The organism is Brucella sp. 22210, from assembly GCF_052045675.1.
Lineage (GTDB): Bacteria > Pseudomonadota > Alphaproteobacteria > Rhizobiales > Rhizobiaceae > Brucella.
Genome location: NZ_JBQEPD010000004.1, coordinates 240,180 through 297,468 on the forward strand (window position 1 = coordinate 240,180; position 57,289 = coordinate 297,468).

Below are 57,289 nucleotides of genomic sequence, written 5' to 3' on the forward strand. Positions count from 1 at the left end.
GCGCGACGGTCAGTCTGGTCGCCCGTCGTCATGGCATTGCGCCTAACCAGCTGTTCGCGTGGCGCAAGCTTGCATCGCAGGGTGCCTTGGTTGCCACCGCAGCCGAAGAGGAGGTTGTCCCTGCCTCGGAATACCGGGCGCTTCAGGCTCAGGTGAAGGAATTACAGCGCCTTCTGGGCAAGAAGACGATGGAAGGGGAAATTCTCAAGGAGGCCCTCGAAATCGCCAACGGCCCAAAAAAACGACTGCTGCACTCAATCTCGCTGCCGAAGGACGTTTTGCGATGAAGGCGCTATGCGAGACGTTAGGCGTTGCCCGGTCGAATATCGCTGCACGCGCCACAGGCACCCTTTCCAGAGCCCGAGGGAGACCTCCGCTTCCCGACGCTGATCTGGTTGCTCAGATCAAGGCGGTCATTGAAGAAATGTCGACCTATGGTTATCGGCGCGTTCATGCCATTCTGCGGCGCAAGGCCCGTGAACAGGGGCGTTCATGGCCGAACGCCAAACGTGTTTATCGCGTGATGAAGCGGCATGATCTGCTCCTTCAGCGCCATACCGGAGCTGCCGGTGAACGCAGACACGACGGGCAAGTCACCGTCGAGCGCTCCAATACCAGATGGTGCTCCGATGGCTTCGAGATCACGTGCGACAACAAGGAAAAGGTCCGCGTTGCATTTGCGCTCGACTGCTGTGATCGGGAAGCAATCGCTCATGTGGCCACGACAGAAGGCATCAAGAGCGAAGATGTACAGGACCTTGTCATCACGGCGGTAGAAAACCGCTTCGGGCGCATCAATATGCTGGCAGAGCCCATCCAGTGGCTTACCGACAATGGTTCATGCTTCATTGCGAAAAACACCGCGTCCCTGCTCCGGGATATCGGTATGGAACAGTGCAGAACACCAGTGCGCAGCCCGCAGTCAAATGGAATGGCTGAGGCTTTCGTCAAAACATTCAAGCGCGATTATGTCCGGATCAACCCGACGCCGGACGCCGAAACTGTCATGGCTCAACTGCCATCATGGTTCGAGCACTATAACAATCTTCACCCGCACAAGGCTTTAGGATATCAATCTCCACGAGAGTTCCTGAGCCGAAATGCTCAATCCTGAAAATGTCCGGTTTTTAAGGGGCAACTCCAGAACCGGCAGCAGGCATCTCTTATGACGAGGCGCTGAAACTTGGCCAGCGCATTGCTGCTATTCCTGCAACATTTGGCAGTTCGATATTATTGATCGAACATGACATGGACCTTGTGCGCAACGCCTGTTCATCAATCATGGTCCTCGACTTTGGGCGCGTCATCGCCAACGGCCCGACCGCTGAAGTTCTGGATCTTCCGTCCGTCCAAAAAGCCTATATGGGCATCGAGTTTGAAGAGGCTGCCGAATGACCTGTTTTTCAGTCAACGCATTACAGGTCGACCGTTCGGGCATCCCGGTAATTCGTGGTGTCGATCTGAGGGTACAAAGCGGTGAAATCAGCGTGCTGCTGGGTTCCAATGGTGCCGGTAAAACCACCTTCCTTGAGAGCTTGTCCGGCATCATATCGGTACAATCCGGTTCGATCAGCCTCGGCGAGGCAGAGCTGACCAGACTAAGACCGGGCCTGCGAACGAAGGCTGGTCTGAGCCATGTTGAGCAAGGACGGACCGTCTTTTCGGATATGACAACGGAAGAGAATCTGAAGGTCGCCTTACATCCCGATGCAGGCCTGGATGAAGCCTATGATCTGTTTCCAGAGCTCGTTCAGCGGCGTGACGTCAAAGCGGGTATGCTATCGGGCGGTGAACAGCAGATGGTGGTGATTGCGCGCTCCATCGTTAATCGGCCGAAGGTTATGCTGATTGATGAAATGTCATCCGGTCTGGCACCCGTCATAGTGAATCGGCTCATGCGTGCCGTGAGACAGCTAGCTGATAACGGCATGGCGATCATACTGGTGGAACAGTTTGCGGCGCTGGCGCTTTCCATAAGCGACCATGCATATGTCTTGCGTCGCGGGCAGATCGTCTATGACGGCAGCAGCGAAGTGCTTGCCAAAGACCCCACCCGGCTTCACAAGCTCTATCTGGGTGACGCCGCTCCAAGCTGACTAAGGCACCGTAACCCTAACCCGTAATCCGATACGTATTGATCAGCGAATGTCGTGCATACCCTCTTATCGGCGACTAAGTTTTACGACAAAGTCGAAGTTACAATACTGGTTCTCGCCTCAATGTTGTTTTCATAGACGACAACGAGATTACCTGCTTACTTTACTACTCGAAACCAACTTTCAAGATAGTGAAAGCCTTGGTGTTAACGGCATTATCCGGGTCGGAAAACAGACGTGGATATCTTGAGTTGACCACCCATACCTCATCGCCTCTCAATGTTGCAGTGGTAGGTCCATCCAGTTCGCTCGACGTGGCCACGGCCTTGATGCGAGCGGTAGCCCAACTATCTGGCGAATCTAAAAGAACTACATTGCCCGTCATTTTTCCGTTCTTGTCGGGGAACGATTGAACCGCGACCAACTCCTGTGGACTTTTAAGAACCAGCCCATCTGGACCATCCAGCCGCGTCGGCAGCTGAATCTCGGTGAAGGATTGCGGGTTGTTCAGGGGGATCTTCCACAGGAGTCCGCGTGAATAATCAGACGCAATCAGAAATCCGTCAGGATGATAGACTATGCCGTTCAGATAAGGTTTGGTACCACTCGCTTCCGTTTTTCCAGCCGACATCAAAAGATCGGAACGCACGAAGACCGACACCTCTTTGGTCAAGTAATCAACCTTGTATATTTGCGGCTGAAAGCTATCCGTAACGTAGATATTACCCTGCGCGTCAACCGCCAAATCGTTAGCGAGCGTCGCACCGGAACTCAGCGATGAAAAATCGTACATTCTCTGGACCGCACCGGTATCAAGATCTAGTTCGACCACCTGAGCCACTCTGTGGCGAGTGCCGGGCAACGAACGCGTTGATATGCCGACATCCTCGTTACAAATCAGCAGACGATTGCGATCAACATCAACGACGATGCCTGAAGTCGTGATCAAGGAATTATCGTTGGAAAATATCCTATAATGGCCGTCAGGCGTCACCGACCCGACTTGTCCCCCACGAAGGGAAGAAACCATGAAGGCGTTTGTCAACGGGTTCCAAGCGATGCCTTCCGGATATCCGCCCCCCAGCTCGGGCTCGAACTCGATTTCGGATAAATCCTGCGCGTGAACAGAGCCGATGAGCAACAGGCAGATGACGAGAGTTTGTTTCAAACTGAATATAGACATGGAACATCACTCCTGTGAACTCGTCAAAGACCTCATGGAAAGCGACGGCTTGACGCTATTGTGCGTCGTCGCTCGCCCCTGAAGGGAGTGGGAGTTCTAGAATACGGAATTCATCTGGTACGTTCGCTTCCATTCCGGGAAGAAGTCGGTGGCGGATACGCGCTTCGGATACGAAAGCACATCCTTGCGGGCTAATCGTCAGATTAACTGGGTTTTCCAGTCCATCCCGAAGCACTTCAATGTTACGCATATCCGCAGCAAGTGGTTCACGGATTCTGAGTATTCGGCCTTGCCCGCTGTTTATTGCGTTTTCAAGGACAATAAGCGATCCGTCAGGCGCCAAAGCCATTCCGTCAGGGTTCTCGATCAACCGTGGCAGCTGGATTTCGCGTAAGGTCGGTGTCTCGGTGTCAACATTGTTGACGACATAGAGCTTTCCTGTGCCAAAATTCGATACGATCAAAGTTTGGTTATTCAGATAGACAATTCCAGCCGCCCCTATTCCCCCGGTTCCACCGTTAAGGCGCCCATCGCTCACGATGGCTTGTAGCTGGTCAGTATCCGGCTGCAGGCGCAGAATTCCGCCATTCTTGGTTTCCGTCAGAAAGACTGTACCATCGGGTGCCAAAGCAATATCGTTGCCCATACCGCCGTTTGGTACGAGAACGTCAACACGTTGTTTTCCCGTCGAAGTTTCTATGGCAAAGATGCGGTGTGGACGTGTTTCTCCTGATGGAATAAAATCCGGTGAATTGCCCCACAACAAGCCTCGCTTTTCATCCAATCGTAGTGTGGTTCCGGAAAAGACCTGTTCGTTACCCTCAAAAAACACCTGCCAGTCTTGGTCCGGCCGCTTGCTCAGAACTTTCCCACTCGTAACAAGGCCTACATAAAGCGCGCCATTGTTCGCACGGGCGATGCCATTGGGGTAGAGAGCTCCAGACGGTAGAATCATCGTTGAAGCCTTGCACTCAGGATCGGGTGAAGATTGCGCCTTTGCATCACTCAAGGCCAAAGCTGCAAGAACTGCTATTGCAGCGAACCCTGAACGGCGGTGAAATACGTGTTTCATACACTCATCCTTCGATCTTAAAGTGCCAAGATACCGAGCTCGATATTTCAACCAAAACGCTCACCAGTGCGGCGCTCGACGATTTGCATTGATGGCGGTTTCCAGTCTGATCATTTCATCGCTCGACAGTTCGAGCGATAACGCGCCAAGCGCATCGGGGAGATGATGGGGCTTGGACATACCAACTATCGGAGATGTTATATCCGGCTTCGCCAGCACCCAGGCCAAAGCGATTTGCGCTGGTGAGACGCCACGCGCTTTGGCAAGATCACCAACAATCGCCACCGTTTCGTCAACTCCGCCAGTGCCTTGATACCATTGGGCAGATTGTTCATCCGTACCAGCGCGCAATGTTTCAATACTTTGCGTTGCCGCAAGCCTGCCTCGTGCCAAAGGCGACCAGGGTGTCAGACCAATACCTTCCTCCCGACATAGAGGTATCAATTCCTCTTCATCGTCACGGATAATCAGATTGTACTGACTTTGCATTGAGATGAAGCTGGCCAGGCCGTTGTTACGCTGAAAGGCGAGTAACTTCATAAATCTCCAAGCATGCATGGAAGACGCCCCGAGATAGCGCACCTTACCGGCCCGAACGACTGCATCAAGTGCATCGGCAGTTTCTTCGATAGGCGTTTCAGGATCACAACGATGGATGACGAATAAATCAATATAATCAGTGCCAAGCCGTTTCAGGGAAGCATCAACGCTTGCCAGAATGTGCTTCCGCGAAAGGCCGCGATTATTTGGCTTTTCATTCATCGGAAAGAAAGCCTTGGTGGCAATGACCGCATCGTCGCGAGAACCAAAATCCTTTAGCGCGCGGCCCAGAATCCGCTCACTTTCACCGGCTGAATAGATATTTGCCGTATCGAAGAAGTTGATCCCCGCTTCCCGTGCATCCCGAATGAACGGACGGGCCTCGTCTTCTTTGAGGACCCATGGCCTCCAGGACGGATCGCCATAGGTCATGCAACCAAGAGCGAGGCGTGACACCTTCAACCCGCTATGGCCAAGAGAAACGTATTTCATTCTTCTTTCTCCAATCGAGACCACTTCTGCCCGACAATTTGGAGCCTCAAGTCGGTGCGCAACTGCCAACACCCCCAGCCGGTTCAGCTTCAACGCACACCGGCGATCGTGTAGCCGCCATCCACGAGAATTGTCTGGCCAGTTACAAAGCGGGCTTCATCCGATGAAAGCCAGATTGCAAGATCAGCGACATCATCCGGCTGGCCAAGCCGTTCTGCAGGCGTATGCGCGACGAAAGGCGTAAATGCCGTCATGTCGCCATTGACACTGCCGCGAGCCATCGGGGTTTCAATAATACCCGGATTGATATTGTTGATACGGATATCTTTGGAAGTATATTCGAGCACTAGTGCGGGGATCATCGCATCAAGCGCCCCCTTGCTGGCCGAATAGCTTGATGACCCGCGAAGCGCTCCCTTCGTGAGCCAGGATGAGGTATTTACAATCGCCCCACCAAAGCCCTGTTTCAAGAACGCCTCGATTTCATACTTCATCGAAAGCCAGATACCCTTAAGATTGACGGCTATTACCGCATCAAAATCAGCGCTCGACTGTTCGATAATTGGTGCGAAGTTGCCGAGGATTCCTGCATTGTTGAACGCCGCGTCCAGCCTGCCATATTGATCGAATGCCGTTGTGATCAGACGACGGACATCTTCTTCCTGCGATATATCGGTGGAGGCGGCAATTGCCTGACCACCGCCTTTGATGATTTCATGCGCCACGGATTCAATCTCGGCGGCTCGGCGTCCCGCCAACACTACTTTCGCACCCTCGCGGGCATAACCGATTGCCGCAGCGCGACCGATGCCGGTACCAGCGCCGGATACAATAACGACCTTGTTTTGAAAGCGGCTTGAAGCTGCTGTTTGTCCCGACAAATCCGACATATCTACCTCTCAGGTGGCTCATTTCCTTCAAGCTAGACCAGTTCATTATTCATTTTAATCCACCTTTCATTGCATCCGATGGTGAGCTATATTCATCAATAATGAGGACAAGCGATCTCGGTGAACTAGCGGCGTTCGTAGCTATTGCGGAAGAAGGCAGATTCCGCAAAGCAGCAGTCCGGCTGAATGTAACGCCGTCTGCTCTGTCACATTCCATCCGCTCACTTGAACAAAAACTGGGGGTTCGTCTTTTTAACCGAACGACGCGAACGATCGCGCTAACTGAAGCAGGACACGCCCTTTTGCGTCAGATCGGTCCAGCATTTGCCAGCATCGAAACAGCGGTGGAAACGCTCAATGATTATCGCGAACAGCCAGCCGGCAGGTTAAAGATCAGCACTCCACGCACGGTAGCAATGCGGGTCTTAGGGCCTAAAATCCGCACCTATTGCGATCTTTACCCAGATGTCACCCTGGAGATTGCAGCCCAAAACGGATTTGTCGACATCGTCCAGCAAGGCTTTGACGCGGGCATTCGGCTCGGCGAAAGTCTTGATCAAGACATGATTGCGGTTCGCATTACACCCGATTTGCGTACAGCCATTGTCGCTTCACCGGAATATTTTACACGATATTCACCACCAGAAACGCCCCGCGATCTTCACAAGCACAATTGTATCGGGTTCCGCCAGATCGCGAATGGTGGTTTATATCGCTGGGAGTTTTCGAAAGACGGACAAACACTCAATGTTGCCGTCGACGGAACACTGGTTCTGGACGATCCTGAACTTATGATAGCCGCGGCACTTGACGGCATCGGACTAGCCTACGGCACCGAGCCACATGTCAGCGAACATCTTGTGTCTGGAAGGCTCGTCCGTGTTCTTGAAGACTGGTGCCCTCCCTATCCAGGCTTCTATCTTTACTATCCAGGTCGCCGACATGTCCCTGCGGCGCTCAGAGCACTAATCAATCTTCTTCGGTGTTGATGCGGTCTCGATCGCAATCACATGAGTGCCTTCACATTGCTTGAATTCAAGCGCGGAATGGCCCGGTTCTGGTTTTCAGGTGTGTTGATGAGCTACAGCATTCGACGCAGCCTTGGTATTGTCGAGAGTTTGAACGATCTTATCCAGCACGCAGCCATCCGGATCGGCTTCGCTCAGGCTGACTTTATGACAGCACTCTTCTAAGGCTGTAGATTTGATTGACCCGACAGCGGTCGTCCTCTATGTCTATTGAAAAGGTTCCGGCACCTGCCTCCTGCAGACGAAAGTCATGGTCAAGCCCGGATCGATAAGACACCTCACCCTCGAAGCATTTCGCACGGTGGCAATGCGGGCTCCCATCCTATTTGAAATGCCTCGTATGAGGACTGAGCGATGTCTATGCGGCACGCCCAAAGGATTGATCCTTTTCTGACCGTCCCTGTCGGGCGGCTGTTTCTGTCCAACGCCCTTCCTATGGCCGTTGTTATGTCGATGAGTGGCGTTCTCAATGTCGTCGATGGGATTTTCGTCGGTCACTTCATCGGCTCCGACGCTCTCGCGGCAGTAAGTTTGGCATTTCCTGTGATCATGGTGCTTTCCGCGCTCACCACATTGGTGGGTGGCGGGATGTCGAGCCTCATGGCACGGCTTCTGGGTGCTGGAGATCGTATCGCTGCCGGGCGCATCTTTGCAGGTGCGCATGGCATGGTGCTGGCAGTTTCGGTCGGCCTGATCGGACTGTGGGCGCTGAGTGGTACTGCACTTGTCGCTTCCATGGCCGCGGTCAATCCGATAGTCGCCCGTTTGACGCATGACTATTTGCAGATCATGATTGTTGGCGCGCCGATACAACTGATGCTTGGCGTCCATGCCGATGCCTTGCGAAATGAAGGTCGGGCAGGCTTGATTGCGGTCTTGTCCGTTCTGGTCAACCTGTTCAATATCGGCGCCAATTGGCTGGGGATTGCAGTGTTTGGCCTCGGTGTTTCGGGTTCGGCTCTGGGTACAGTCGCGGCGCAAGCGCTGGGATTGGCATTGGTCGTTGGCTTCAGAAAACGCAGCAAGGATCTGTTACCACTACCAACTTTGTATATGCAGAGCTGGCAAAGTGGGTGGTCTCAAATCATTCGCCTTGGCCTGCCATTGTGTCTCAGTTTCCTCGGCATTGCCATGGTAGCCAGTATTGTAATGCTGTCTCTGAGGCTTCACGTTGGGACTGAATATAGTACATGGGTGGCAGCTTATGGCGTAGTAACGCGGCTTTTAGGCGTTGCCTTTCTGCCGCAAATGGCTATCGCGCTGAGCACGCAGAGCATTACCGGCAACAATGCTGGTGCGGGAAGAACTGACCGTGTGCTAGCCGCATTGCGGCTGTCCATGGGGGTCGCTTTCCTCTGGAGCCTGTCTGTCGCAGCGTTTGGCATCTTTGCGGGAACCACTCTCGGCAGTTGGTTCAGCGATGACCCCGCTGTAATCAGCGCCGTTGCACTGATACTACAGCGCATGATGTTGATCTACGCATCCGCCGGCCCAGTTCTTGTCTTGGCATTGTATTTCCAGGCTCTTGGTCGAGTTGGCCAGACGGCGGCGCTCATTTTGATAAAACCCTGGCTTTTAACACCTGCGCTCATCTTCGTGCTCGCCGCCGGGTTCGGAGTATCAGGCATCTGGCTGGCATTTCCGGTAGCGGATGGGATCATCTTGATGCTTGCCATCATTATCGGCCGGGGTGCCTTGTGCCAACCTCGGCAATAAGGCAACGCGTGCCAGCCAGCCGTTTGCACGGCAGCTAGATCGCTGCTCAGGAGTAACGACCCCATCACTCCTGAGCAGCGGTAGCCGATGGCGCGGCTTGATTACAGGAAATGGCAAGCAATCGTACCGCAAGGCCCGAAGTCCGCACTGATGGTATCTCCGTGGCGGGCTTCGATAGGACGGATAAACGACCCTGCGAGCACGATCTGACCGGCATCAATGCCATCGCCATATTGTGCCAGGCGATTTGCGAGCCATGCAATACCGCGCGCGGGATGATTGAGAACGCCCGCGCCGAGCCCGGTTTCTTCGACTTCGGCGTTACGTGAAACGATCGCGCCCATCCAGCGCATGTCAACCTGGTCTGGCCGCATCTGTCGTCCTCCGATGACGATGCCCGCATTGGCGGCGTTGTCGGAAATCGTATCGACGATACTGCGCGTCTTCTTCGTCTCTGGATCGGCGCGTAAAACACGCGTATCGAGTATTTCCAGTGCGGGCGTAATATAATCGGTGGCGTTCAGCACATCAAAAATCGAGACATTTGGTCCCTTGAGCGGCGCCTTCATAACGAAGGCAATTTCCGCCTCAATACGCGGCTGGATGAAGCGATCAGCCGGGATGACTGCACCATCATCGAATATCATATCATCGAGCAACACGCCCGAATCCGGAATATCGATGTTCAACGCATATTGCATGGCCTTGGACGTGAGACCGATCTTCCAGCCGATCTGTTTGCGGCCCGCAGCAAGCTTTTGCTTTACCCAAGCAGCTTGTACAGCGTAAGCATCGTCAATTGTCATGCCGCTATGCTTCAGCGACAGTAGGCCTATTTGTGTGCGGCTCTTCTCGGCATCGTCGAGCGCATTTGCAGCCGCTGCTATTTCCGTTTCAGTCAGCATGAATCAGACTTTCTCGTCGGCAACAATATTACGGAGAATACCAAGGCCTTCCGCTTCCACCTCGATCACATCGCCCGGTTTCAGCCAGATCGGGGGATCAAAACGCGCGCCTGCACCCGTCGGCGTGCCGCAGACCAGTACGTCGCCCGGTACAAGCGTGGTGAAGGTGGAGACATAATTGATGATCTTGCGGAAAGAGAAAATCATCCGGCTGGTGCGATCCTGCTGACGAATATCTCCATTGACCCGCGTGGTCAGCTGGATATCAGCCAGCTGACTTTCATCCGTATACGGCACCAGCCATGGTCCGATAGAACCGGTTGCATCGAAGTTCTTGCCTTGCGTGACATTGAACTTGGCGTGGCGCACCCAGTCGCGGATCGTACCCTCGTTGCAAAGCGTGAGCGCAGCAATATGGTCGAGCGCGTCTTTTTCAGCAATGCGCCGACCGCCCTTGCCAATGACAATGACGATTTCGCCTTCGTAATCGAGTTGCGGGCTTTCAGGCGGGCGGATCAGCGGTTGATCATGACCAGTGAACGAGCGCGCAAACCGAATGAAGAGTGATGGATTGGGTGGCGCCGCCTGCCCATCCTTATACTCTTCATTGCGATCGGGAAAGTTCACGCCGACACAGATGATCTTTTCCGGTGACGGAACGGGGATTTCGTAAGTGATTTCAGCAAGCGGAATATCTGGGGCAAGACTTGCCCCCTCCTCCGCAAGCCTTACCAGTTCTCCCGCTTCAATAACTTCGCGCAAGGTCGGCCAAATCTGGCCGTGCTTCTTCGAAAGATCGACAACACCACCGTCTTTAAGCAGGCCATAACCCTTGCCCGCAGCAGTCGAAAAACTCACCAATCTGGCCATATATATATGTCTCGCTTTCGTTCCCGTCCGTTGTCCCTCAAAGCGGTTCAAGGAGCTATGATCGGCTGCGCCTTTAGAATAGAATCCCGCACTTCGGCCCCGGCAAACAGGCTGCCGTGTTCAAACCAGGATTTCGGCGCAGGTGCGCCCCAGAGCGTCTGCCGCTGCGGATCTTTCAGATCCCACTTGATCGGCTCCAGATCGGGGTCAACGGTCTGGTAATCCGAGCAATAAATCTCGATACGATGGCCGTCAGGATCAAGAATATAGAGGAAGAAGGCATTGGAAATGCCATGGCGGCCAGGACCGCGCTCGATATTGGCGATCCAGCCGGAGGTCGACATCACATCAAGCAGATCGATGATGTTGAGCGGCGTTGGCACCCAGAAGGCGGTATGATGCAGACGAGGACCTTTGCCATTGGTGAAAGCAATGTCATGTACGCCACCCTTGCGATGCGTCCATGCTGCCCACAGACGACCGGTCTCGGCATCTTCCGTATATTCGGTGACGCGAAATCCTATCTCGTTGTAGAAAGCAACGCTTTCGTCGACATTCGGCGAGAAGCAGTTGAAATGATCAATGCGCAGCGGCTTCACGCCTTTATAAAGCGCATATTTCTGATGGATCGGCGGCAGGCGATCCATTTTGGAATAGAACTCCAACGGAATACCATGTGGATCGCGGGTGCGGAATGTGCGCGCCTGATAGGGCCGCTCCACCCATTCGACGGGCAGTTCCTTGCTGCGGAAGAAGTGCTCGGCCTTGTCGAGGTCTTCTTCGGAAAACACCTTGAAACCAAGTTCGCAGGCTTCTGCCTTAGCGGATTTGCGCAGCACGATGCAATGGTGTCCGCGCTCCTCCATGGCACGTAGATAAATCGCGTCGGCGGTCTCGTCCGTCACCTGAAGCCCAAGAATGTCGACATAAAAGGCACGCGACTTCGCAAGATCGGTGACGGCCAACTCAACATGCGACAGTCGTAGAATATTGAATGGCGGATAGAGATTTGGTTTCGGCAGAGCCATTATTTCCTCCTCGGAACGGCAGTTATCATAAAGCGGAAAGTACGTGCGCCTTATTCAACCGCCAAGTTTCTGAATCGCGTGCGCAGTATTGGCAAACGCAATATTTTTGGTTTCCATGTAAAAATCGAATGACCAATCACCGCCATCCCGTCCGATACCAGAGCTTTTAACTCCTCCAAATGGTGTCGGTAGATGGCGAACATTTTCGGAATTGACCCAGATCATGCCCGCTTCCAGACCATCAGTAAAACGGAATGCGCGCGTAACATCGTTGGTCCACAAATAGCCGGTGAGGCCATATTGAACGTCATTGGCAAGGGCGAGCGCTTCAGCCTCGTCCTTGAACGGAATGGCCGTCAGAACCGGACCAAAAATCTCTTCCTGGGCAATACGCATCCGGTTGTTTGCACCCGTGAATAATGTCGGGCAAACATAGCAACCGCCACCCGGGCCGTCGAATTTTGTGCCACCGGCGGCAACAGTTGCCCCTTCGTTGCAACCGATCTCGATATATTCCAGCACTTTCTTTTCGTGAACGGGGTGGATCAACGGCCCCACGACCGTTTCCGGGTCCAGCGGATGCCCGACCTTTATCCGCTTGGCTTTTTCTGCAACCAGAGCCGTGAAACGGTCATAGATCGTATCTTCGACCAGCAAGCGCGAGGATGAAGTGCAACGCTCGCCATTGAGTGAATAGATCATGAAGACCGCCGCATCGGCAGCGCGCTCCAGATCCGCATCCGCAAAAACGACGACCGGATTCTTGCCGCCCAGTTCAAAATGAACGCGCTTCAGCGTGTCCGCACCTTGCTTCATGATCATTGATCCGGTGCGGCTTTCACCAACAAATCCGATAGCCTTGATATCAGGATGTTCCGTCAGTGCCTTGCCCGCATCTTCGCCGAAGCCGTTGACGAGGTTCCAAACACCTTTGGGCAGGCCGGCTTCTTCAGCAATCTCAATCAGCAGGCGAGCCGTGAGCGGTGAGAACTCGGCTGGCTTATGAACAATCGTGCATCCTGCGGCCAAAGCTGGTGCAATCTTCCAGGTCGACAGCATGAACGGCGTATTCCACGGCGTGATCACACCGACCGGACCGACAGGCACACGTGTGGTCAAATTGACCTGACCAGGAGCGCGCAGCGCCTTGCCATCCCGCGCTTCGGGTGCGCGATCAGCAAAGAACCGAAAATTCTCCGCGCCACGCAAAGCGGCCTTGGCCATGAATTTCAGGGACTGCCCCGTATCCATGCATTCCACGAAAGCAATTTCTTCCGAACGGGCAACAATGGCATCGGCAATCTTGTGAAGCAGCTTCTTTCGCTCCACGCCCGGCATGGCTGCCCATTCTGGAAAGGCCTGTTTGGCTGCTTTGGCCGCTCGATCAATATCTGCAGCCTTACCGTGCGCAACTTTTGCCAGAGGCTTCAAATCCACCGGCGAGAGGGTTTCGAATGTTGCGCCGTCGGAGGCGGCCACATCCTCTCCGCCAATGCGGTTCAGAACTCCATTTTCAAAATGGGCCAGATAGGCTTTCGCCTTGGCGACATTATCGTCGAGCTTTGACATGCTTTACTCCGTCATAAGGAAATAGCCGACCGCGGCAAACTGCGGTGCGCGGCTCTGGATCAGGCCTGTTTCTGGCGCAGGCGCGGATGAATGGCGTTTTTCTTCCAGCTCAAATTTGGGTCGATCTCGCGGACCTCAAGGGTCAACGCGAAATGCGGCGTCTGGAACAATGGGTTGAGGAACGCGCTGACCGTAGCGAAGATCGCCTCTCCAGCTCTCCGCTTCTCATCCTCGCTGCGACCATGGCCAATGCGAAGGGACATGTCGATGAAACCATTGTCGGCTAGCAGATCTGCTACAGCGTAGGCTTCAGCTCTGAATGCACGCACGCGAACCGCACCAAGCTCGAAAAGCCCTGTCTCCATCATGGTCGCATGCACAGCTTCGCACAGACCGTCGAAATCGACCGCCATATCGAGATTGGCGGAATACTCCATGGTGAAATGCGGCATCGTTCCTCCCACGAACTGAACCAAATTTGGTGGCCATCAATATCTGGCGACCATGTATGGCAGGATTTATTTAACATGTTAATGATAATGTCAAGCCCGCTAAACGACACGACAGGGGATGCAGCGTACACATGATTGAAAAGCGTTGGAAAATGCAGGATAAAGCTTGCATGCAAAATCATTCCGCTCCGAAATCGAAATCATCGCAAGAAGACCTGCTACCTCGCGACACGCGGCGTTCGGTGCCGATTGCATTGCTGCGTGCCCGCGAGGCCGTTATGAGCCACTTTCGGCCAATGCTTGCACAGCATGATATTACTGAGCAGCAATGGCGCGTTCTGCGTATTCTGGCAGAAATGGGCGTGGTCGATGCGTCGGAGATGGCTGACAAGGCCTTCATCCTGGCTCCGAGCCTGACTCGCATTATACGGTCTCTGGAAGAGCGTGGAATTATCACCAAAGCCAAGGATCATAATGACGGTCGCCGGGTGCTGCTGGAAATAACCCCCATCGGCCTGGCTATCATCAAGGACGTCGCGCCGGAAAGCCGGCTGATCTACGCAAGACTGGAAGAACGCTTTGGACGCGAGCGCATCGAGCAGCTGCTCGACACACTGGAAGATCTGGCGGCCATCAACGACTAGTTCCAGCCTTTTCCCACCGTTTCCCTATTGCGGCTTGAGCAGGCGGGGTCCTCCTTGATAGTGCCCGCCACGATGATCGCACCGCGCATATAACGCATCGGCCCTGCTTGCTTGTCGGAAGCATCTGCTTTTAATTAACATGTTTACTTTATCGAAAATTAGATGTAACGAATAGATACGACGCCTCGCAAAAAATGCGACCAGAAATAAATTTCATACGGGTTTTGGGAGATAACCCACGATGAATTCATTGATTTACATTATTATACTTGTAAGAATTACATAATACACCGATTGGAATTTTCTAAGAGAACATATACCTGCAAATCAATTAAGAATATTCTATCTATCGACGATATTTCACCGCATGATTCAATCGGTTTCAACACTATTCCGCCGTTTCTCGTATATCTATTTACTTAACATGTTTAATAAATTGAAGAGTTGATACCGCATACCAGCTGAAAAGCTGATCGAGGAAATGGACCACGGAAGAGGACCGTGATTGCTGGGAGGCAATATGAGAATTCAGGGATTAACATCACAAGCACCTGCGGAAGCAGTACTGAATAGCCGTCATGCTGACGAAGACAAACTTGGCGACACGATCCACCGCATCGTGACATGGCGTATCATGCCGCTCCTGATCGTGAGCTATATATTCGCGCATCTCGACCGCATCAATATCGGCTTTGCCAAGCTGCAAATGACGTCGGATCTTGGCTTCAGCGACACGGCTTATGGGCTTGGAGCCGGCCTTTTCTTCATCGCCTATGCTATTTTCGGCGTCCCCTGCAATATAATGCTCGACAAGGTCGGTCCGCGACGCTGGATCGCCTTCATCATGATAGTATGGGGCATTCTCTCCGCATCAACCTTGTTGATCACATCCGCCCAGCAATTTTACGTCGTGCGCTTTCTGCTGGGGATCGCAGAATGCAGTTTTTATCCGGGCATGTTGGTTTATATCAATCGATGGTTTCCGGGACGCCGCCGTGGTCAGATCATCGCAATATTCAGCCTGTCGGTACCGGCGGCCGGGCTGATCGGCGGCCCCGTTTCAGGCTGGATTCTGGAAAGCTTCAACCAGTTCGCCGGATTGCGCGGCTGGCAATGGATGTTCTTGCTGGAAGGTCTGCCCGTTCTGCTGTTGGGCGTTATCGTTTATTGCGTCATCCCTGATCGCATCAAGGATGCGCCTTGGCTGGACAAGACCCAAAAAGACTATCTCACCACTCAACTGGCGCGCGAAGCCAGTCCCGTCGCCAATACGTCCTTGTGGGCATGCATCAGCGATGCAAAGATCTGGCAACTTGTCGGCATTTATTTCTCGGTCATGCTGGCAGTTAACACCATCGCCTTCTGGATGCCTGCTCTCATTCACGAAACCGGCATAGCCAGTGACGCAACCATCGGCCTTCTGAGTGCTCTTCCGTATCTTGCGGGTTGTATAGCCATGGTTGCTTTTGGCTATTCCTCCGACCGACGCGCCGAGCGCCGCTGGCACCTTGTCATTCCGTCTCTGATGGCCGCTGGCGGCCTCTTTCTGGTCGGCTTTGCTGTGCCAAACCCGATGCTTGTTATGCTGGGTCTTATCATTGCCGGCATGGGTGCGAGCGCTTCGCTGCCACAGTTCTGGCAGTTGCCCCCCTCCTTCATTGCACCGGGCACGCAGGCAGCCGGCTTTGCTTTCATTAGCTGCCTTGGAAATCTGGCTGCATTTGTCGCTCCATATTTTATTGGCTGGATGCGCGACCAAACGCAAAGCTCATCGATAGCTTTGTATGTGCTGGCCGCACTGATCGCTCTTGGCGGGCTAATGGCGCTGCGGTTTTCCGCTGCAATCGTCAACCAGCGTTAAAAACGTTGCGAATGGAACGAAGACGAAAGAAAGTAACAGACCATGAATGAGCATGAAACGACAGGTCAGAAGATCGCACGGTCCCTGATTGCGAACGGCGTCGATACGGTCTTTGGTATTCCCGGCGCACATATGTATGACTTCAATGACGCGCTCTATGAATACCGGGACAAGCTTCGTTTTATCCATACGCGCCACGAACAAGGCGCTGGTTACATGGCCTATGGTTATGCCAAGTCCTCTGGGCGAACCGGCGTCTATACCGTTGTCCCTGGCCCCGGCGTTCTCAATTCGGGCGCAGCGCTTTGCACAGCCTATGGCGCCAATGCTCCCGTCTTTTGTATCACCGGCAACATCATGGCAGACCTGATCGGTCGTGGCCGTGGACAATTGCATGAGTTACCGGATCAATTGGCTACGCTTCGTGGCCTGACAAAAGTGGCGGAACGCATCGAACACCCGTCCTCAACCTATAACGTGATGGCAGGCCTGTTCACACAGATGTCGTCCGGACGGCAGCGACCTGTTGCGGTTGAAGCCCCGTGGGACGTCTTTGGCCAGAAGGGACTGATTGCTTCTCCCCTGGTTGGCGAGCCGCTGGCGCCACCGCCGGTCGATCCCGACAGCATCGAAGCCGCCGTCAAACTGATTGCTGCGGCGAAGAACTCTCTCATCATGGTTGGCGGTGGTGCTGTCGACGCAGCTGCCGAAATCAAGGCACTGTCGGAGGCGATACAAGCGCCAGTCACCGCGCACCGTTCAGGCAAGGGTATCGTACCGGACGATGATCCTTACGCTTTCAACTCGGTTGCTGGTTTCGACTATTGGAAAGATTGCGATCTTCTCATCGGTATTGGCAGCCGTCTCGAACTGCAATTCATGCGCTGGCGCTGGATGCCCAAAGGCATCAAAGTCATTCGTATTGATATCGATGCGACAGAAATGGTTCGCCTCAAGCCTGATGTTGCAATTGTGGCCGATGCCGCAGAAGCAACGCTTGCGCTTACGAATGCTGTCAACCCGACCAGTCAGGATCGTACGGCAGAGTTCAGCGAGAGAAAACTACAAGCGCGTGAGGCATTCTCCAGCGTTCAACCGCAAATGGCCTATCTCGACGCCATACGTGAAGTTCTGCCCCGTGATGGCTTTCTGGTGGAAGAAATCAGCCAGGTTGGTTTCACCGCGCGATTTGGCTTCCCTGTTTATGCTCCACGTCAGTATGTGACGTGTGGCTATCAGGACAATCTGGGTTTTGGATATAATACGGCGCTTGGCGTCAAAGTTGCCAACCCCGATAAGGCAGTTGTGTCGATATCCGGCGATGGTGGATTTCTGTTCGGCGTACAAGAACTCGCCACCGCCGCGCAACACGCGATCAATGTTGTCGCTGTTGTCTTCAACAACCAGTCTTATGGAAACGTGCTCCGTGACCAGCGTCAGGCCTATCAGGGACGCTACATCGGATCTAACCTTGATAACCCGGACTTCGTCAAACTTGCCGAGAGTTTTGGTGTGGCAGCATGGCGCGCTGAAAACCCCGCCGACCTGAAGAAGGCTCTGGAACAAGCGCTTCTTCTTGATGCTCCCGCACTTATCGAGGTCACCGTGGAACGCGCCTCTGAGACAAGTCCGTGGCCCTTTATTCATCCAGCCGCCCCTGCCTGATCGACGATCAGTGCGAGGGAATCGCCGCGCGATAGTGCGAGTGTTGAGACTATAGCAATAACAAGCAAAAGGCCCCCACGTCAGATGAGACGTTGGGGCCTTTCAATTCAATAGCGGATCATGACCGACTTGAGTTCCGTATAGTCATTGATGAATGCACTCCCAAACTCGCGCCCAATGCCCGATGATTTAATCCCGCCAAATGGGACTGCCGGATCAAGTATGGTGTGCATGTTGACCCAAACAGTACCTGCTTCAATGCGTGGGATCATGCGTAGCGCTTTGGAAAGATCCTCCGTCCACAGACTGGCAGAAAGTCCAAATGGCGTATCATTCATCAGTTCCAGCAGCTCTTCTTCATCGTCATAGGCGAAGAACGTGCCGATTGGACCAAAGGTCTCTTCCCGGATCAGCGCTGCGTCAGGCTTATCAACGCGAATGACCGTCGGCTCAACATAAAAACCTGGACGATCAAGAACCTTGCCACCACAGATAATCTGCGCGTCTTGAGAACGGGCTTGCTCGAAGAAACCGGCGATTTTCTCAAGGTGAGGCTTATTGGACAGTGGGCCGAACTGGGCATCTTCATCCAAGGGATTGCCGACATTCAGACCGGAAATCCGGACCGAGAGCTTTTCCAAAATTTCATCCATACGCGAGCGATGCACATAAAAGCGTTCACCAGCCGCGCAGATCTGCCCCTGATGGATGAAGCCCGCTTCGAAAATGCCATTTACGGCCTTGTCAGCATCGACATCGCGCAAGAAGCCAACAGCGTTCTTGCCGCCTAGCTCCAGCGTCGCGCGGGTGAGTTTCGCATCGAATGCACTCTTGCCAACGGCAATACCCGTCGGCACCGACCCGGTGAAGCTGACCTTGTTGGTTCCCGGATGAGCAATCAAGGCGGCTCCAACCTTGCCGGTACCCGTAACAACATTCAGAACCCCGTCAGGCACACCGGCTTCCTTCGCGATCTCCGCAATACGAAGCATAGTCAGCGGCGTAAACTCCGACGGCTTGATAATCGATGTGCAACCAGTCGCCAGTGCGGATGCAAATTTCCAGACTGCAATCAGGATCGAGAAATTCCACGGTACAATACCAACGACCACACCAACAGGCTGACGAAGGGTATAAGCCGTGTACTGCTCACCATTGAACGAAGGCAGCGATGGTTGAATGGTCTCACCGGTAATCTTGGTAGCCCATCCTGCATAATAGCGCAGGAATGCCGCCGCCGCATCAACTTCAAACCCGCGCGATATCTGGATGAGTTTGCCCGACTGAAGGGTCTCAATCTGTGCAAGTTCCTCGCGGTACTTGCCAAAAAGATCGGCAAGCCGCAGCAAAATATTCGCGCGTTCCGCAGGGCTTGTCCTGGCCCACACGCCCTTGAAAGCGCTGCGCGACGACTGAACGGCCTTGTCCACGTCCTCATCAGAGGCATCCGCGATCGATGCGAAAATCCGACCATTCGCCGGGTTGGTGATGCTGATCCGTCCTGTGGTCGTTGCAGGCGTCGCGACGCCATCAATAAACAAACCATGCTCGCGGCCGATAAACGCTTCCACCTCGGGCAGAAGAGAAACAATGCTCATTGCAAACCTCAAATGTGAAGGGATAAAATTGACTTCGGGTTTTCCTGTGTTGGAAACGCTTAACGCAGCCACAATCAGAGAATGATGCTGTAGATATTTAAACCTATTGCGCTGACTAAGACGCCAGCACGGCATGCTCTCGCTATCGCGCCTCTGTGAGTTTCCCCGCTTCCGATTGAAGCTTGGTCATCAAGCGATCCAACTGAAACGCTATCCAGTCATGAACATTCTGGTTCCTCCACCCATTTATTTAACATGTTTATTATTTTGGCATTTGGCTTCTGAGTCAACCGATAGCGCAGCATTTCGGCAAGTAAGGGATACTTTTATGCGGGCGATGGTAACTGGCCTATAATCCGAGCTTGCGTAATCAGAAGGAAATGGTGGCAATGCTGTTGAATTCTGGTTCAGATACGTGGGGATGCTCCACCAGTTCTTACTGGCATCTATTTGCCTGATATTATTAAATAAATATCCAAAATGCATGGCCTTTGGCATCTATTATGTCTCTCGGAAAAATTCGCGCATTCAAGGTGACGTTACCGCTTGAAATCATGACAATTTTGATGCGTATAAGAATTGAGCCCAGCTATCGTATCTCGTTGAAAAGAGCCGGATAATGAAAATGAAAACCAGTGAATGGCAACCGGTATATCTGTCCGGATCGCAAAGCTTTGAGCTCTACTCAAAGCACACTGGTGAGTCATACAGAGTTCTGGTGCGTGTTCCAAACTATCCTGCTCCGGAAAGTGGATATCCGGTTTTGTGGATGCTGGATGCCGAAAGAAGTTTTCCGCTGACCTACAGTCGGCCCACACGCAACTTTACAGCAGGCTCGCCGGTCGATGGTGCGGAAACAGCCGATGGCCTGATCATCGCAATAGGTTTTCCGGGCGGCCCGCTCCGCAACCCCGCAGCGCGCGCGCGCAACTACACCCCCATACCGGACGGTGAGACAGACGATCGTGTTTCCGATGAGTTCGGTAATGCTTCTGACTTCCTGTCTTTCATTGTCGAAGAATTGCGTCCCCTTCTGGCAGCAAAATTCCCATTCGATCTCACACGACAAACACTCTTCGGGCATTCCTATGGCGGGCTTTTTGCCATCCATGTTTTGTTGAACCATCCCGGTCATTTCCAGCGTTATTGGGCCGCAAGTCCTTCGCTATGGTTCAGTGAGACGATGATGCTCCGCCGTCTCCGCGCACTCCCAGCAATCACTGCGTGTGAAAAGCTGGTCATTACGGTCGGCCAGGACGAGCAATATGCCTCGCAACCCCTGAACGACCAGCGGCAGGCGCATCTGGACAGACGCGCAATGGTAGACAACATCACCGAGGCGGCACAGAGGATTGCGGAAGCAAACCCGTATCTTGAGATGCAATTGATCATTGCCAAGGATCACGATCATTTCGATATGTTGATGCACGGCGTACGACGCGTGCAACTGCTTGCCTTCAGCTAAGAAGGCGCCTTCACGTAAAAGAAGAAAAGCCCGGAACCAACGTTTCGGGCTTTTTATATTGGTATTTGTATCCGTTGCTTAGAACGTCGTTCCCAACTTGAACGAAACACTGCGCGGCTCGCCATAGAAGTTGAAGACAGATGTTCCACCAACGCGTTCGTAATATTTCTTGTCGAACACATTGTTGACGGCAAGGGTGGCGGTCACATGTTCATTGAACTTGTAACCCGCTTGTAAGTCGACCACACCATAGCCCGGCGCCTCAATTGTCGTCGCACCACCAGCGGCAGTTCTTGAAATATTCTTGAATGACGAGAATACCTTAACGCCACCGCCAACGAAAATGCCATCTGTCCAGTCACCACGACCGTTAAATGTATACTTGGTGAACAGCTGTAGCATATGTTCCGGCGTATAGAATTCCGAACCGGCAGCGCGCTGCGTATCCTCATACACGGTGTCGGTATAGGTATAGCCGGCAGTTACCTCCCAATAAGGCAGGACTTCGCCGTTGACTTCGAATTCGACGCCCTTCAGATGCGCCTTGCCCAGCGCGAGATAGTCGCTGGTATTGCTTGGATCAGCGACAGCGCGGTTCTTGTCGGTCAGATCGAACCAGGCGAGCGAAGCGTTGATATTATCGGTCAGATCAGCCTTCAAGCCTATTTCAAACTGACGCCCGGTGCGCGGATCGATGATCGAGCCGTTTGCGTCCGTAACCGATTGCGGCTGGAATATTTCCGTGTAACTGCCATAGGCCGAAAGCCAATCCGTCAGGTCGTAAACCACACCGCCATAAGGTGTGAACTCACCATCGATCTTGACTTCATCGCCGCTTGACTGACCATCATACCAGCTGAAACGACCACCACCGATCAAGGTCAGTTTATCAACAGGCTTGATGCGCCACTGACCATAAACGCCATATTGATCGGTTTCGGTCTTGGTCGGGCTACCATATTTTACCGTTGGCTCGGCAAGATGGGTGTTCCAGTTATACAAGCTCTGAGCGCCAGAGATCACACCTGTGGCCGAATAAAGCGTGTCTTTGCTACCGCGATAATCGACACCACCAATGATGTTGTTTTCCAGACCGAACATTTCGAACGGGCGGCTGATATGCGCGTCGAGCGAAACCGAATCTTGCTGATAGTCACGTGCCAACCAGCGCGTGCCACTGCTGACGATGCCCGACGTATTAGCCGCACCTGCGGCATAGGCATAGAGGAAATTCGTGTCGACGCGCGAATAGAGTGCCGACACTTTGACATGCCCGCCATCGTCGAAACGGTGTTCGATTTCACCAATATACTGAGTGACATTGCTTTCGAAATTGTTCCAATCCGCACCGGTAAATGTGGATCGGTCGAGATCGAGCAATGTTCCATCCGAGAGCGTCGGAAGACCATTAAACGGTGTGATGTTACGTTCGGTATGGTTGATGCTGAAGGTTGCGGTCGTATTTTCATTCAGGTCGGCCTGAATGGTGCCGTACAGCACGCCAACCTTGTTGTCATTGTCATCCACCCAGCTATCCTTGGCCGACAGCACGCCGACGAGACGGCCACGGACATTGCCAGATGGGGTCAACCGGCCGGTGACATCCCCTTCGATGCGCTTGCCGCTCCATGAATCGAAGATCGTATTGGCGCTTGCCTTGAATTCATCGGAAGCCTGCTTGAGACGCATGTTGATTGCGCCTGCAGGCTCGCCGGTTCCGCCGAAGAGACCCGATGGGCCACGTAGAATTTCAATATGGTCAACCACCGCCATATCGGGCTGTGTGCCGTAGATCGACTGAATCGGCGTCGAAAGACCGTTCATATAGATCGTATCGAATTCGAAACCGCGCGAATAGATGCTGGAACGACCATCATCATTCGTCAGAACGACGACTCCTGGCGTTTTGCGCATTGCCGTATCGAGCGATGTGAAATTACCGTCGTCAAGACGCTCGCGAGTCAGAACAGTCGTGGATTGGGGGACTTCGCGCAGCGGGCGCGTATCCTTGTCGCCAACGCTGATCATCTTGGTCGCGTAACTGCCTGTCCCTTCGGTCTCGTAACTGGCGCCTTCGATCACAACCGGCGCAAGAACCGTCGTACCGGCTGCCTGTTCGGCCTTGACTGCGTTCTGTGCTGCTTCCTGAGCTGTGTCCTGAGCATGCGCGCCAAACGCCAACCCCGCCAACATGGTCGTTCCCAGCAATACACGCATCAGTTGGGCGACACGGTACTTATTTCCGATTGTTTCCGTCTTCATTTCAACACCCCCAAGCGCCGCAGAGACTGCCTTCCCCAAATCGGGTCGGACTGAAAATCGCTCTCGCATCCGCTAATCTTGACTGTAACTTTCATATATTCCTATAAGAGGTCAAGCGGGGCTCCGCTTACGTTTGCCACGCATAAACTTATGCAGGAGACCGGTGTGAACAGCACAATCGGCGTTTTTCCGTCAGCGGAAGCACGTAAGACACCTACTCTGACGCGACACGCCTTGCGCAAGCGCGGTGTCCGCTTTCTCGATACGGGTGACCAGACGGAAGCGGTTGTCGGCTGCGGCGTTGTGGGCAAAGTGCGGATGGATTGCGGCGTCTATGCCAATTTCGGTCGTCGCATGCAGCTCGAAGACCTCGAAATGGAGCTTGAACTCGACGCGCGCGTCTGCATCAATATTTTTCTTGAAGGCTATGTCGAAGCCTCGTTGAACGGCACACCATTGCCCATGCCCAAACGCACTGCAAAAGGGCGGTGGCAGTCTTCCGCAGTTATCGTCTCCAACGAAAAAGGTGCCCGTTTACGCCGACGCGCCCGAAAGGGACAGTATCTGGACAAGATGGTCATCGGCATGTCGCGCGAATGGCTGCAGCGTTGGAATGATAATAAGGAAGTATCGGCGGGGTTCAGAGCACTGCTCAGTGGAGAAACTGGCTTCTGGCAATGGAACCCGGGGCCGAAAGTCGAATTTTTGGCCCGTCAGATGTTCGATGTCGCCGTGCGTAAACCGCCGTTTGCCGGGCTTCTCCTGGAAAGCAACACGCTTGCCATCATTGCAGAAGCATTGACCACGACATTCAGCAATCGCAGTGAAGCGGTTGCCCAATCCAGCGATCTTACTGTGCTTGAACAGCAACGCCTTTATGCTTTGATACAGTATATCGACAGGCATACCGCCCATGATCATCTGTCGGCGGCAGACATGTCAGGAGCGCTGGGAATGAGCCAGGCGACACTTCAGCGGCTGGTGCGCAAGGGTCATCATTGTTCGCTGAACGAGTTCATCCGCTACCGATGGCTGGACGAGGCGCATGAAGCATTGCTATTCAGCAACCATACCATTTCTGACATCGCGTTCGATGCCGGATATATCCATCTGCCAAACTTCACCAATGCCTTTAAAAAGCGTTTTGGTTATCCACCATCCGCGTTGCGCAAACAGGCAACTGCTCCCGCTCCGTGAAACGCAGCCTAATCCCGACAATCGAGATTTTGTGATAGCCAAACAAAGAAAATCGGGATTTTGGACTTCCCCCGAGACATGCCGCCAATTTAATAGGGATCGAACAGTTCGATCTTTTCCGGAGATTTTCAAAATGAAAATTGCTGATATCCGCCAGCTACTCGCGCTGTTGATCGCGCTGTGCTTCATGGTGCTTGCACCGATCAGCATTGCCCGGGCAGATGAAGGCTGGCCGCGAACCTTCATCAACGCGGACGGCAGCACGACCATCATACCGAAAAAACCGGAACGCATTCTCTCCACATCTGTATCAACCACCGGCACGCTTCTTGCCATTGGCGCGCCCGTTGTTGCCAGCGCTTCTGCTGCAAACGGCAAGTTTTTCGCACAATGGGATGCGGTCGCCAAGGAACGCGGCGTGGAAAATGCCTGGCCCGCAGGCGCGGTAGATCTAGAAACCGTCTATGCCACACAGCCTGACTTGATCATCGTAGCAGTCAGTGGGGCCGGATCGGCGAAGGATCAACTTGCAGCATTCCGTGAGATCGCGCCAACCATTCTTGTCGATGACGGCAGCGAAACATGGCAGGCACTCGCCGAAACACTCGGCAAAGCAGCAGGATTGGAAAAGGACGCCGCTACAACCATTGCCGATTTCGACGCCTATGTCGCCGCAGCCAAGGCAAAGATCAAAGTGCCGGATGGCATGGCCAATATCATCAGCTTCAACGGGTCAGGACAGGCCAATCCCATTGCTCGCATCGGCGGCCCTCATGCCTCCCTGCTGGCATCACTCGGATTTGCAATCGAAGACCCCAACCCGGCCTGGCATACACAAGCCGAAAGCCGGGGAGACTTCGTTTGGGCTCCTTATGAAAACCTCATCGACTTGAAGTCGAACGTCACATTTCTCCTGCGCGTGAATGATACAGGTGCCGCCACTTTCCTGAATGACCCCTTTCTTGCCAATGTGCCATCGGTTAAAAGCCGTCAGGTTTACGGTCTCGGCGTCAATTCATTTCGCATCGACAATTACAGCGCACGACAGATCGTCGACGACATCGTGAAGAAGTTCGGAGCCTGATTTTTTGAAAGCAGACTGCGCCAGAAGTGGAGCCGGGGCCACGATGGAACGACGCCATTCGGAGGCGGGCCGTCGTCTGGCTGTTCTTCTGGGGTTGTTCGTACTTCTGGTGGCCTGCGCCTTGTTCGGCTTCACAATAGGTACGCGTCCGGTGACGCTTACAACAACATGGGACTCCCTGTTCCACTTCGACCCGCAGTCGAGTGACCATCTCCTTGTGCGCAATCTGCGTATACCGCGCACTTTGCTGGCGATTATCGTCGGCGCTGCACTGGGCGTGGCGGGAACAGTCATGCAGGCGCTGACACGCAATCCGCTGTCTGATCCCGGCATATTGGGCATCAATGCCGGCGCATCAGTGGCAATCGTCATTGCGATCACGCTTCTTGGCTTCAGCGATGTAACTTTCTATATGGCATTCGGTGTCATCGGCGCCGGACTCGCCGGAACTGCGGTTTATCTGCTCGGCAATGTTGGCGCAAAAGACAGTCAGTTGCGCGTTGTTCTCGCGGGGGCCGCGGTCTCTGTTGTCCTGATGTCGATTGCCCAGATCGTGCTCATCAACAGCGCGGATCAAGTCTTCGATCAATACCGCAACTGGTCGGTCGGCTCACTGCAAGGACGCGGCTATTCCGTCTTTCTTCCGGTCGGCGGTCTCACGCTCATTGGCCTGGCTCTGGCATTTTCACTCGCAAGCGCCCTGGACACGGCGGCACTCGGCAGCGACCTGAGCAAGGCCTTGGGCGCCAATCCAGTCCGGGTCTGGAGCCTTGCTGCAATCTCCATCATATTTCTATCAGGGGCAGCAACCGCCGCCGCCGGTCCTATCGCCTTTGTCGGTCTGACGGCTCCGCATATCGCCCGGCTTCTCGCCGGTCCGGGCCATCGCTGGCTCCTGCCCTATTCGATGGTTGTCGCCGCCATTCTGGTTACGATTGCCGATACACTCGGCCGCATTATCGCACCTCCCGGCGAGGTCAGCGTCGGCATCATGATCGGTCTTTTCGGCGGACCATTCTTCATCCTGCTCGTCAGGCGAAATCGCATGTCCCAACTATGAAACAGCCACGTTTCACACGCTCGAACGAATGGATCTGGCGCAGCCGCAGCCTGTCTTTTAGCCTAAAGCCGCGCTTCGTTGTCTGTATGCTGTTGTTGACAGTTCTGATCACTGTTGCTGGCCTCTTCACAATGACGATCGGCAAGGTCCACATTCCCGTAAAAACAGCGGTTTCAATCCTGTTCAGTCACAGTGATGCAAGCGCCATGCAGCAGCAGATTCTGCTCAATTTGCGCCTCCCACGCACATTGACGGCCATCTTTACCGGCGCAGCTCTCGGCGTTTCAGGCGCCATATTCCAATCGGTATCGCGCAACCCGCTGGGATCACCGGATATCATCGGCTTCACCATGGGCGCAGCCACGGGGGCCTTGCTGCAAATCGTTTTCATGGGTGGCGGCCCGCTCGCAGTCGCTGTCTCGGCAGTCGCTGGCGGTATCATAACCGCAGGGATCGTCTATCTTCTATCGTTCAAAAACGGCACCACAAGCGGCTACCGGCTGGTTCTGATTGGTATCGGCGCTGGCGCTACTCTGAGTGCCCTCAACGGGCTCATGCTTGTTAAAGGCGATCTGGACAACGCGATCACTGCAAATCTCTGGTTGGCCGGGTCTTTGAACGGTCGCACATGGCAGCATGTCTTGCCCCTCATGGCTGGCTGCCTTCTTATTATCCCGCTCATCAGCCTTTTCGCCACGCGACTAACCATGATGGAAATGGGCGACGACCAGGCACGGCAATTGGGGATCGGGGTCGAACGAACCCGGCTCGCGATGATCTTATGTGCAGTTTTGCTGGCGGGACTCGCAACAGCCGCAGCGGGACCAATTGCATTCATAGCCCTTGCCGCGCCACAACTGGTCAGCCGACTGACGAGGATAAATGGGATTCCAATCATCAGCGCCGCGCTGATGGGGGCTTGTCTACTCATTGCTGCAGATCTTTTGATCCAGCTTGCGGCTTTCCGTCTCGTCCTTCCAGTGGGCCGTGTGACCGGCCTTGTGGGCGGGCTCTATCTCATCTGGTACCTGACACGATCCCGACGGATTTAATCATCTCTCGCATCGTCCAACGGAACCACCATGGGATCACCGGTTATCGGATCGTCAATAACCACACAAGGCAGGCCAAAAACCGTTTCCACCAGTTCCGCAGTCATGATGTCGCGCGGATTGCCCTCGGCAACGATATGTCCTTGCCGCATGGCAACGATATGGTCGGCATAACGGCACGCCTGATTGAGATCATGCAGAACAGCCACGATCGTATTGCCCTGTTTGCGATTAAGATTACGCAGCAGGTTCAGGAGTTCGATCTGATGCGAGATGTCGAGAAACGTCGTTGGTTCATCAAGCAGAAGCAACGGCGTTTCCTGCGCCAGAACCATCGCTATCCAGACGCGCTGGCGCTGTCCGCCGGACAATTCATCTACGGCCCGCGCAGCGAGATCGTCGACCCGAGCCGTTTGCATCGCCCAATTGACCGCTTTGTCGTCCGCCTCAGTCCAGCGTTGCAAGAAAGTCTGATGCGGATAACGTCCGCGGGCAACGAGGTCGGCAACCGCAATTCCATTCGGAGCAATGGAACTCTGCGGCAGAAGCCCCAAAATACGTGCAACTTCACGGGCAGGAACACGCTCTATCTGCTTGCCATCCAGTATCACCGAACCCTTGTCCGGCCTGATAATTCGGGCGAGCGTACGCAACAGCGTTGACTTGCCACAGGCATTAGGTCCGACGATGACTGTGAACTTTCCATCAGGAACACGCAACGACAAATCCTCGATGATCTGTCTGTCGCCATAGGAAACATCGATATTCAGTGCTTCAAGTCGATCAGATGAGGACTGTGTTGTGGGAGCTTCAGACATTGATGCGACGGTTTCCGGATTATCTCGCCAGTTGACAGGATGCATTTAGAATTTGGTAGTGAGTTGATCGCTACAGCACTATGATGCCGATTGAAATACCATCGCTCTTCGTATTGCCCGAACAAAATATTGATTAAAAGGCTATCTGAAATTGACCTTTGGCAATTCTGAGCGGCCACAATGAGGCCTAATCTGGAATGTCCGGTATGGGTCGCTTGCCGACGACAGCCGACTTCGCGGTGCTAGACCAGAAAAATCGTACATTCAGATCAAGGGCATAACAACAACCCGCTCCGAAGGAGACCTGCTTCGATCAGGGCTGTATCTTTAACAATCGGGACACCTGCAGCCCACACATCTGCGACGTGCTGTCGCTAAAAGTGATGACTGACAAGCGCTGCACCCAATCCCATCAGAATGGTGCCGCAAGTCTTTGGCACGAGCCAACCCGATCTATCGCTGTTGAACCGACCAAAAGCGAATGAGGCGACAGCCACCGCCGCAACATCGGCTATTGAGAAAATCAGGTTCACCACAACGCCCAGAACAAGGAACTGGAGCCAGAGTGGGATTTCGGCTGTCGGTTGTACAAATTGCGGGAGAAAGGTCACAAAAAATAGCGCTGTCTTGGGATTGAGAACCTCGACAACGATACTATCCCGAAATGTCTTTGATACCGGGCTGCTGGCATGATCGCTCGCCTTGTTCCAATCAAAGAATATGACGAGCCCCAGCCAGATAAGATAAGCAGCGCCGGCAAATCTGATGATCACATAAACGGTCGGGGCATGCTCTATCAACGAGGCAAGACCGATCGTAGCCGCCGCAATGTGGACATAGCAGCCAAGATGAACGCCGAGAGCAGCCATCAGACCAGCATTGCGACCGTGTGCAAGGGTTTGCGCAGTCATGTAAAGTATTGCAGGCCCAGGTATACATGCAAATGTCAGCGTTGCGACGGCAAACGATATCAATAACTCCAGCGACATCATGATGGTTCCTCCCCCATCGACAAAACGCTGAGAGATTTAGGCTTCGCTGAAGTAGAATGATATACGGCAGGTGCCGTATTTAAGCGGTGGTCATACTTGGATAGCGTGCTGTTGGTTAACGTTTTTCAATGCTCGAAGCGGTCTTCTGCCGCGATGCGAGAACTTATTGTCCAATTCAAAATATTGTAAAATTCGGACGCAGGTTAAAGCGCTAGTGGTCTCTATGTTTCCAGCATTTGCTCAGCGCTTGAACCGAGGGATGCAAATGTTGGAAACAGACCATTAATTGGCTTTAGGTGCGGTGAATGCGGGAAGCGGGTAAGTTTCTCCCAAAACAATCCCGGCTTCTCGCAAAACTGCCTCTGGCGCCGCAAATGGCTTGTGAATCCAGCGGTCCGGCAGTGCGGCGATCTCGGGCACCCATTTGCGTACATAGACGCCGTGGGTATCGAACTTGTCGCCCTGCAAGACCGGATTAAACACACGGAAGTAAGGCGCGGCATCCATGCCACAACCAGCTACCCACTGCCAGCTCCCCGGATTGCTGGCGATATCCGCGTCCACCAAGGTATCCCAGAACCATTTCTCGCCCTCACGCCAGTCGATCTGCATGTTCTTGCTTAAAACCGAAGCCACCAGCATTCTCACACGGTTGTGCATCCAGCCTGTCGCCCAAAGCTGACGCATGCCGGCATCAATCAACGGGATACCGGTTTTGCCCGTCTTCCAGACATCAAACGTCTCTGAATTGTTGTGCCAACGGATATCAGCCAATGTGTCGCGCATGTCGTTTTCAGCAATATCAGGACGATAATAGAGCTGATGATAATGGAAATCGCGCCAGATCAGCTCAGAAAGAAATTTTTCACCGCCAGCTTGGGTGCTTTGATCCTGATCCATGAGCGAAAGCGTAGCATGCCATGCTTGTCGTGGACTCATTTCGCCAAAGCGAAGATGGGGCGACAGTTTTGATGTGCCTTCAAGGTCGGGACGATCGCGATCCCCGGCATAGTTGCGAATAGTTGCATCAAAGAAATGATATAGCTGGTCAATGGCAGCCGCTTCACCTATCTGCCAAAGACCGCTCATCTTTCTTGACCAGATTGCCTCTTTGTAGATTTGTCGCTTGGGCTTGTGTTTGACGGTCGATGGCTCAACCCTCCGGTCTTGTGAGGGTAGTGGTTTGCTCACGCCGTGCCTGCGAAGCGATTTGGCATATGGTGTAAAAACTTGATAAGAACCGCCGTTGCCGGTTTTAATCTTCCACGGTTCCGCCAGCAGATTGCCCGCGAAGGACTCCACATGCAATCCTTTGTCCTTTAAAATGGATTTGATGAGCGCATCGACTTCTCGTTCCTGAGGAGCATAACGGCGGTTCCAGAAAACGATATCAAAACCGTTTTCCTCGATTAACTGTTCAATGATATTGAGCGCTTCGCCATCGGCAACAATCAATTCGACATTTCGTTCGTTGAGGCTTTTCTCGAGCAAATTCAAGCTCTGCTCCAACCACCAACGGACGGCACCGCCGGGTGCACGCAATTGTGGGTTGGCTTCATGTACGAAAAGGGCCGTGACCGTGCCCCCCAGCTTAGACGCGGCATGAAGGGCAGGATTGTCAGCAAGGCGCAGATCGTTGCGCAACCAGACAAGCGCTTTCGCGGTCATTCAATAACCCTTGGTTTATGTGTTGCAGAACGTATTTTCGGACGCGCAGATGCCACGATATTCATGTCGAGTCCTTTGATCTTCCCTTGCCTTTCCGCGGCCCGAGAAAAAATGCATTGACGCGATGTTGCAGGGCGCGGAATTTTTCACCGCGCGATTTCAGCATGTGCTCTTCAAGCGGGGGAATGCCGGAGACATGCACCAGCAGCCAATACATCTGGATCGGAGCAAGCAGCGACAGCCAGCTCCATGACGATGCGGTGATTGCCATCAGCGGCCACGCACACCAGAACAGCCATTCAAAGAAGTAGTTTGGATGTCTGGAATAGGCCCAAAAGCCGGTTTCACAAATTTCAGTTTTGGCTTCTAAGGTTTTGCGAAACTTAGCAAGCTGCGCGTCAGATAGCGCTTCCCCCGTCAGCGCTATGACGACGATTGCAATCCCGACCATATCCCAGAAATATGGGAAATCGGGGCGACTTACAGCTGCGATATAGACTACCAGAACCAGAATGAAGGCTGCGAGAGCCTGTATCTGCAAAAACCAAAGGAGGCGAACGGAAGCGTTTTCGCCCCATTCTTTTATCAGCCTTGCATAACGAGGGTCTTCACCATGGCCCATGCTGCGCTTGGCGATGTGAATGCCAAGGCGAAGCGACCATGCCAGAATGAGAATCAGTATCGCTGAACGTCGTTGCCAGGTCGCATCTGCAAGCATGACGGCTATGATTGAGCCCACCCCCACCGAAAACGACCAGATGGCATCGATCCAGCCGCTTTTGTCGGTCTTTCTTTCAAGCGCCCAGGCAAATGCCATGATGGCAGACAGACTAATGGCAACAATTAAAAGCAGACCGGGTTGCATGGCGGACCTTTAGTGGAGAGCTCGCTTTTCCTTATGCAATACGTTCCGTTTGACCGGTTGGTTTCTTAAGCGACGCAAAAAAATTAAAAAAATAAGTCGCCGATTGAACCAAACTTCTTCTCAAAACGTATAACGATGAAAATGCAGCACACACGCAGCTCAACGTGCGGTGAAGAGAGGGACTATGGATATCACGAACAGTCCGGGCAGCCCTAAACGTCTCAACGTCGCGATTATCGGGAGCGGGATTTCCGGATTGTCTGCTGCATGGCTGCTTTCGCAAAGCCACGATGTGACTTTATTTGAAGCATCGGACCGCATCGGCGGCCATAGTAACACTGTCGAATTTGAGAGCGGTCACGGTCCTGTGGCCGTCGATACCGGGTTCATTGTCTATAATGAAGTGACCTATCCCAATCTGACTGCCCTGTTTCGCGCGCTTGACGTTCCAACCGCCGCGTCGAACATGTCGTTTGCTGTTTCAGTCGGAAATGGCGCTTACGAATATTCCGGCGGTACCGGCCTCGGCCTCTTTGCCCAGCGCTCCAATCTGGTCAGCCCGCGCTTCTGGTCGATGATCCGCGATCTCTTGCGATTTTATCGCAATGCACCCAAAGACCTGAGTATCATGGGCGGTATTTCGCTCGATGATTATCTTGCACGCAATGGTTATGGCCGGGCTTTTCGTGAAGATCATCTTTATCCGATGGCGGCAGCGATCTGGTCCACCCCTGCCATGAAAGTGGGGCAATATCCGGCTGCAAGCTTCGTCCGCTTCTGCTGCAACCACGGTCTTCTTGCTCTTCGTGACAGACCAATCTGGCGCACGGTAACCGGCGGCAGTCGGGAATATGTAAGGCGGATCACCAAGCCCTATGCAGACCGGATCAGGCTCTCAACACCGATCAAATCCGTGCGACGTTCCGAGCATTCTGTCGAGTTGATCGACGGAAACGGCATTCCCCATATGTTCGACGATGTTGTGATTGCCACGCATGCGGATCAGGCTTTGCGCATGTTGGCCGATCCGAGCGCGGATGAAAGCCGTATTCTCGGCGCGTTTCAATATTCACGTAATGAAGCGGTTTTGCACAGCGATGCGTTGCTGATGCCCAAACGCCGCGCGGCGTGGTCGAGCTGGAATTACCTTACCAATGCGGCCACTGGCCCGACGCAGCCATCCATCACTTACTGGATGAACCGCCTGCAACCGTTGGGCAATGCGCCTGAGACTTTTGTTACGCTCAATCCTTGTCGTGCACCGTGCGAGGAACTGGTGATCCGTCGCGAGATTTATGAACATCCGATTTTCGACATGGCGACAGATCGTGCGCAGAAGGAAATCTGGTCATTGCAAGGGCGCCGCCGAACATGGTTTTGCGGCGCGCATTTCGGCTCGGGCTTTCATGAGGACGGGCTTCAGGCCGGTCTTGCCGTGGCAGAAGATCTGGGCGGTCTGCGCCGCCCATGGCAGGTCGAGCCGGAAAGTGGGCGCATCGTTCGCCAGACTTTGCATATCCGGGAAAGAGCGCTGGCATGAGCAAAGGCTTCCACTCGGCACTGTTTCCCGGTCATGTGACCCATGCGCGTTTGCGACCGAAGGTTCACAAACTGGCCTATAGAATCTACTCGCTCCTGCTTGATCTGGACGAGCTGGAAGCCCTTGATCGCAAGTTGAAACTGTTTTCTCTCGACCGTTTCAATCTGTTTTCTTTCTACAAAAAAGACAGAGGCGATGGATCGGCTCTGCCGCTGCGCAAGCAGGTAGAACGCGCCATGGAGGCAGCCGGAATAGTACCTGATGGCGGTGCGATCCGCCTGCTCACAATGCCGCGTATTGCGGGCTGGGCTTTCAACCCGCTCAGTGTTTTCTTCTGCTATAATTGTGGTGGCGAACTCGTGGCGATCCTCTGGGAAGTTGACAACACTTTTCGCCAGCGCCACGGCTATATGATCCCGGTCCAGAACTGCGATAACGGACGCATCGTACAAAGCTGCGACAAGGCTTTTTACGTATCGCCCTTCATGGATATGAAGCTGCGATACGAGTTTGAAGTCACGCCACCCACAGACAGGCTTTCCATCCGCATCAACAGTTTTGATGATGAAGGCCTGCTTTTGACGGCCCGCCATCTGGCGCGACGGGTTGAGCTGAGCGACGCCGCCTTGCTACGCGCCTTTTTTTCGATTCCGTTTCTCACCTTGAAAGTGATTGGCGGCATTCACTGGGAAGCGCTGAAAATATGGTTGAAGGGTATCGGTTTACGCAAACGACCTGCAGCGCCCGAGATTTCCATCACATCTGTTCGTAACGAGACCGCCCAGCAGAGGAACAAGGCCGCATGAGCCAGCTCGACGAATATCATCAACTATCGGCGTCAAGCCGGACTGAACGACCAGCTTTCAGCCCTTCGGCTATCGTGTTGAAACGGCTGCTGAAGCAGGTCCAGCATGGGCGATTGGTACTTTCGCTGCCCGGCGGTGAGGTCATTGCCGTTAATGGTCGATTGCCCGGACCGGAAGCCAAAATTGCAATCGTCAAATGGAACAGCCTGCGTCGCCTGCTGACGGGCGGGGATATTGGCTTTGCGCAGGCCTATATCGAAGGCGAATGGACATCGCCCCATCTCACATCGGTCATCCGCTTTGCGGCGCGCAATAGCGATACGCTGACATCCACATTACGCGGATCTGGCTGGATGCGGGCGCTGAACCGTATCAGCCACCTGCTCAATGCAAACACGCGCCGCGGCAGCCGGCGCAACATCGAAGCCCACTACGATCTCGGCAATGATTTCTATGCCCGATGGCTCGACCCTTCGATGCTTTATTCATCTGCGATCTGGAACGAAACGACGCATAGCCTTGAAAGTGCGCAGGAGCAGAAGTTGCAGTATATCGCTGAAAAACTGGCGCTTGAGGGCGGCGAGAAAATTCTTGAAATCGGTTGCGGTTGGGGTGCCCTGGCGGGCTATCTCGCAAACTATCGCAATGCCCATGTGACAGGAATAACCCTGTCGCCATCGCAGCTCACCTGGGCAAAAGCCGTCGTTGAAAACGTGGGACTGAGCGATGCCGTTGACCTTCGCTTGCAGGATTACCGCGATGTTCAGGGCCAGTTCGACCGCATTGTATCAATTGAAATGTTTGAGGCTGTCGGCGAAGCCTATTGGCCGGATTATTTCGCAACCCTGAAGCGCTGTCTCAAGCCCGGCGGCAGAGCAGTCCTGCAGGTCATTTCAATAGAAGAAACGCGCTACGAAAATTATCGCCGCAAGGCCGATTTCATCCAGAAATTCATCTTTCCGGGCGGCTTTCTGCCGTCAGATAAAGTGCTTGAGCGCGACCTTGCGAAGGCCGGTCTGGTTCTAAAGGAAACCGAGCATTTCGGCCATTCCTATGCTCTTACGCTTGCCGAATGGCGTCAGCGCTTTATCGCCAACTGGCCCGAAATCGAGAAGCTTGGCTTTGACGATAAATTCCGGCGGCTTTGGGAATACTACCTTTGCTATTGCGAAGGTGGGTTCGAGGAAGGTGCAATCAATGTTGGGCTCTACACGATTGAACATGCTTAGGCTCCACACCCACTAACGGAGGAAGCGTCGATGAAATGGATACTGACGGTCGGCATGATGACGGTGTTGTTTCCCTTCTCGGCGCAGGCGGCTGAGATCAACGGTAACTGGGCGCGCGGAGATGGCAATGCGCGGGTGAGAGTTGCCGGATGCGGCAAGGATATCTGCGCGACCAATACCTGGATCAAGCCCGGAACACCAAAGGAGAAAACCGGCGACCGGCTGGTGATGAGCATCAACGAAACTGCGGACGGGCAATATTCAGGTACGGCTTTCGATCCGCAACGCAACCTGACCTACAAGATCAGCGTGAAAGTCGACGGCGACACTATGACGACCAATGGCTGCGTTCTGGCTGGCCTCCTGTGTCGCAATGTGGGCTGGACCCGCATCAAGTAAGAGAGCGAGCTATCGATGAAAGATTATCTCATAGCCTATGTGGTGACAGCGGTTGCATTTCTGGCAATCGACTCCGTGTGGTTATCCAACATGGCGAACGTGTTTTACCGCCCTGTCATGGGCGACATGCTTGCGCCGGGTTTTCGTCTCGCACCAGCTGTCGTTTTCTATGTGATTTTCGTGTTTGGACTGGTTTTCTTTGCGGTCAAGCCCGGACTTCTGGCCGGTAGTGGTACAGTCACGCTCGTTCACGGGGCGCTTCTCGGATTCGTCGCTTATGCGACTTATGATCTGACCAATCAGGCCACTTTGAAAAATTGGTCGTGGACCCTGACAATCGCAGACATGGTCTGGGGCACTGTCCTGTCTGCCGCGTCAGCCTATATTGGCTATGGGGTTACGTCGCGGATCAGCGGCTAGGTTGGAGTAAGCATATGCAAAAATGGGGTCTTCTGGCCGTCTTCGTCTTTGTCATCATTGTTGTAGGAATGGCAATCGGCATCGGTTTCCCGCCGGGCGAATGGTATGCAGCGCTTCAAAAGCCGTGGTTTACTCCGCCTAACGCAGCCTTTGGCCCCATCTGGACGATACTTTATATCTTCATTGCCATTGCAGGCTGGCGCACATGGATAAGTGATAGCGGGTGGAAGCGGCGCGGACCGTGGTTTGGCCAGATGGTATTGAACTTCATCTGGACGCCGATTTTCTTCGGCGCTCACATGACCGTGCCGGGGCTTGTCGTAATCATCGGCGTCTGGTTTTGCGTGCTTTTGTTTATCATGCGCGCATGGCAACCAGATCGCATCTCGGCGCTGCTATTCGTGCCATACCTCATATGGCTATCGCTGGCGACAGCGTTGAATGCGGCAATTGTCGTGTTGAACTCATGAAAAAGGCGGCAAATATGCCGCCTTTTTCATTAGATGCCGATCAATGGCTGCACGAGCCGCATAAGCCAGCTCTGGAACTTGAGCGGCGCGTCAGTCACCGCAAGACAAATGCAATCGCCATCCGGTGAGGCAATCGGCTGATGCACGAGATCAGCATCCGCTTCCTCAATGTCACCGCGCGCAAAAAGCCCGGTTCCATCATTGAAACTGCCGCTCAACACCAATGTCAGTTCGCGACCGCCATGCCCATGTTCTGGCACCGGCTTCCCAGCGGGAATTCGCAAAAGTCGAACCTGCGTTTCGCTGTCGCCGGTCTCGATTGGCACCTGATAAGCACCCCGGCCAAGCGATTTCCATTTCAGGTCCGGCAAATCGCCACCGACATAGGATCGCAGCGGTTCCGGTATCACGGCAGGCTGCTTTATCTCGAACCGCGGTGCCGATTGTTCCATTGATTGCGGTGTTTTCTGCAACCTGTCCTTGAAATTATCCCATGTGGATGCTTCGAGTTTCTGCGGCTCAACCGCGTCAAGAAGCTGCCCGCCAATCTGTTCAAACTGCTTGAGCCTTGAACGGCAGGCCGGGCAGAGCGCAAGATGAGTGGCGACTGCGATGCTCCAACCCTCGGCCAACGTGCCTGCAGCATAGCTTGAAAGGAGTTCGTCGCTCAGATGATGCTTGATATCCATCAGTGCGCTCCCGAATTATCGAGCGCTGCGCGCAATTTGTTGAATGCCAGCCGCAGGCGGGATTTAACCGTGCCAAGCGGGAGGTTCAGCTTCTTTGCGATGGCGCTATGCGTGCTTTCCTCGAAATAAGCGAGTTCAAGCAAGGTGGATTGCTCCTTCGGCAAGTCAGCCATTGCCGCGCGCAACTGGCTGGCGGATTGCCGCTCGGCAATCCTCAGGTCAGCGGGCTGTTCCTCATCCGGCACAAAGGCCGGATCGGTTGGGTCGAACTCCGGGCGCCGGGCGCGTCGCACCGCATCGATGCGCTGGTTTCGTGCGATGGTGAAAATCCAGGTGGACAAGGCTCCTTTGGCAACATCGAACTGATCTGCCTTGTTCCAGACTGCAATCATGGTCTCTTGCATTAATTCTTCCGCTGTTTGCGTATCAGCAGACAGTTTGGCCATATAAGCCTTCACCCGGGGTGCGAAATGCTTGAAAATCACCTCGAAAGCGTCCACGTCGCGTCGGGAACGGACCGCCAGCATCAATTCCTCCATTGAGGGCTGATCTTCAGGTGCGGTCTGTCCATTCATCCGTATTAAACCCCATCCGCTCAGATGTAGCGAAGCCAGAACCTGTAAATTATGCTGAGCTTCCATGTGCCACTGTTGCGAGAGGAACGAAACTTTTGTGTTCATCAGCTTTATACGCAAACAGATTTAATCTGGATCACACCAGATTTCAAATGTAGGGCGTCATCACAAGCAGCACTCTGGAACTCTGACTTTTCAGCAATAAATCATGCATCAGCTGAGTGAATTCATAACAGCCCAGCAAGCTCTTATTTTGCTCGCGATCTTATGGCTCACCAAACGCTTTCTCGTAATTGATCTCAAACGTGCGAAAGCTGTCAATCGCGGCTTCGATGCACCGTTCTTCATCTTTTTTGTCGAGCGACATGGTTTCAAGCAAAGCAACAGTCTTCTTCCAGCCGGCCAGGTTTCCGACCTGCTTTGCCAGGTGTCGCGCACCGTACCCGGCGCCGAGACCAAGCAATCGCGCCTTCTGGATGAGCACTGTTGCCCCCAAAGCGGAACCTTCAAGCACGTATAGCGTACCAATCGCTGAAGGCAGATCGACAGGCACCCTTGCGTCGAACTGCAATTCCGGCTTCTTCAGTTCTTCCCCGTCCGACAGGTCCGCATAATCCATTTGAAGTTCAGATTGAATTTTATGATTGTCCCAATCTGAGAATACTCGTCTCAGGTCACTGACATCCAGTAATGTTTCCAGAGCCAATCTGCTGTGCCAGGTGGCTTCCAGATATTTCCGGTAGGCGTCCAACGAATTGAACATGCCATATAACGAACCAAGCCTGTCAATCCGTTCGTGGTAGGGTGCAGTAGCCGCCTTCAAATCCCATCGACGTTGCAGGACGGTGCGTTGATTCATTAGCAAAACTTTCCATCGTTCGTTACACGGGCCAAGACCACATAATATCGTTATGAATAGATTCCGTGCATTACGGCATCGTAATGCTCTTCGATTTCCTGTGTGCACTTGCACGACTTGCGCTTCAAAGCGCTCTTGTCTTTTATGATAAATAATCCACGCCTGGTGACAATGATACCCTCATTGCGCAATTGACCGATAATGCGCGTTACAAATGTCCTGCCGACGCCAAGCATTTCCGACAACTGATCATGCGTCATCTCGAACTGATCTGTGCCGGTTCGTTCTGCCGCTGATAGCAGCCATTTGGCCGTTCGCTGTGTTATTGTATGGGTCGCGTTACACGCGGCCGTTTGAAATACCTGAGCCATCAGACAATCAGAATAGCGCGCAAACCAGTGCCGAAGCGAAATGGAATCCAGCTTCAACTGTTCGAGTGCAGCCGTTTTGATCCTGACAAAGCTTCCCGAGTTGCGAACGATGGCGGTGGCATAGGCGGGTAAACTGCCGTTCGACACAATACCTCCTACAGCCCCTTCCCTTCCGATCAACGCAATCTCGACAGCGCTGTTGTCTTCGTCGACCCAGCGCTGAAAACTCGCCAACGCGGATCCGCACGGAAACCAAGTGTGAACAACATCGTCTCCGGCCTTCTGCAAAACAGCCTCCGCCTCAAGTTCGTAGAAGACCGTATGGGGCAGCAGCTTTTGTCGGTCTTCCTCATTGAGCATCATCAGAAGCAAATTGCCCGACATCTCGTGGGTCGATGTTAAATTCATACAGTCGAGTTCCTCTTTTCGCGGCCGTTGTGTCCAATAGTGGACGGACGATCCTTTCGGTCTATGTTACTTTTAGACGTAATTAACGTAACCCCTTGAAAAGACGGGTTTGTTTGTGTGCTCCATCGTTGATAATACAATCTCAACGGATATTTTCGTTTGTCAGCGGTCTCAACGTCTTGCCGTTTTCAGCTCTCAGATAGTTTAGCAATCCTGCAAAAGGTGCGCTCACGAACGGTTAAGTCCGGGAAAGTTCTGCCGCAATGGATGTGTCCGAACCTGTCAATCTCACCAATTGTGATCGCGAACCAATCCACATTCCAGGTTCGATCCAACCGCACGGCGCAATGCTCGTTATGGATCAGTCTGGCCAAAATCTCCTTTTTGCTTCTGCCAATATTCCATGCATAACGGGCTATAGAGGGGATTTGATCCCTGGCACCGCCATTTCTTTGATTGTTGGCGAGAAAAATGCGCATGATTTCCGGAACGCCGCCGCCAAAGCGAGAGAGCCGGGCTTATCGTCTGTGGTACTTGGGCTTCGCTTTCCAGGCAAGTCCACGCTTTTTGACGCTGTGATCCACACGCATCTGGGAAAGACTTTCGTCGAAATAGAGCCCTGTGCGGATCGAGGGCAAAGTGCTCGTCAGGCACTTGATCTCACGCGTAGCGTCATCCATCGCATTGGTCGCGAGGAAACAGTAGAGAGGGTCGCTGCAACGGGCGCGCGCCTCGTCAGGGCCATGCTGGGTTACGACCGCGTGATGATTTATCAATTTCTCCATAACGGAGCAGGTCGCGTCATCGCGGAGGCAAAATCACCCACGCTTGGCAGCTTCATGGGACAGCATTTTCCTGCATCGGATATACCCCTCCAGGCTCGACGTCTCTATCTTGTCAATACAATCAGGATGATTTCCGACACATCCTATCAGCCCGTTGCACTTTGTCCCTCACTTGCAGCAGATGAACCTGCTGTCGACATGTCCTTTGCACAGTTGCGCAGTGTTTCCCCGATCCATTGCCAATACCTGCAGAATATGGGTGTCTCCGCTTCTTTGTCGATTTCGATTGTTGTTGATGGTGAACTATGGGGCCTGATTTCCTGTCATCACGACAGCCCGAAAATCACCCCTCTTCCCCTGCGGATAGGAGCTGAACTGTTCGGGCAGTATTTTTCGCTACATATAGCCGATTGTGACAGACGAAAAACACTGCAGATCACAGCAGACGCACGAACCAAGCTCGACACTATTGTATCGCAGCTGAGTATCAGTGATGAAATTCGCGACAGTCTGGGAGAACAACTCAGCCGGCTTTCCGAACTGGTTGCAGGCAACGGAGCTGCATTGTGGATGAACGGGCAGTGGCGTCAAAGTGGCGATACGCTCAACGAACATCAAACGCGCCAACTGCTCAAAGTCGCAGGCGATGAATCTCCACGCGAGCTTTGGGCAAGCCAGGAAATCAGAACCCACTTGGCCGACTATGCCGGAAGCGTTGCAGGCATGCTCGCAATTCCACTTTCCATGGCGTTCAGTGATTATCTTGTCCTGTTCCGCAATGAGGAGGCCCACGCCATCGAATGGGCGGGAGAGCCGGTAAAGACCACCGTCGAAACACCTTTCGGTTCCCGATTAACGCCCAGAGGCAGCTTTGACACCTGGCGGGAAGAAGTTCGCGGGCGTTCAACGCCCTGGACCACGACAGATCTCTCAGTAGCGCAGTCGATTGGCACTTACTTACGCGACGTCATCCTTCGGCAAAATGAGCTGTCTGAACAGGAAAGAGCGAAAACTGAACAGCGACGTCGGGTGTTGAACGCCGAACTCAATCATCGCGTTAAGAACATTCTTTCGCTGGTCAAGTCGATTGCGCTTCAGACAGGAGCCAACGCTGCAAATGTTGCTGACTACGCTCAAACGCTTGAAGGGCGATTACGCGCGCTCGCATCGGCACACGACCAGTCTTTGGACGGCGAAAACGGCGGTTCGCTAGCAGATTTGCTCAAAACCGAAGTCAATCTTTATAGTGACACACCGGGTCGCATAACTCTGGAAGGTCCACCAGTCCATCTCGATCAAAGAGCATTTGGCGTTATCGCCATGGTCTTTCACGAGATGATGACAAATGCTGCGAAATATGGCGCTCTTTCGGTTCAGAAAGGACGCCTGAAAATCAGGTGGAAACTGGCAGCATCCGGTGATTGCGAAATATTCTGGAACGAAGCCAATGGGCCATCCGTTACCTGGCCGTCACGAACGGGGTTCGGTAGCAAGCTGATAAGAAATTCTTTCGAATACGACCTCCGGGGACAAGCCAGGATCGAATACCATCGCGATGGGCTTCAAGCGCAGTTTTCTGTTCCATCTCTATATGTGTCGCAATTCAGCGATGAATTGAGAACGCCAGATATTCCAAAAGACGTTGTTGAGAAAACCCACATGAATGGAATGAAGATTCTGGTTGTCGAAGATCAGAGCCTGATCGCCCTTGATATGGAGAACACCTTACGAAAATTGGGTGCCGAACATATTCATCTTGCCTCCAGTGCGCCAGAGGCATTTGAGATGATTGAACGATCCAAACCCAACCTTGCAATCCTCGATTTTAATCTGGGAGACCGTACTTCGGAGAATATCGCCGAATTGCTTCTAAAGCTGAAAATCCCTTTTCTTTTTACGACAGGCTATAGCGACAGGGTGCTCATCCCCGAAAAGCTTCGCGACATAACCATCGTGCGCAAGCCCATAAGCGATTCTGCAATCGCAGCGGCCATCAACTCCGCTCTCGGATAGAGTATTCTAACGGTTTGACGAGATAGAGAGAATTGGAAGACGATCATCGCCGACGACCAATCCTACCAATAGATTGCCGGTCAAGACTGACAGGGTAGCTGCGAAAATACGAGCCACCCTGTTTGTTCCGATAGTCATTGAGCCATCTGTATCCTTGCGGTAGCACTTGTTGCTATCAGAGTTGCTCCAGCGATCGCTGCCACAGCAGAGAACAGCAGACTTCCTGCAGCTCCTTGCAGATCGACGAGTACCCCACCGAGGACCGCACCGCTCGATATCGCTATTTGAAATGTCGTCAGCATCAATGCACCCGCGCTCTCCGCTTCGTCTCCCGCAGCGCGTGTTGTGAAACTTTGTGCGCTTACCGGCACCGCTCCAAACGCTACCCCCCAGATCACTGTTGCCACGATGGCCACAATGGGCACAGAGCCGAAAACAAAAAGCACAATCGTTGCCAGTGACAAGCCAGCCGCCGCGATCGCCAAAGACATTCGGGTGCTTCGTTCAGACATAAATCCGCCCAGCAAGTTCCCAAAGAAACCACCGATGCCAAATGCAAGCAATATTCCCGAAATCGAGTCGATACCGAACTGCGGGACATTCTCCAGAAATGGCCGGATATATGTAAAGCTGGCAAAATGAGCGGCAACGACAAAAAGAAGAGTGGTCAGGCCGACCCGAATAACAGGACGGCGTAACACCGCCACGAGTGTACGAATGCTGGCATCGCCAGAAGAAGGCAGCGATGGCACTGTCAAAAGCTGTACGATGAACGTTACCGCTCCAATAGCCGCTGCAACAAAAAAGGCATAGCGCCATCCGAACGTCGCCCCGATCCAAGCCCCCAAAGGCGCTGCGCACACCGTGGCCACCGACACTCCTGTCATGATAACAGCCATGGCTCTCGGTAGAATCTTACTGGGCGCAAGCCTCATCGCCAATGCAACGGACATTGCCCAGAAGCCGCCCAACCCTACGCCCAGAAGAATTCTGGCCGCGTAAAGGGCAGTCAAACTGTTTGCAAAAGCCGACAAGAGACTGGACAGGATGAGTGCGAAAGTGAGACTTAAAAGAACGTAGCGCCGGTCGAAGCGCCTCGTTCCAATAACGATGCCCGGTCCAGCGAATGCGGCGACGATTGCGGTCATTGTCATTGATTGCCCGGCGGCGCCCACACTCACACCAAGGTCGGCTGAAATCGGCGTGAGCAGACTAACCGGCAGAAACTCAGCGGTTACGAGCCCGAAAACGCCAAGAGAGAGCGAAATTATAGCAGGCCACACCGCCCCCTCTATCCCATCCCGGGATTCATTTCGCGTGTTTATCTTCATGTCCATGGCGAACTCCATTTCCTAAGTTAGCCAGAAAATAGGAGTGACGCCTCGTTGTTTCTATGATAGTAAATCCGAATAACATGACAATTCGTCCAAATCTGCCGAGACCACAATGATCGATCCACTTACGGAGATTCTGCGCGGCATAAGACTTGACGGCGTTGAATATGGCCGCTGCCAGCCATGTGCTCCATGGGCAACTCTGTTCCCATCCGGTGAGCCGGCGCGGTTTCACTTTCTGGCATCAGGTTCAGCCTGGATTCAATCGCCGGATGGAGATTGGCATGAGTTGAAGCCTGGCGATGCTGTCCTGCTCCCGCGCGGAGATGGACACGTGATTGCCAGTACACCCGGCATCACACCCGTACCCATCAGCGACTTTCCAAGTAAGAGCGTAGACGGCATCGTCAATGTCGAATGCCCCAACGCTGACGCTCGGAATCTGCTTTTCTTTGCCGTGATGAAATTCAATTTGGACAGATTCCATCCCCTTCTTCAACTGATGCCGGGCTTTATCCGAGCAAACGACTTTGCAATCAAGGAACCTTCCATTCCGTCTCTGCTTGAAAGCATGTCGCGGGAAGCCGAAATGAACCGCGTTGGAGCCTGTGGGATCATGGCACGGCTGGCCGATGTCCTGACCGCAACGATGATACGCAGTTGGGTCGAGCATGGATGCGGTGAGGCAACAGGCTGGCTTGCTGCGTTGCGCAATCATGAAGTGGGTCGGGTACTTGCGGCAGTTCATCTTGACCCCGCGCGCCATTGGTCTGTCGAAGAACTGGCAAGCATTATGGGCGCGTCACGGTCGAGTTTTGCCCAGCGATTTCTTGATATCGTAGGGGAAACCCCTGCCCGTTATGTGGCACGCACGCGTATGCAGCAGGCCCATCAGTGGTTACGTGAAGGCCAGCGCGTCGCCTCCATTGCCAACAAACTTGGTTATGATTCCGAAGCGTCGTTCAGCCGTGCTTATAAGAGAATAATTGGCACGCCTCCTAGTTTTCACCGCCTCGCTTCAAGAGCGTGATGAAGTCATCAAACGGGTTCGAGCTATTCTTAGATAAAAACCCAGAAATTCGGACAAAACCTATGTGAAAATTAAAGCCCAGGAGAGTTGTAGTCAGCTCTCCTGGGCCAGCATTGCCTTCAATATTGTTACATCAGATCAACCGGTTGGCGTGTCGGCCGAAATCACGCCCTTATCCTTCAGGCGTACCCAGAAGGAAGCTGGAATTTCCTGCTCGAACCAATCGACATTTGCCTTCATCTGCTCGCCATTGCGAGCACCCGAAACGACCGTGACCACAGCCGGATGCAGCGTAGGAAAGGCCAGCGCAGCCGCTTGCATGGTAATCCCTTCGGATTCGCATGCCGCTTGGATCTCATCGACACGGCCAAGGAGATCACCCGGCGCTTCAGCGTAGTTGAACTTTCGATTGCCTGCCAGAAGACCGGAGTTGAATGCGCCCGCCACGACGATACCAACGCCTGCGCGGTGGCAACGGTCGAGAAGATCAAGGCTTTCCTGCTCAAGCAAGGTATAGCGGCCAGCGAGCATGGAGACGTCGATGTCAAATTCCTGCATCGCGTCGGATACGACCTGCCATTCGTTGACCCCTAAACCGACGGCCTTTACCAAACCTGCAGAACGCAGTTCTCCAAGCGCCTTGAACCCGCCACCCTTGGTCAGCTGGTCCCAATAGTGTTGATGACGATCGCCGTGGGTGGCGCGACCAATGTCATGAATATACAGAACGTCAGGAGCAAACACTCCAATGCGCTGGCGGCTTGCTTCCAAGGAACGCATGATCGCGTCGTAACTGTAATCATAAGTCGGTCGGAATGGCAGCGGCTCCACATAAGCGTCTTCTTCTGGCCCGACCGTTTCGTCCGGCACCATGATACGCCCAACTTTCGTGCTGATCACATACTCGTCGCGCTTGTACTCCGTGACCATGGTGCCGAGGCGACGCTCTGAACGCGTATAGCCATAAAATGGCGCTGTATCGAAATAACGGATACCAGCATCCCAAGCCGCATCGAAAGCACTCAGAGATTCCTGATAACTCGTCACTCGATAGAGATTACCCATCTGTGCACAGCCGAGACCCATTAGCGTGAACGAGACGTCACGATTGCGCAACTTGCGTTTGTCTGAAACCTTCATGATGAGCCGATTCCCAATCCAACAGAAAAGAGCGCGCGGATATGTTCCGCGCGCCAGCCTTAACTTAGTAAAGAACGTTCTTCGCTTCCGGCTTGTCGACATTGTCCTTTGTGACAACAACGACACCAGTATCGATTGTCTTTTCGACCTTTTCCTTCTTGAGCAGCTTCAGCAGCGTCGCAACGCCTATATCGCCCATCTGGTATGAGCCCTGAACAACAGTTGCAGAGAGTGTGCCGTCCTTGACGAATTCCTGCAGATCCTGGTTCCCGTCGAAACCGATTGCGGTAACCTTACCCGCCTTGCCTGCCTGCTTGATCGCCCGGCCCATGCCGATTGCGGTCGGCTCATTCGCTCCAAAAATACCCTTCAAGTCACTGTTGGCAGCAAGAACATCGGTCGTCTGGTTAAGCGCAGTGGCCATCTGCGACTGTGAATAATACGGACCGACGATTTCCAGTTTCGAATTGGCCTTAATGTAGTCGGTAAAGCCGCCCACGCGACCGATTTCGGACCCAGCTCCAGCAACATAAGACATAACCGCAATTTTGCCGGTGGTTCCGACCTTGTCGATCAGAGCTTTAGCAGCGAGCTCGCCAGCCTTTTTATTGTCCGTTGACAGGAAGGACTGATAATATTTCTCGGCACCGTCGGCGAGTTGGCTGTCGATGATGACAACCGGGATGCGCGCTTCCCAAGCCTTTTTCACAGCTGGCACGAGCGCATCAGGATCGGAAGGTGCAAGGAGTATGGCGTCGACTTTACGGTTGACTGCATTTTCGACCATATTGACCTGATCGGCGATAGCCGACTCCGATGCAGGTCCCTGGAAAGTCATCGTGTGCTCACCCTTTGCGTTGGCAATGGCAGCATCAGCACCCTTCTGAACGTTCTGCCAGAAGGTCGAATTGACCGTCTTGACGATAACAGCAATTTCACCAGCCGAAGCAGTGGACAATCCGCCAAAGACCATAACCGAAGCGAGAAGCGCAGTTTTGAATTTACCCATTTTTTCCTCCAACTAACCGAACCCGACCGGAGCTCGAAACGGGGGAAGGCCCTACCCTTCCCGTCCTCCTCTTCAGCGGCGATTGCGCAATTGGTCGATCCAAACGGTGACCAGAATGACAAGGCCGATGATGATTTGCTGAGTGAAGGCGGAAACGCCATTCATGTTCAAACCGTTGCGCAAAATGCCGATGACGAACGCACCAATGAAGGTTCCGGAGATCGTACCTACCCCGCCGATTAATGATGTCCCGCCGATAACCGCACTGGCGATGGCATCAAGTTCATACATGACGCCCTCATTCGGCTGTGCCGTAACCAATCGCGACATCAACACACAGCCGGTCAATCCTGCGAGCGTGCCTGAAATCAGATAGGTATAGACGGTTATCCGCGAGACGTTGACGCCCGACAGACGCGCGGCAACAGCGTTGGAGCCAATGGCATAGATATGTCGGCCGAACACAGTCCGATTGAGAACGTATGCAGCAATAACCGCAATTAGTATCATCAGGACAACGGGATAGGGGATGCCCGGAAAGGTAACGACCGGAAATCCCTGTTCATCGATAGATTCGAACCGGAAGAGCGAACCATTACCCAAAACACCGAAGCTTTCTCCCAATCCTGACACTGCGCGGGCGCCGGTTATCTGCAACGCAACACCACGGGCAATCAGCATCATGCCGAGCGTGGCGATAAAGGGAGGTAACTTCAACTTTATGACAACGAGCCCGTTGATAAGTCCACAAAGCGATCCTGTCAGAATGCCGAGCAGCATTGATATCCAAATGGGCAGCTGTAATTCCTTGACAGCCAGCGCGGCGACAACGCCGGCAAGCGCAAGTACCGAACCAACAGACAGATCAATACCACCGGTGATGATCACATAGGTCGCACCGATGCCAAGCAATGCAATCGAAGTAACCTGAAGCGCAATTGTCATCCCATTGCCGACAGTAAAGAAAGCGCTGCTCGTTGCGGAAAAGATCGCAGCCAGCACGACAAGACTGCCGAGTGCAGCAAACTTCTGAATAATATCCTTTTGCCGTTCACTGAGACGCCGTCCTTTCCCTGCCGGGACTTGTGGCTGCTCTTCCGGTTTGTCGCTGATTAGGTCCACCATGCTGATTATCCTTATTCGCCGCGCCGACCACTGCCGGACGCGTAATGCATGATCTCTTCCTGATTGGTTTCTCGCGTCGTGAGCGTCGCAGCGATGCGCCCGCCATGAAAGACCGCGATGCGATCAGACATCCCAAGTACTTCCGGCAATTCAGAACTGATCAAAACGACCGCGATACCACGCGCCGCAAGCTCGTCCATGATCTGATAGATTGCGAATTTCGCTCCAACGTCGATGCCACGAGTCGGCTCGTCGAAAAACATGACCCGCGGCTCACGAAACAGCCATTTGCCAATGATAATCTTCTGCTGATTGCCACCAGACAGAAGGCGAACCGGCTGATCGAGACTCGGCGTCTTGATGTTCAGGAGATCAACATAATGCTGGCTCGCGTCCCGTTGCTGCTTTCGGTCGATGACGCCGAGACTGTTACTGACCGCCTGCATGCGCGCCATTACCAGATTGGCATCGACGGGCATCGCGATGGCCAGACCTTGAGCCTTGCGATCTTCAGACAGGTAAGCGATGCCTGCATCGATCCCGCTACGTGGATCTGATACCTTCAGTTCTCTGCCGTCGAGCATAATCGTGCCCGCATCAAGCGGATCAGCACCGAAAATTGCCCGCGCTACTTCCGTTCGTCCCGCGCCCATCAGGCCGGCAAAGCCGAGAATTTCACCACGACGAATATCAAAGCTTATGTTTTCGAAGACATCGCGTCTTGTCAGGCCTCTCACCGAAAAAATGACATCGTCAGCAGGCTGACGGGTCGGCTCGGGAAACTTGTCTTCCAATGAGCGCCCAACCATTCGCGCAACGATCTCATCGACAGTGAGGTCAGCAAAATCATCGGTCGAGACATATCGTCCATCGCGCAAAACCGTAACGCGATCAACAATTTCCTGCATCTCATCCAGCCGGTGCGAGATATAAATAATGCCGGTGCCCTGTCTTTTCAGGTCACGGATCACCTTGAAGAGAAGCTGCGCCTCCTGTTCTGTCAGAGACGAGGTCGGCTCGTCCATAATCAGCACATTTGCGTTCAGGGAAAGTGCCTTCGCGATTTCCACCATCTGACATTGGGCGACCGAAAGCGTTCGCACCTGCACATTTGGATTGATACGAACTCCGAGCCGATCCAAGCAACGCTTGGCATCTGCGATCAACTTCTTTCGATCGACCAGAAAGCCCCGCCGAGGTTCCCGCGCGAGATAGATGTTCTCTGCAACGCTCAGATGTGGCACAAGGTTAAGTTCCTGGTGGATGATGGCGATGCCAGCCGCTTCCGACTCCAGCGTCGAAGCGAACCGAACGGGCGCACCCTTATAGGTGATCGAACCTGAATTTGGCTGGTATACACCGCTGATGATTTTCATCAGCGTCGATTTGCCGGCGCCATTTTCTCCGCAGACAGCATGAACCTCACCGGCGCGCAGATCGAAACTAACGCCCGAAAGAGCTTTCACTCCTGGAAATTCTTTCGATACGTTGTCGAGCTTCAACAGCGCAGGAGCTGTTTCAGATGACTTCTTTGCAGAAAGACCTCTCATCGCGCTCCTCCTCCTAAAGCTCTGACAAAAGTTGCCACTTGATGGGGTAAAATAGAAATTTGGTCAAGCCGCTTTCTCGAAATTTATTAAGAACTGTGTTAGAATGGAAGAAAAGACATCGAAAATGATCACTCTCAGCAATTTTGGTCTTACCAAATGATTGAAACCAGACGTGTCTACCAGCAGATAGCGGATCAAATCCGCGAATTCATCGATGCAAGTTCAGTGGTAGCCGGATCGAGGCTGCCGGCTGAGCGTGATCTTGCGCAGCAACTGGGTATTTCCCGTCCATCGCTTCGCGAGGCGCTAATCGCGCTCGAAATTGAAGGCGTCATTGAAATTCGATCTGGATCCGGCATCTATGTGCGGACTCCCGCCGAAACAGATGTGAACGATCAGTCATTGGGAGAAAGCCCTGTTGAATTAATGCAGGCCCGAGTTTTGATCGAATGTGGTTTGATCGCGCAATGCGCGGCACAAATCAGCGAGCAAGCCTTAACAGAATTGGAAAGCGTTCTTGAAGCAATGACGCGAGAAATCGAAGCCAATCGAAAGCCTGTCGAACACGATAGACAATTTCATATTGGCCTCGCATCAGTGGTGGGAAACAGCGTTCTGACCAATATGGTGATCACGCTTTTCGATGAAAGACACAGCCCGATCTCCGAACGGATGCAACGGCGTACGGAGAGTCCGAATACGTGGCGATCAGCGGTTGAAGAACATCACGCCATCTTAATTGCGTTACGGGCGAAAGACCCTTTTGCGGCGCAAGTCGCTATGCATGCACACCTCACTGCATCCGAGCGCCGATGGGTTGAAGAGTAGCATTGAACTACTGTTGGGAGGTCGAGCCATATAGACTTCAAGGCATCAAATAGGCCAGAGCTTCTTCATAAGAAGCGGCCCTAGATCGAAGAACGGAGCAAAACATCGTCAAACCGCGCCGCCATAGCAGTCTAACCGTGGTGCACAAACGGAATGTGATTGCCAGTCTGAAAACCTGTCTATTTCCAAGAGTTTGACAGAATCAAATTTGCTGCGATCTGAAGCGCATTATTCTCTGGGTGCATTTGTGCTGAAAGTTGGGGAGAAATCCATAACGTTGTGAGTTTACCATTGAGGAAGTCTCGCCAAGAATAAGCCTGTCCTGCGGTAAATCTTCTAGACTGATAAACGGCCTCGAAAATGCCATGGAGTTCAAGAGTTGACTGCCTCCAAAATAGACACGTAGTTGGCGACGCCACTCCCACCCATATTGAAAACGCCTGCAAGATCGACACGCGGCAACTGCAAAGCTCCTGCTTCACCCACTAGCTGCATGGCCGACATGACATGCATGGAAACGCCAGTCGCGCCCACGGGATGGCCCTTGGCCTTCAGGCCCCCCGAACGGTTGACCGGCAGACGCCCGTCCGCCGTTGTCCAGCCTTCTAGAGCGGTGCGTGCCCCCTCTCCCGGCGCGGCAAGTCCCATAGCCTCGTAGGCTAACAACTCGGCAATGGTGAAACAGTCATGCACTTCGACGAAGGAACGATCATCAATGCTGACACCAGCATTTTCAAACGCGCCAGCCCAGGCTTGCTCCGCCCCTTCCAGACGGTGAATTTCTCGTTTGGAAAGCGGCATGAAATCACTGACATGCACCGCTGAGCGGAACCGCACAGCGCGTGTAAAACTGCCTGCATTATCATCGCTTGTCAGGACGAGCGCCGCTGCCCCATCAGAAATGGGCGAACAATCCGTTCGACGCAGCGGACCCACGACGAGCGGGTTCTTGTCGCTGACTGTTCGACAGAACTCATAGCCCAGATCCTTACGCATCTGCGCATAGACATTATCGACACCGTTGCGATGGTTCTTGGCCGCAATCTGCGCCAACGCATCGGACTGGTCACCGTAGCGCTGGAAATAAGCCTCGGCGATCCGAGCAAATACGCCTGCAAAGCCAGCCTTTATCTCGTTTTCTTCCCTGCGATAACTCGCGCCAAGCAAAGCGTCGCCAACACTCGCTGTGGTACCGCCAGTCATTTTCTCGGCACCAATAACCAGCACTGTTCGGCCATCGCCGCTGCGGATGAAATTGCGTCCGGCGTGAATTGCCGCACTCCCAGATGCGCAGGCATTTTCACACCGCGCCATCGGCTTGTAACGTAGCTCGGGAAGCGATTGCAGAACCAGACTGGCCGGAAAGTCCTGCTTTGCCATACCATTATTGAACATGCCAATGAAGACGGCATCAATGTCACCAGGCTCAAGACCCGCATCCGCAATGGCCGCACCTGCAACATCCGCGATCAACGCTTCCGCGTCCTTGCCCTCGTGCTTACCGAACGGCGTGTGAGACCAGCCTACAATGAGAGGATTGCTCATTCTCAACTCCTGATGGCGCACCTGTCACGAAGCGCGGCGTTGTACATCCATATCGCGCAGTATCGTCTTGACGATTTTGCCATAGTTGTTCTTGGGCAAAGCGTCGATGAAGATATAATCCTTCGGACGTTTGAACCTTGCGATCCGATCCAGACACAAATTGTCGAGTTCGACGGCCGCTGCTTTGCCGACCACATAAGCAACAACGACTTCGCCCCATTCGGGATCGGGTCGACCGATGACCGACACTTCAGTGACATCTGGATGCACCAGCAGCACTTCCTCAATCTCGCGCGGATAGATGTTGCTGCCGCCCGAAATGATGACGTCCTTCGAACGATCCTTCAGTGTCAGATACCCATCTTCACCAAAGGCACCGATATCACCGGTATGCAACCAGCCCTCTTTCAATGTTGCAGCGCTCGCAGTCTCATTTTGCCAGTATCCGCTCATGACTGTGGGACCGCGCACCAGAATTTCACCCGACATGCCCGCAGGCAGTGCCTTGCCTTCATCGTCGCAAACCATGACATCGACCATGCCAAACGGTGCGCCGACACTGCCCAGTACTGCCCGCCAGTTTGCGCGCGTGCGATCGGCTATCGTCTTGCGATCGAGCACGGTAATGGTCATCGGAGTTTCGCCCTGACCGTAAATCTGGGCAAGGCGCGGCCCAAACGCGTCCAGCGCAGCAATAGCGTCCTCGACATACATCGGCCCGCCGCCATAAATAATGGTGCGAAAAGCCGCCGGATCGGCCTTATCCGCTTCGGCAACCATGCGCTTGACCATTGTGGGGGCCGCGAAGAGCGACATCCGCTGCCAGTGTGCAGCCAATTCGAAAACTTCCTGCGCATCGAAGCCACCGGATTCCGGAACGACATTGACACCACCGCGCAATATATGCGCCATCATGTAGAGACCTGCTCCATGGCTCATAGGTGCAGCATGCAACGTTGTGTCCCCAACCACGGTCGGATCGACCTCCCCCAGATAGGCATAAGACATGGCAGCCAGATTGGCATGGGAAAGACAGGCTCCTTTGGGCTTGCCCGTCGTGCCACTGGTATAAAACAGCCAGGCCATATCGTCGTCGTTTTGTGACGCAAGCGCCAGCGGATCCGATTGCAGAAGATTGCGCCAGTCTTGCCCGCCAAGCGCAACCAGATAACGCATTCGCTGCGGTGCAACGACAGCTATTGCCTCAGCAATATCTCTCGATGCGAGCACGACGGTGGCACCGGAGTCATCAATCGCAAAAGCAATCTCCTGCGCGTGAAGTTTGGCATTGACGGGAACCGCGACAGCCCCCGCCCACCATGTCGCGTAAAGCGCGGTGACATAGTCGGCCTCGTTCTTGGCTGCGATTACAACGCGGTCTCCGGGTTGCAGACCAAAGCGCTGCGCCAATCCGCCTGCCAGACGGGCTGATCGTTCAGCCAGCTCACCATAGGTAGCCACCACGCGACGGCCGTAACCCACAGCTGGCAATGCCGGATTTGCCCGTCCATTTCGGGCAAGCCACGATGCCATGTTCATCGCTGCTTTCTCCCTTCCTTTTCTGGCCTTTGCATCTCAGGCATATTCAGGGCGACGCGGTGTGAACACATCGAGATTGAGCACATCTTCATCACCAATGACCTCCCCCCAGTGAACCACATTTGGTGGAATGACCAGCAGGCCGCCGGGACCGACGATATGTTCTTCCGAACCCACCGTGAAACGGATGGTTCCGGCGAGAATATAGGCGATCTGCTCATTCTCGTGCGAATGCGGCTTCGGCTCGTGGCCCGGTTTCAGCCGGTGGAGCGCGAGCGTGGCGCCCTCACCTGAGAAGGCCTTGCGCTCGACACCGTCGCGCACGGGCGTCCAGGGAATGCTGTTCCAGTCAACTTTATGAATGTTCATCGAAATGTCTCGCATATTTGAGTTCAGCGGGCGCTGCCCAAAAGGCCGGAAGGCCGAATGAACAGAAAGAGCAGCAGGATCGACAGTGCCGCAACATTCTTGAAACCAGCGCCCAGCGACAGGATGGCAAGAGCCTGAACGAGACCAAGCATGATACCGCCGAGGAACGCCCCAAACGGGCGGCCGAAACCGCCGATGATTGCAGCGATGAACCCGGATATCGCAAACGGCACGCCCATGTTGAACGCTGTATACTGCGTCGGAGTAACCAGAATTCCAGCGAGGGCACCCAGCACTGCGCTGAGCACGAAAGCACCGGTCAGCATTGCCGATACCGGGATCCCTTGAAGCGCTGCCGCTTCGGCATTGATAGAGCAGGCGCGCATCGCTTTGCCAAACCGGGTGCGTTTGAAGAACAGGCCAAGCGCCGCAACGATGAGTAAAGAGCCAGCCATGATCCACAATGACTGATAATTAATCGCTACCCCGCCGATCATGATCGGGGGCAGATCAAGAAATACCGGCAAGGTCTTTGGCTGGTCGTCGACCACCAAAAAAGTCAGCCGCTCAATCACGATCTGTGCAGCAAGCGTCGCGAGGATCATCACGAACATGGCAGCGCTGCGCTTCCAGAGAGGGCGCACCACCAGTCGCTCCAGAAGTGCTCCAACGACGGCCACCACCGCTATCGCCAACACAGCTGCCAGAAAATACGGCAGATGATACTGTTCGAGGAAGATATAGGTGACCATGCCGCCCAGCATCACAAATGCGCCCTGCGCGAAATTGACAATGCCACTTGCATTATAGATGACACAGAAACCAATGCCGATCAGACCATAAACGCAGCCAATGCTGACGCCGCTGATCAGACTTTGAAAAAGCACATCCATCATAAGCTCCTAACCCAGATATGCCGCGATGACGGCCGGGTCTTGGCGCACCGCTTCCGGCGTGCCTTGGGCGATCTTGCGGCCATAGTCGAGCACAACTACTTCGTCGGCTATATCCATGACCAGCTTCATGTCATGTTCGATGAGCAGCACCGCGATCCCGTCGGCGGCAATCATACGCACGGTTTCGGCCAGACGCTCGCTTTCTTCGGCGTTGAGACCAGCCGCCGGTTCATCCAGCAGCAGCACACGCGGACGAGCCGCCATGGCACGGGCAATTTCGAGAAGACGCTGCTGACCATAGGGCAAGGTTGCGGCGGGGCTGTCGGCGACAGACGACAGTCCCACAAGATCGAGAAGCGCCTTCGCCTTCTCCTCCACCTCGCGTTCGGATTGTCGTTGCCAGCCGGGGCGTAACAATGCGGCGAACAGGCCGCCTTTCGTTCGCAAGTGGAAACCGACCTTGACGTTTTCCAGCGCGGTCAGATCCTGGAACAGTTTGACGAGCTGGAACGTGCGTACCAACCCCAACCCTGCTCTCGTTTCCGTCCGCAAGTTGGTCACATTCGACCCCAACAAAATGATCTCGCCCTCACTTGGCGGCATGCTGCCAGCGATGAGATTGAAGAGCGTCGTCTTGCCGGCGCCATTGGGCCCAATGACAGCCGTGACACCCCGTTCCGGAACATCAAATGAAACATTATCGACAGCCGTCAGCCCACCGAACCGGCGCGTGGCGCCACGCACTTGCAGGATAGCGTTCATTGCGCCCTCCCCGAGGTTTTTGACGGCGCCTTGCGCGCATCAAGAGACTTAGCCAACCCAACCAGCCCCTTGGGCGCGTAGATGAGAATGATAATCAGCGTGACGCCGTAGGCCAGGTCCTGACTTTCACTCAAGCCGCGGAATATTTCCGGCAAAAGGCTGACGATAAGCGCTCCGATAATCGGCCCAGCAACAGTGCCCAACCCGCCGATATAGATCATCGTGAAAGCGAGCACGACCATATGGAGGCCGAACACCTCAGGGCTGACAAAGCCAACCACATGGACGAAAAGCGAACCCGCAATCGAAGCCAGAGCTGCAGATAGCAGGAAAGAAAGCAATTTGTACCGCGCCACATTAATACCAAGCGCGCTTGTAGCCTCTTCGCTGCCCGCGACGGCTGCAAATGCTCGCCCCACACGCGATTTGCGAATGCGGGACATGGCGAAAGCGACGAGAATTGTCAGCATTGAAAGGGTCAGCAGAATTTGTCTGTCGCTCGCAGCCTCAAACGATCCAATGCCAAGCGGTGGAATGCCCGAAATCCCGAGATAACCTTGCGTTACGGATTCCCATTCGACAGCGATTTCGTAGACGATCAAGCCGATCGCCAGCGTTGCCATCGCGAGATAATGGCCCTTGAGACGAAGTGTTGGAAGACCAATGATACAAGCCGCCACCATAGCAGCGACGAGCCCAAACATCATGGCTGGCAATGGCGCCCATTCATAGGTTGTGGTCAACACAGCCGAGCTGTAGCCGCCGATGGCTGCAAAAGCGCTTTGACCAAAGGAGACCTGAGCCGTCAGCCCCATAAAGACATTGAGACCGGATACAAAGATCGCATAGATCAGTCCGAAAGCGACGATAGTGGAAAGATAGCCGCCGAAAATCACAGCATAGCCGACAATAGCTGCCGACAGCACCCAGATACCGGCGGATGCTGTCAACCAGTTTCCGAGAAGGCCGCTACCGCCGCCCGTCATTGAAGGATCACGCGAAATAATATTGTGCGAGTTCGTCATGAGATTTTACCTCGCGAGGATCAAGTGTGGCGACGATGCGCCCAAGCGAAAGAAGATAAGCACGGCAGGCGAGTTTCAGCGCCAGCGGCGCTTTCTGCTCAACGAGGATGATCGGCAAGCCCTCCGCGGCCAATCGGCCGAGAGTTTCAAGAATCTCCCCGGTTACACGCGGTGCAAGCCCAAGCGACGGTTCATCGAGAAGCAGCACCTTGGGATCGGCCATCATGGCGCGACCGACAGCAACCATCTGTTGCTCGCCGCCGGACATGGAGCCAGCGACCTGCGAAAGCCGCTCCTTGATCCTTGGAAATAGATCGAAGACACGCGTATAGCGACGCTGCAACTCGGCTTTGTCGCGCACCCGATAGGCGCCAAGTTCAAGGTTTTCGAGTACCGTCATTGGACCGAAAATACCGCGCCCCTCCGGCACCAGGACAACGCCTTTAGCCGCCGCACCCACAGGGTCACGCCGCCCAAGCGAGGTACCCATGAACCGGACCA

General features: G+C 53.8%; 52 protein-coding genes and 1 pseudogene (1 of these 53 running past the window's edge). 22 read left to right on the plus strand and 31 right to left on the minus strand.

The window, feature by feature from the left end:
- The 3 genes and pseudogenes from ACTJKP_RS08195 to ACTJKP_RS08205 all read left to right on the plus strand — a co-directional run.
- A protein-coding gene (locus ACTJKP_RS08195) for an IS3 family transposase (RefSeq protein ID WP_440630270.1) occupies positions 1–1,114 on the plus strand; the annotation gives its coding sequence in 2 pieces (ribosomal slippage) (positions 1–231 and positions 231–1,114; 1,115 coding nt annotated over the 2 pieces). This gene is flagged as partial in the annotation.
- 29 nt (positions 1,115–1,143) lie between these two features.
- Positions 1,144–1,395 (plus strand): annotated as a pseudogene (locus ACTJKP_RS08200) (branched-chain amino acid ABC transporter ATP-binding protein); the annotation flags it as partial.
- The gene (locus tag ACTJKP_RS08205; RefSeq protein ID WP_440630271.1) at positions 1,392–2,096 is read left to right on the plus strand and encodes an ABC transporter ATP-binding protein; all 705 of its coding nucleotides are present in this window, start codon (positions 1,392–1,394) and stop codon (positions 2,094–2,096) included. The pseudogene ACTJKP_RS08200 and the gene ACTJKP_RS08205, both read left to right, overlap by 4 nt.
- A gap of 166 nt (positions 2,097–2,262) precedes the next feature.
- Here ACTJKP_RS08205 and ACTJKP_RS08210 read toward each other — a convergent pair whose 3' ends face one another.
- From ACTJKP_RS08210 to ACTJKP_RS08225, 4 genes are read right to left on the minus strand one after another with little or no spacing between them, the layout of a single operon-like run.
- A complete protein-coding gene (locus ACTJKP_RS08210) occupies positions 2,263–3,279 on the minus strand; it encodes a hypothetical protein (protein ID WP_440630272.1) in 1,017 nt (338 codons plus the stop codon).
- A gap of 55 nt (positions 3,280–3,334) precedes the next feature.
- Positions 3,335–4,351, minus strand: a complete 1,017-nt coding sequence (locus ACTJKP_RS08215; RefSeq protein WP_440630273.1) for an SMP-30/gluconolactonase/LRE family protein — start codon at positions 4,349–4,351, stop codon at positions 3,335–3,337.
- A 60-nt stretch (positions 4,352–4,411) separates the two neighbouring features.
- Positions 4,412–5,476 (minus strand): aldo/keto reductase, encoded by a 1,065-nt coding sequence (locus ACTJKP_RS08220; protein WP_440630274.1) that lies wholly within the window; start codon positions 5,474–5,476, stop codon positions 4,412–4,414.
- Positions 5,473–6,273, minus strand: a complete 801-nt coding sequence (locus tag ACTJKP_RS08225) for an SDR family NAD(P)-dependent oxidoreductase (RefSeq protein WP_440630275.1) — start codon at positions 6,271–6,273, stop codon at positions 5,473–5,475. The genes ACTJKP_RS08220 and ACTJKP_RS08225 overlap by 4 nt, the downstream gene beginning before the upstream one ends.
- Before the next feature lie 101 nt (positions 6,274–6,374).
- Here ACTJKP_RS08225 and ACTJKP_RS08230 point away from each other — a divergent pair, with 101 nt between their 5' ends.
- Both ACTJKP_RS08230 and ACTJKP_RS08235 read left to right on the plus strand, forming a co-directional pair.
- Complete coding sequence (locus ACTJKP_RS08230) at positions 6,375–7,262, plus strand: LysR family transcriptional regulator (protein WP_440630324.1); 888 nt, start codon at positions 6,375–6,377, stop codon at positions 7,260–7,262.
- Positions 7,263–7,655: 393 nt separating this feature from the next.
- Positions 7,656–9,017 (plus strand): MATE family efflux transporter, encoded by a 1,362-nt coding sequence (locus ACTJKP_RS08235; RefSeq protein WP_440630276.1) that lies wholly within the window; start codon positions 7,656–7,658, stop codon positions 9,015–9,017.
- A 101-nt stretch (positions 9,018–9,118) separates the two neighbouring features.
- On the opposite strand, the gene hpaH is transcribed toward ACTJKP_RS08235, so the two are convergent.
- The 5 genes from hpaH to ACTJKP_RS08260 are packed head-to-tail and all read right to left on the minus strand — an operon-like array spanning position 9,119 to position 13,841.
- Positions 9,119–9,922 carry a 2-oxo-hept-4-ene-1,7-dioate hydratase gene (gene hpaH / locus ACTJKP_RS08240; RefSeq protein WP_440630277.1) on the minus strand — a complete coding sequence of 268 codons (804 nt, stop codon included), beginning with the start codon at positions 9,920–9,922 and terminating at the stop codon, positions 9,119–9,121.
- A 3-nt stretch (positions 9,923–9,925) separates the two neighbouring features.
- On the minus strand, positions 9,926–10,792 hold the full coding sequence (locus ACTJKP_RS08245; RefSeq protein WP_440630278.1) for a fumarylacetoacetate hydrolase family protein: 867 nt from the start codon (positions 10,790–10,792) through the stop codon (positions 9,926–9,928).
- A gap of 47 nt (positions 10,793–10,839) precedes the next feature.
- The gene (gene hpaD, locus ACTJKP_RS08250; RefSeq protein WP_440630279.1) at positions 10,840–11,820 is read right to left on the minus strand and encodes a 3,4-dihydroxyphenylacetate 2,3-dioxygenase; all 981 of its coding nucleotides are present in this window, start codon (positions 11,818–11,820) and stop codon (positions 10,840–10,842) included.
- Between the two features lie 54 nt (positions 11,821–11,874).
- The gene (gene hpaE, locus ACTJKP_RS08255; RefSeq protein WP_440630280.1) at positions 11,875–13,389 is read right to left on the minus strand and encodes a 5-carboxymethyl-2-hydroxymuconate semialdehyde dehydrogenase; all 1,515 of its coding nucleotides are present in this window, start codon (positions 13,387–13,389) and stop codon (positions 11,875–11,877) included.
- 59 nt (positions 13,390–13,448) lie between these two features.
- Positions 13,449–13,841, minus strand: coding sequence for a 5-carboxymethyl-2-hydroxymuconate Delta-isomerase (locus ACTJKP_RS08260; RefSeq protein ID WP_440630281.1), 393 nt, complete (start codon positions 13,839–13,841; stop codon positions 13,449–13,451).
- A gap of 152 nt (positions 13,842–13,993) precedes the next feature.
- On the opposite strand from ACTJKP_RS08260, the gene hpaR reads away from it, so the two are divergent.
- From hpaR to ACTJKP_RS08275, 3 genes are all read left to right on the plus strand, one after another.
- Positions 13,994–14,485: a homoprotocatechuate degradation operon regulator HpaR gene (gene hpaR, locus ACTJKP_RS08265; protein ID WP_176168352.1), complete on the plus strand. Its 492-nt coding sequence runs from the start codon at positions 13,994–13,996 to the stop codon at positions 14,483–14,485.
- Positions 14,486–15,005: 520 nt separating this feature from the next.
- Complete coding sequence (locus ACTJKP_RS08270; RefSeq protein ID WP_440630282.1) at positions 15,006–16,346, plus strand: MFS transporter; 1,341 nt, start codon at positions 15,006–15,008, stop codon at positions 16,344–16,346.
- A gap of 42 nt (positions 16,347–16,388) precedes the next feature.
- A complete protein-coding gene (locus ACTJKP_RS08275) occupies positions 16,389–18,011 on the plus strand; it encodes a thiamine pyrophosphate-dependent enzyme (protein WP_440630283.1) in 1,623 nt (540 codons plus the stop codon).
- 107 nt (positions 18,012–18,118) lie between these two features.
- On the opposite strand, the gene ACTJKP_RS08280 is transcribed toward ACTJKP_RS08275, so the two are convergent.
- Entirely contained in the window at positions 18,119–19,609 is a 1,491-nt protein-coding gene (locus ACTJKP_RS08280) for an aldehyde dehydrogenase family protein (protein WP_440630284.1), read from the minus strand.
- Between the two features lie 619 nt (positions 19,610–20,228).
- Between ACTJKP_RS08280 and ACTJKP_RS08285 the strand changes: the two genes are divergently transcribed.
- A complete protein-coding gene (locus ACTJKP_RS08285) occupies positions 20,229–21,074 on the plus strand; it encodes an alpha/beta hydrolase (protein ID WP_440630285.1) in 846 nt (281 codons plus the stop codon).
- 78 nt (positions 21,075–21,152) lie between these two features.
- Here the strand turns inward: ACTJKP_RS08285 and ACTJKP_RS08290 are convergent, their stop codons facing one another.
- The gene (locus ACTJKP_RS08290; RefSeq protein ID WP_440630286.1) at positions 21,153–23,336 is read right to left on the minus strand and encodes a TonB-dependent siderophore receptor; all 2,184 of its coding nucleotides are present in this window, start codon (positions 23,334–23,336) and stop codon (positions 21,153–21,155) included.
- 318 nt (positions 23,337–23,654) lie between these two features.
- Between ACTJKP_RS08290 and ACTJKP_RS08295 the strand changes: the two genes are divergently transcribed.
- The 4 genes from ACTJKP_RS08295 to ACTJKP_RS08310 all read left to right on the plus strand — a co-directional run bounded on the left by ACTJKP_RS08295 (position 23,655) and on the right by ACTJKP_RS08310 (position 27,729).
- Positions 23,655–24,533 (plus strand): helix-turn-helix domain-containing protein, encoded by an 879-nt coding sequence (locus ACTJKP_RS08295; protein WP_440630287.1) that lies wholly within the window; start codon positions 23,655–23,657, stop codon positions 24,531–24,533.
- Between the two features lie 133 nt (positions 24,534–24,666).
- A complete protein-coding gene (fepB, locus tag ACTJKP_RS08300) occupies positions 24,667–25,617 on the plus strand; it encodes a Fe2+-enterobactin ABC transporter substrate-binding protein (RefSeq protein WP_440630288.1) in 951 nt (316 codons plus the stop codon).
- Between the two features lie 43 nt (positions 25,618–25,660).
- The gene (locus ACTJKP_RS08305) at positions 25,661–26,677 is read left to right on the plus strand and encodes a FecCD family ABC transporter permease (protein WP_440630289.1); all 1,017 of its coding nucleotides are present in this window, start codon (positions 25,661–25,663) and stop codon (positions 26,675–26,677) included.
- Positions 26,674–27,729 carry a FecCD family ABC transporter permease gene (locus tag ACTJKP_RS08310; RefSeq protein ID WP_440630290.1) on the plus strand — a complete coding sequence of 352 codons (1,056 nt, stop codon included), beginning with the start codon at positions 26,674–26,676 and terminating at the stop codon, positions 27,727–27,729. The genes ACTJKP_RS08305 and ACTJKP_RS08310 overlap by 4 nt, the downstream gene beginning before the upstream one ends.
- Here the strand turns inward: ACTJKP_RS08310 and ACTJKP_RS08315 are convergent.
- The 4 genes from ACTJKP_RS08315 to ACTJKP_RS08330 form a co-directional block, all read right to left on the minus strand.
- A complete protein-coding gene (locus ACTJKP_RS08315; RefSeq protein WP_440630291.1) occupies positions 27,726–28,547 on the minus strand; it encodes an ABC transporter ATP-binding protein in 822 nt (273 codons plus the stop codon). The genes ACTJKP_RS08310 and ACTJKP_RS08315 overlap by 4 nt on opposite strands.
- Before the next feature lie 374 nt (positions 28,548–28,921).
- Positions 28,922–29,539 carry a LysE family translocator gene (locus ACTJKP_RS08320; RefSeq protein WP_440630292.1) on the minus strand — a complete coding sequence of 206 codons (618 nt, stop codon included), beginning with the start codon at positions 29,537–29,539 and terminating at the stop codon, positions 28,922–28,924.
- A 282-nt stretch (positions 29,540–29,821) separates the two neighbouring features.
- Positions 29,822–31,207 (minus strand): cryptochrome/photolyase family protein, encoded by a 1,386-nt coding sequence (locus ACTJKP_RS08325; protein ID WP_440630293.1) that lies wholly within the window; start codon positions 31,205–31,207, stop codon positions 29,822–29,824.
- 61 nt (positions 31,208–31,268) lie between these two features.
- Complete coding sequence (locus ACTJKP_RS08330) at positions 31,269–32,072, minus strand: DUF1295 domain-containing protein (protein WP_440630294.1); 804 nt, start codon at positions 32,070–32,072, stop codon at positions 31,269–31,271.
- Between the two features lie 184 nt (positions 32,073–32,256).
- On the opposite strand from ACTJKP_RS08330, the gene ACTJKP_RS08335 reads away from it, so the two are divergent.
- The 6 genes from ACTJKP_RS08335 to ACTJKP_RS08360 are packed head-to-tail and all read left to right on the plus strand — an operon-like array spanning position 32,257 to position 36,936.
- The gene (locus ACTJKP_RS08335; protein WP_440630295.1) at positions 32,257–33,612 is read left to right on the plus strand and encodes an NAD(P)/FAD-dependent oxidoreductase; all 1,356 of its coding nucleotides are present in this window, start codon (positions 32,257–32,259) and stop codon (positions 33,610–33,612) included.
- On the plus strand, positions 33,609–34,418 hold the full coding sequence (locus tag ACTJKP_RS08340; protein ID WP_440630296.1) for a DUF1365 domain-containing protein: 810 nt from the start codon (positions 33,609–33,611) through the stop codon (positions 34,416–34,418). Before ACTJKP_RS08335 ends, ACTJKP_RS08340 begins: the two co-directional genes overlap by 4 nt.
- Positions 34,415–35,647, plus strand: coding sequence for a class I SAM-dependent methyltransferase (locus ACTJKP_RS08345; RefSeq protein WP_440630297.1), 1,233 nt, complete (start codon positions 34,415–34,417; stop codon positions 35,645–35,647). Before ACTJKP_RS08340 ends, ACTJKP_RS08345 begins: the two co-directional genes overlap by 4 nt.
- Positions 35,648–35,677: 30 nt before the next feature.
- On the plus strand, positions 35,678–36,046 hold the full coding sequence (locus tag ACTJKP_RS08350; protein ID WP_113534590.1) for a DUF2147 domain-containing protein: 369 nt from the start codon (positions 35,678–35,680) through the stop codon (positions 36,044–36,046).
- Between the two features lie 15 nt (positions 36,047–36,061).
- Positions 36,062–36,466: a DUF2177 family protein gene (locus tag ACTJKP_RS08355; RefSeq protein ID WP_440630298.1), complete on the plus strand. Its 405-nt coding sequence runs from the start codon at positions 36,062–36,064 to the stop codon at positions 36,464–36,466.
- Positions 36,467–36,480: 14 nt separating this feature from the next.
- Positions 36,481–36,936, plus strand: coding sequence for a TspO/MBR family protein (locus ACTJKP_RS08360; protein WP_440630299.1), 456 nt, complete (start codon positions 36,481–36,483; stop codon positions 36,934–36,936).
- A 29-nt stretch (positions 36,937–36,965) separates the two neighbouring features.
- Here ACTJKP_RS08360 and ACTJKP_RS08365 read toward each other — a convergent pair whose 3' ends face one another.
- The 4 genes from ACTJKP_RS08365 to ACTJKP_RS08380 all read right to left on the minus strand — a co-directional run bounded on the left by ACTJKP_RS08365 (position 36,966) and on the right by ACTJKP_RS08380 (position 39,838).
- A complete protein-coding gene (locus ACTJKP_RS08365; protein ID WP_440630300.1) occupies positions 36,966–37,625 on the minus strand; it encodes a ChrR family anti-sigma-E factor in 660 nt (219 codons plus the stop codon).
- A complete protein-coding gene (locus tag ACTJKP_RS08370) occupies positions 37,625–38,200 on the minus strand; it encodes a sigma-70 family RNA polymerase sigma factor (RefSeq protein ID WP_425277888.1) in 576 nt (191 codons plus the stop codon). Before ACTJKP_RS08370 ends, ACTJKP_RS08365 begins: the two co-directional genes overlap by 1 nt.
- A gap of 265 nt (positions 38,201–38,465) precedes the next feature.
- The gene (locus ACTJKP_RS08375; protein ID WP_440630301.1) at positions 38,466–39,059 is read right to left on the minus strand and encodes a biliverdin-producing heme oxygenase; all 594 of its coding nucleotides are present in this window, start codon (positions 39,057–39,059) and stop codon (positions 38,466–38,468) included.
- A 50-nt stretch (positions 39,060–39,109) separates the two neighbouring features.
- Entirely contained in the window at positions 39,110–39,838 is a 729-nt protein-coding gene (locus ACTJKP_RS08380; RefSeq protein ID WP_078340013.1) for a Crp/Fnr family transcriptional regulator, read from the minus strand.
- A gap of 263 nt (positions 39,839–40,101) precedes the next feature.
- Here ACTJKP_RS08380 and ACTJKP_RS08385 point away from each other — a divergent pair, with 263 nt between their 5' ends.
- The gene (locus tag ACTJKP_RS08385) at positions 40,102–42,636 is read left to right on the plus strand and encodes an HWE histidine kinase domain-containing protein (RefSeq protein WP_440630302.1); all 2,535 of its coding nucleotides are present in this window, start codon (positions 40,102–40,104) and stop codon (positions 42,634–42,636) included.
- A 134-nt stretch (positions 42,637–42,770) separates the two neighbouring features.
- Here ACTJKP_RS08385 and ACTJKP_RS08390 read toward each other — a convergent pair whose 3' ends face one another.
- Positions 42,771–43,973 (minus strand): MFS transporter, encoded by a 1,203-nt coding sequence (locus ACTJKP_RS08390; RefSeq protein WP_440630303.1) that lies wholly within the window; start codon positions 43,971–43,973, stop codon positions 42,771–42,773.
- 109 nt (positions 43,974–44,082) lie between these two features.
- Here ACTJKP_RS08390 and ACTJKP_RS08395 point away from each other — a divergent pair, with 109 nt between their 5' ends.
- Complete coding sequence (locus ACTJKP_RS08395) at positions 44,083–45,000, plus strand: AraC family transcriptional regulator (RefSeq protein ID WP_113534597.1); 918 nt, start codon at positions 44,083–44,085, stop codon at positions 44,998–45,000.
- 138 nt (positions 45,001–45,138) lie between these two features.
- Here the strand turns inward: ACTJKP_RS08395 and ACTJKP_RS08400 are convergent, their stop codons facing one another.
- The 4 genes from ACTJKP_RS08400 to ACTJKP_RS08415 form a co-directional block, all read right to left on the minus strand.
- Positions 45,139–46,140 carry an aldo/keto reductase gene (locus ACTJKP_RS08400; RefSeq protein ID WP_440630304.1) on the minus strand — a complete coding sequence of 334 codons (1,002 nt, stop codon included), beginning with the start codon at positions 46,138–46,140 and terminating at the stop codon, positions 45,139–45,141.
- A 64-nt stretch (positions 46,141–46,204) separates the two neighbouring features.
- Positions 46,205–47,149: an ABC transporter substrate-binding protein gene (locus ACTJKP_RS08405; RefSeq protein ID WP_078340008.1), complete on the minus strand. Its 945-nt coding sequence runs from the start codon at positions 47,147–47,149 to the stop codon at positions 46,205–46,207.
- A 72-nt stretch (positions 47,150–47,221) separates the two neighbouring features.
- Positions 47,222–48,274 (minus strand): ABC transporter permease, encoded by a 1,053-nt coding sequence (locus ACTJKP_RS08410; RefSeq protein ID WP_440630305.1) that lies wholly within the window; start codon positions 48,272–48,274, stop codon positions 47,222–47,224.
- Positions 48,275–48,285: 11 nt separating this feature from the next.
- Entirely contained in the window at positions 48,286–49,824 is a 1,539-nt protein-coding gene (locus tag ACTJKP_RS08415; protein ID WP_440630306.1) for a sugar ABC transporter ATP-binding protein, read from the minus strand.
- A 156-nt stretch (positions 49,825–49,980) separates the two neighbouring features.
- Between ACTJKP_RS08415 and ACTJKP_RS08420 the strand changes: the two genes are divergently transcribed.
- Entirely contained in the window at positions 49,981–50,652 is a 672-nt protein-coding gene (locus tag ACTJKP_RS08420) for a FadR/GntR family transcriptional regulator (RefSeq protein WP_078340005.1), read from the plus strand.
- A 372-nt stretch (positions 50,653–51,024) separates the two neighbouring features.
- Here the strand turns inward: ACTJKP_RS08420 and ACTJKP_RS08425 are convergent, their stop codons facing one another.
- The 7 genes in view from ACTJKP_RS08425 to ACTJKP_RS08455 are tightly spaced (at most 36 nt apart) and all read right to left on the minus strand, a layout consistent with a single transcriptional unit that may run on beyond the window.
- The gene (locus ACTJKP_RS08425; protein ID WP_440630307.1) at positions 51,025–52,197 is read right to left on the minus strand and encodes an acetyl-CoA acetyltransferase; all 1,173 of its coding nucleotides are present in this window, start codon (positions 52,195–52,197) and stop codon (positions 51,025–51,027) included.
- Positions 52,198–52,221: 24 nt separating this feature from the next.
- Positions 52,222–53,736: an AMP-binding protein gene (locus ACTJKP_RS08430; RefSeq protein ID WP_078340003.1), complete on the minus strand. Its 1,515-nt coding sequence runs from the start codon at positions 53,734–53,736 to the stop codon at positions 52,222–52,224.
- 36 nt (positions 53,737–53,772) lie between these two features.
- Positions 53,773–54,105, minus strand: coding sequence for a cupin domain-containing protein (locus ACTJKP_RS08435; RefSeq protein ID WP_440630308.1), 333 nt, complete (start codon positions 54,103–54,105; stop codon positions 53,773–53,775).
- Between the two features lie 23 nt (positions 54,106–54,128).
- A complete protein-coding gene (locus ACTJKP_RS08440; RefSeq protein WP_176168348.1) occupies positions 54,129–54,998 on the minus strand; it encodes a branched-chain amino acid ABC transporter permease in 870 nt (289 codons plus the stop codon).
- Between the two features lie 9 nt (positions 54,999–55,007).
- Positions 55,008–55,763, minus strand: coding sequence for an ABC transporter ATP-binding protein (locus tag ACTJKP_RS08445; protein WP_162762688.1), 756 nt, complete (start codon positions 55,761–55,763; stop codon positions 55,008–55,010).
- Complete coding sequence (locus ACTJKP_RS08450; RefSeq protein WP_440630309.1) at positions 55,760–56,788, minus strand: branched-chain amino acid ABC transporter permease; 1,029 nt, start codon at positions 56,786–56,788, stop codon at positions 55,760–55,762. The genes ACTJKP_RS08445 and ACTJKP_RS08450 overlap by 4 nt, the downstream gene beginning before the upstream one ends.
- A protein-coding gene (locus ACTJKP_RS08455; protein ID WP_440630310.1) for an ABC transporter ATP-binding protein crosses the window boundary here: on the minus strand, positions 56,757–57,289 show its 3' portion. It continues 199 nt past the right edge of the window; the window shows 533 of its 732 coding nt (coding positions 200–732); the start codon falls outside the window, past its right edge; its stop codon occupies positions 56,757–56,759. The genes ACTJKP_RS08450 and ACTJKP_RS08455 overlap by 32 nt, the downstream gene beginning before the upstream one ends.

Bases quoted from the DNA above. Each gene is read 5' to 3' on its own strand.
- ACTJKP_RS08205 (WP_440630271.1), top strand. From the start codon at position 1,392: ATGACCTGTTTTTCAGTCAACGCATTACAGGTCGACCGTTCGGGCATC.
- ACTJKP_RS08210 (WP_440630272.1), bottom strand. From the start codon at position 3,279: ATGTCTATATTCAGTTTGAAACAAACTCTCGTCATCTGCCTGTTGCTC.
- ACTJKP_RS08215 (WP_440630273.1), bottom strand. From the start codon at position 4,351: ATGAAACACGTATTTCACCGCCGTTCAGGGTTCGCTGCAATAGCAGTT.
- ACTJKP_RS08225 (WP_440630275.1), bottom strand. From the start codon at position 6,273: ATGTCGGATTTGTCGGGACAAACAGCAGCTTCAAGCCGCTTTCAAAAC.
- ACTJKP_RS08230 (WP_440630324.1), top strand. From the start codon at position 6,375: ATGAGGACAAGCGATCTCGGTGAACTAGCGGCGTTCGTAGCTATTGCG.
- ACTJKP_RS08235 (WP_440630276.1), top strand. From the start codon at position 7,656: ATGTCTATGCGGCACGCCCAAAGGATTGATCCTTTTCTGACCGTCCCT.
- hpaH (WP_440630277.1), bottom strand. From the start codon at position 9,922: ATGCTGACTGAAACGGAAATAGCAGCGGCTGCAAATGCGCTCGACGAT.
- ACTJKP_RS08245 (WP_440630278.1), bottom strand. From the start codon at position 10,792: ATGGCCAGATTGGTGAGTTTTTCGACTGCTGCGGGCAAGGGTTATGGC.
- hpaD (WP_440630279.1), bottom strand. From the start codon at position 11,820: ATGGCTCTGCCGAAACCAAATCTCTATCCGCCATTCAATATTCTACGA.
- hpaE (WP_440630280.1), bottom strand. From the start codon at position 13,389: ATGTCAAAGCTCGACGATAATGTCGCCAAGGCGAAAGCCTATCTGGCC.
- ACTJKP_RS08260 (WP_440630281.1), bottom strand. From the start codon at position 13,841: ATGCCGCATTTCACCATGGAGTATTCCGCCAATCTCGATATGGCGGTC.
- hpaR (WP_176168352.1), top strand. From the start codon at position 13,994: ATGCAGGATAAAGCTTGCATGCAAAATCATTCCGCTCCGAAATCGAAA.
- ACTJKP_RS08270 (WP_440630282.1), top strand. From the start codon at position 15,006: ATGAGAATTCAGGGATTAACATCACAAGCACCTGCGGAAGCAGTACTG.
- ACTJKP_RS08275 (WP_440630283.1), top strand. From the start codon at position 16,389: ATGAATGAGCATGAAACGACAGGTCAGAAGATCGCACGGTCCCTGATT.
- ACTJKP_RS08280 (WP_440630284.1), bottom strand. From the start codon at position 19,609: ATGAGCATTGTTTCTCTTCTGCCCGAGGTGGAAGCGTTTATCGGCCGC.
- ACTJKP_RS08285 (WP_440630285.1), top strand. From the start codon at position 20,229: ATGAAAATGAAAACCAGTGAATGGCAACCGGTATATCTGTCCGGATCG.
- ACTJKP_RS08290 (WP_440630286.1), bottom strand. From the start codon at position 23,336: ATGAAGACGGAAACAATCGGAAATAAGTACCGTGTCGCCCAACTGATG.
- ACTJKP_RS08295 (WP_440630287.1), top strand. From the start codon at position 23,655: ATGGATTGCGGCGTCTATGCCAATTTCGGTCGTCGCATGCAGCTCGAA.
- fepB (WP_440630288.1), top strand. From the start codon at position 24,667: ATGAAAATTGCTGATATCCGCCAGCTACTCGCGCTGTTGATCGCGCTG.
- ACTJKP_RS08305 (WP_440630289.1), top strand. From the start codon at position 25,661: ATGGAACGACGCCATTCGGAGGCGGGCCGTCGTCTGGCTGTTCTTCTG.
- ACTJKP_RS08310 (WP_440630290.1), top strand. From the start codon at position 26,674: ATGAAACAGCCACGTTTCACACGCTCGAACGAATGGATCTGGCGCAGC.
- ACTJKP_RS08315 (WP_440630291.1), bottom strand. From the start codon at position 28,547: ATGTCTGAAGCTCCCACAACACAGTCCTCATCTGATCGACTTGAAGCA.
- ACTJKP_RS08320 (WP_440630292.1), bottom strand. From the start codon at position 29,539: ATGATGTCGCTGGAGTTATTGATATCGTTTGCCGTCGCAACGCTGACA.
- ACTJKP_RS08325 (WP_440630293.1), bottom strand. From the start codon at position 31,207: ATGACCGCGAAAGCGCTTGTCTGGTTGCGCAACGATCTGCGCCTTGCT.
- ACTJKP_RS08330 (WP_440630294.1), bottom strand. From the start codon at position 32,072: ATGCAACCCGGTCTGCTTTTAATTGTTGCCATTAGTCTGTCTGCCATC.
- ACTJKP_RS08335 (WP_440630295.1), top strand. From the start codon at position 32,257: ATGGATATCACGAACAGTCCGGGCAGCCCTAAACGTCTCAACGTCGCG.
- ACTJKP_RS08340 (WP_440630296.1), top strand. From the start codon at position 33,609: ATGAGCAAAGGCTTCCACTCGGCACTGTTTCCCGGTCATGTGACCCAT.
- ACTJKP_RS08345 (WP_440630297.1), top strand. From the start codon at position 34,415: ATGAGCCAGCTCGACGAATATCATCAACTATCGGCGTCAAGCCGGACT.
- ACTJKP_RS08350 (WP_113534590.1), top strand. From the start codon at position 35,678: ATGAAATGGATACTGACGGTCGGCATGATGACGGTGTTGTTTCCCTTC.
- ACTJKP_RS08355 (WP_440630298.1), top strand. From the start codon at position 36,062: ATGAAAGATTATCTCATAGCCTATGTGGTGACAGCGGTTGCATTTCTG.
- ACTJKP_RS08360 (WP_440630299.1), top strand. From the start codon at position 36,481: ATGCAAAAATGGGGTCTTCTGGCCGTCTTCGTCTTTGTCATCATTGTT.
- ACTJKP_RS08365 (WP_440630300.1), bottom strand. From the start codon at position 37,625: ATGGATATCAAGCATCATCTGAGCGACGAACTCCTTTCAAGCTATGCT.
- ACTJKP_RS08370 (WP_425277888.1), bottom strand. From the start codon at position 38,200: ATGAATGGACAGACCGCACCTGAAGATCAGCCCTCAATGGAGGAATTG.
- ACTJKP_RS08375 (WP_440630301.1), bottom strand. From the start codon at position 39,059: ATGAATCAACGCACCGTCCTGCAACGTCGATGGGATTTGAAGGCGGCT.
- ACTJKP_RS08380 (WP_078340013.1), bottom strand. From the start codon at position 39,838: ATGAATTTAACATCGACCCACGAGATGTCGGGCAATTTGCTTCTGATG.
- ACTJKP_RS08385 (WP_440630302.1), top strand. From the start codon at position 40,102: ATGGATGTGTCCGAACCTGTCAATCTCACCAATTGTGATCGCGAACCA.
- ACTJKP_RS08390 (WP_440630303.1), bottom strand. From the start codon at position 43,973: ATGGACATGAAGATAAACACGCGAAATGAATCCCGGGATGGGATAGAG.
- ACTJKP_RS08395 (WP_113534597.1), top strand. From the start codon at position 44,083: ATGATCGATCCACTTACGGAGATTCTGCGCGGCATAAGACTTGACGGC.
- ACTJKP_RS08400 (WP_440630304.1), bottom strand. From the start codon at position 46,140: ATGAAGGTTTCAGACAAACGCAAGTTGCGCAATCGTGACGTCTCGTTC.
- ACTJKP_RS08405 (WP_078340008.1), bottom strand. From the start codon at position 47,149: ATGGGTAAATTCAAAACTGCGCTTCTCGCTTCGGTTATGGTCTTTGGC.
- ACTJKP_RS08410 (WP_440630305.1), bottom strand. From the start codon at position 48,274: ATGGTGGACCTAATCAGCGACAAACCGGAAGAGCAGCCACAAGTCCCG.
- ACTJKP_RS08415 (WP_440630306.1), bottom strand. From the start codon at position 49,824: ATGAGAGGTCTTTCTGCAAAGAAGTCATCTGAAACAGCTCCTGCGCTG.
- ACTJKP_RS08420 (WP_078340005.1), top strand. From the start codon at position 49,981: ATGATTGAAACCAGACGTGTCTACCAGCAGATAGCGGATCAAATCCGC.
- ACTJKP_RS08425 (WP_440630307.1), bottom strand. From the start codon at position 52,197: ATGAGCAATCCTCTCATTGTAGGCTGGTCTCACACGCCGTTCGGTAAG.
- ACTJKP_RS08430 (WP_078340003.1), bottom strand. From the start codon at position 53,736: ATGAACATGGCATCGTGGCTTGCCCGAAATGGACGGGCAAATCCGGCA.
- ACTJKP_RS08435 (WP_440630308.1), bottom strand. From the start codon at position 54,105: ATGAACATTCATAAAGTTGACTGGAACAGCATTCCCTGGACGCCCGTG.
- ACTJKP_RS08440 (WP_176168348.1), bottom strand. From the start codon at position 54,998: ATGGATGTGCTTTTTCAAAGTCTGATCAGCGGCGTCAGCATTGGCTGC.
- ACTJKP_RS08445 (WP_162762688.1), bottom strand. From the start codon at position 55,763: ATGAACGCTATCCTGCAAGTGCGTGGCGCCACGCGCCGGTTCGGTGGG.
- ACTJKP_RS08450 (WP_440630309.1), bottom strand. From the start codon at position 56,788: ATGACGAACTCGCACAATATTATTTCGCGTGATCCTTCAATGACGGGC.